Below are 57,671 nucleotides of genomic sequence, written 5' to 3' on the forward strand. Positions count from 1 at the left end.
TTGCCGAGCCAGTTCAACTCTTCCAGCAACAGGCCGCTCGTCATCAGCGCTTCGCGCGGGCCGACAACAACCCGCCGGTTCGGCGCATCGATCTTGACCACGAACAGGGGCTCGCCCACGGCCACATTCAACCCGCGTCGCTGGCCGATTGTGTAATGGATCACGCCTTCGTGGCTCCCGAGAACACGGCCATCCAGGTGCACGATATCGCCCCCACGCCCGGACCCGGGGCGGAGTTTTTCCACCACTTTCGCGTAACTGCCTTCCGGCACGAAACAGATGTCCTGGCTGTCGGGCTTGGCCGCGACCGGCAGGTTGAACTGGTCAGCCAGCTCGCGCACTTGCGTCTTCGGCAGGCTGCCCAGCGGAAAGCGGATATAATCCAGCTGGTCGCGCGTCGTGGCGAACAGGAAGTAGGACTGGTCGCGGCTTGCGTCGGCAGCGCGGTGAAGCTCCGGCCCGTCCGGACCGTCCGTCCGCCGAATATAATGCCCCGTCGCGAGGCAATCGGCACCAAGCTCCTTCGCGGTGCGAAGCAGGTCCGAAAACTTGACCGTCTGGTTGCAGCGAATGCACGGGATCGGCGTCGATCCGGCCAGATACGTGTCGGCGAAATCTTCCATCACCTGCTCGCGGAAGCGGCTTTCATAATCCAGCACATAATGCGGAATGCCGATCTGGTCGGCCACGTTCCGGGCATCATGTATATCCTGGCCCGCGCAACAGGCGCCCTTCTTCTCGACGGCGGCGCCATGATCGTAGAGCTGCAGCGTGATGCCGATCACATCATAGCCCTCGGCCTTCAGCATCGCGGCCACGACCGAGCTGTCGACCCCGCCCGACATGGCGGCGACGACCCGCGTATCGGCGGGGCTCTTGTCAAATCCGAGAGAGTTCACGCCGCCCGTCCAGGCAGCGGTTTTGGTATCTGTCATGTCGTACTCCAACCGGGTTCAAGGCCCGGAGCAGCTTCAGGAAGGGCGCATATAGCGCGGGATCACGGAAATTGCGAGGGGGTGAAGACGCCCGCCTCAGAACCAGGTCCGCACGCCCGCCACGAAGACCGTGCGATCAGTGTCTTCCCCGGCGGCCTCGAGATAGTCCGCCGTGCCGCCAAAGCTGCCCTGCCATTCAACGCCAACGTAGGGCGCGAACTCGCGGACGATTTCATATCGCAACCGCAGGCCAGCATCGAGCGAGGTCAGCCCGGAGCCCGTCTCCAGTTCCGGAATGTCCTGCGCCGAGAGTTCGGCTTCCACACGCGGCTGAAGGATCAGGCGCTGGGTGAGGCGAAACTCGTACTCGGCCTCGATCCGCGCGCTGAGATCGCCATCGCTGCTAAGGAAAGCCGCCGCATCCACCTCGAACCAGTAGGGCGCAAGGCCTTGAACGCCGAGAACGGCATGCGTGCGGCCCTTGGGCTCAAGATCGTAGCGCACCCCGCCCTGCAGGTCGAAATAGGGCGAGATCGCATGCGACCAGAGCGCCTGCACTTCAGCGTCCTCAACGTCGTCGGTCTCCAGCGAATAGGCGCCCTCGCTCTTGATCCAGAGCTTGTTCACATCGCCGCCATACCAGGCACTGCCATCCCAGACGAGCGCGTCGCCCTCATCCGACGACTGGAGTTCCAGCCGGTCCGCCATGACAGAAACCTGCCGCGTGGCACCGTGATGCGTCTGGACGTGGTGGCGGGCCTCAGCCATCTCGTCGGCATCGTAATATTCATCCGCCATCGACCAGGGCGGCGCTGCGCCTTCAGTCGCCTCGGCGAAAACCGGCGCCGCGACAGATATCGCCAGCGCACAAAGGGCCATTCCGCGTATCATGGCTTCATCCCCTCATCGCCCATTTCGTCGCGGTTCATCTTCGAATGATCCATGGTCGAATGGTCCATCATCCCGTGGCCCTGATGGTCCGCCATCGGCATCGGCTTTTCCGATGGCAAGACCGAGACGACCTGCATCATGCCCGCCGCCATGTGGAAGAGAAGGTGGCAGTGGAACGCCCAGTCGCCGACATGCTCGGCGGAAATGTCCACAGAGAGCTTCTCCGCTGGCTTCACGATCACGGTGTGCTTGCGCGGCAGGTGGCCGCTGGCCTCGGCGCCGGGAATGACGAGATCGAAGAACATGCCGTGCAGGTGGATCGGATGCGGCATCATCGTGTCATTGATCAGGGTCAGCCGCACGCGCTCGCCCTCATGGAACTGGATGGATTTCGTCACTTCGGAGAATTTCACCCCGTCGAACGACCACATATAACGTTCCATATTGCTCGTCAGGTGGACCACGATCTCGCGGCCGGGCGCCCGCGTATCCGGGCTCGGATCGAGGCTGCGCAACTGGCTGTAGGTCAGGGTGCGGTGGCCAATATCGTCAAGGCCGATTCCCGGCTCGTCGAGACGACTCATCGGCATGGCGGCGACATTGGCAATTCCGGGCTCGCGTTTGATCGGTGCTTCCATGGACACCATCTGGACTTCCGGCCCGTGCGGGTCCGGCATCGCATGGCCCATTGCCGCGTGATCCATTCCCGCCATCGCGCCGTGGTCCATCGCGTCCGGCGCATCCGCGCCCATGTCCATTTCCATCTCTCCATGCCCCATGGCCGCATGGTCCATGCCCATGTCCTTCATGGTCAGGGTCGGCACTGGCCTCAGGGCGGGTACAGCCGCACGCATGCCGGGCCGGGGGCCGAGTGTCGCCACCGCCTGTCCGGACCGGTCGATCGACTCGGCGACGAAGGCAAACGCCTCCGCCACCTGCGGCGTGACGATCACATCATAGGTCTCGGCCACGCCAATCTGGAATTCATCGACCTCCAGCGGCTGCACATTGAGTCCATCGGACTGGACGATTGTCATCGGCAACCCCGGCAAGCGGACATTGAACAGCGTCATCGCCGCGGCATTGATGATCCTCAGGCGCACACGCTCGCCCGGATTGAACACCATGTTGAAATTGTCCGCCGTCGACCGACCGTTGATCAGATAGGTATAAGTCGGCGCGCCGACATCCGCGAGATCGCGCGGCGACATCCGCATCGCGCCCCACATGGCCCGGTCTTCCAGCGCCGAGCCGAGCCCCTTGCGGGAGGCATCCTCGAAGAAATTGCCGACGGTGCGTTGCTGGAAATTCTGGCTGTCGGAATGCTTCTTGAGCTTGGCAAACAGGCGATCCGGGTCGCCGAACGTCCAGTCGCCCAGAACGAGTACGTATTCGCGGTCATAGGCGACCGGATCAGCGTCCTTCGGATCTATAATGATCGGACCGTAATGGCCGACCTGTTCCTGCAGGCCGGAATGGGAATGGTACCAATAGGTGCCGTTCTGCGGCACGGCATATTTGTAGGTGAAGGTCTCGCCCGGCTTGATGCCCGGGAAGGAGACGCCCGGCACGCCGTCCATCTGGAACGGCACCAGGAGGCCATGCCAGTGGATGGATGTGTCGGTTTCCAGCGTGTTGGTGACGTTCAGCGTCACCTCCTCGCCCTCGCGGAAACGCAGCAGCGGCGCCGGCGCAGAGCCATTGACGCCGATCGCTTCGGTCGCGCGGCCATTGATGCGCATCGGAAACCTGCCGACCGTCAGGTCGAACCGGTTGCCCTGCAGCCCCGGGATGCCGAGATTGCCTTCGCTGGACGAACGCGCCCAGGCCGGCAGCGGGCCTGCCCCGGCCAGCGCGGCGCTACCAGCAACATATTTGAGGAAGTGGCGGCGGTGCAGCATTGGCTCTCCTAGCGAAGTCACGGCGGGTCAATTACGTGTCTGTCTAGCGTAAGCCAGGAGCCTATCGAAGCATATTCGCGCAGCCGCCCGGTCACATATCAGTCATCGCGTCCGGCTAGTGTCCGCCGCCGAAAACGCCCGTGCGGACATTATAATCCACTGCCAGTGCATAATCCGGATCGTCGTCCGCATCGACCATCAGCTGCCCCGCGCGTTTCAGCAGCTTGTGGCAGTCATGGGAAAGGTGGCGCAGGCGCAATGTCTTGCCGTTTTCTGCATAGCGCGCAGCGAGGTCTTCGATGGCTTGCAGGGCGGACTGGTCGACCACGCGGGAGCGCTTGAAGTCGACGATCACGACGTCAGGATCAGTTTCCGGGTGGAAGAGTTCGGCGAAGCCGTCGGTCGAGCCGAAGAAGAGCGGGCCTTCGATCTCGTACACATGCGCGCCGGGCGTGCGCACGCTGTCGCGCTCGATGACATGGATGCGGCGCGCATTGTTCCAGGCATAGGCGAGCGCCGAGACAATCACGCCAACGACCACCGCCGTGGCAAGGTCATAGGCGACGGTCACGCCGGTCACGAGCACGATCACGAACGCATCCATCAGCGGGATGCGCGTCATGATCCGCAGGCTTTGCCAGGCGAAAGTGCCGATCACGACCATGAACATGACGCCGACCAGCGCGGCGAGCGGAATGCGCTCGATCAGGCTGGAGCCGACCAGGATGAAGGCAAGCAGGAACAGCGCAGCCGAGATGCCCGAAAGGCGCGTACGCCCGCCCGACTTCACGTTGATCATCGACTGGCCGATCATGGCGCAGCCACCCATGCCGCCGAAGAAGCCGGTCACGACATTGGCCGTGCCCTGCGCGAGGCATTCCTGCGAGGCACCGCCGCGTTTGCCGGTGATCTCTCCGACCAGGTTCAGGGTCAACAGGCTCTCGATCAGGCCGATTGCCGCCAGGATCAGCGCGTAGGGAAAGATGATTTCGAGTGTCTCGAACGTAAAGGGAACAGTAGGAACGGCAAAAGGCGGCAGGCCGCCCTTCACCGAAGCGAGATCGCCAACCGTCGGCACGTTCAGTCCGAACCCGATGACGATGCCGGCGACAATGCCGATCCCGGCAAGGGGGGCGGGAATGATCTTGGTCAATTTCGGCATGCCCCAGATGATCGCCATGGTCAGCGCCGTAAGGCCCAGCATGATGGCGAGCGGCGCGCCGCTCATCCATTCGCCGCCCGCAAAGCCGTGACCGCCGACTTCCGCCGTTCCGGGCACCTTGAACTGGCCGAGCTGGGCCAGGAAGATCACGATGGCGAGGCCGTTCACGAAACCGAGCATAACCGGATGCGGCACCAGCCGCATGAACTTGCCCAGCTTGAAGACGCCCGCGATCAGCTGCAGGATCCCCATCAGTACGACCGTTGCGAACAGGTATTGCGGCCCCATTCCTTCGGCAATGCGGGAGTCATGCACCAGGCCGACCATGACGACGGCAAGCGCGCCGGTCGCGCCGGAAATCATGCCCGGTCGTCCACCAAACAGGGCAGTGATCAGGCCGACAATGAAAGCCGCATAGAGACCCGCGAGCGGCGTCACACCAGCAACGAAGGCAAAGGCAACTGCTTCAGGTACGAGCGCAAGGGCGACGGTAAAACCGGCAAGCAGCTCTGTCTTCACCCGCATCGGCGTCATGGCGGACAGGCCATTTCCGGCCCAGTCGGCACGGGCGACGCGATCGGCAAATGCCGCAAAAGTCGATTTTACCATGTTTGGGGCCTGCTTCTATGTGTTCAGCGCGGAGGAGCGCACCTCATACAGGCATCATGTTGCATTGCAACTTTGTGGCTGACGCCCGTCTATGGTGGATCAGGCCGCCGATGCTGCGGCATTGGCCGTTCCGGCAGCAACCCAAGCGCCGCGGAAGTCACGGGCGGGCTCCAGCTTGTTGGTCAAGCCAATGAGGCCCTCGCCCTGACCCAGCAGAACCAGGCCGCCCGGCACAAGCTGGCTTGCAAGGCTTTCAACCACACGCACGCGCGCAGAACGGGCCATGCCCGGCAGCACATTGCGGCAGATGATGACATCGAACTTGCCGAGGCCAGCCGCGCTTTCGAGCAGGTTGTGCTGGCGGAAACTTATATGGGACCGAAGGGCCTCACTGGCTTCCCACTGGCCCGTCTCAAGCCGGTTGAAATGCTTGGTCAGGCGGTGAATCGAAAGTCCCTTCTGAACATCATAGTGACCGTAGCGGCCCATACGGGCGTTCTCGGTCGTGACCTTGCAAATATCTGTCGACAGAATCTCGATCTTGGCGCCGCGAAGAGCGGGCGGCAGCTCGTCTTCGAGCAGGATCGCCAGAGAATAGGCTTCCTGTCCGGTCGAACCACCCGCCAACCAGATTTTGAGGCGCCCCGTATTCGTCGCCTTGAGACGTTCGGGCAACACATCCGTCAGCACGCGCTGCAGCGTGTCCCGTTCACGGAAAAAGCGCGTGTCCTTGGATACCAGTGTCGCCGCGATCTCTGAGATAAAGGCGGGATTGGCCCGCGATTTCACGCAATGGACCAAGTCTTCCATCGTGCCGAAGCCCTCGCGCCGCGCGATGGGGGCGAGCCGGGCTTCGATAAGATAGGCTTTGGATTTCGGAATCGACTGTCCGGACCCCTTCAGGGCCAGATCTGCCAACTCGTTGAACACCTCATCCTTCATGTCCCGCTCCGAACCCGGGTATTTCGACCCCAATCGTTACCAATATCGAGGCTTTTATTAAGAAATGCTTCAAACGAGGCCGACTTCTGCAAATTTGCTTTCCAGAATGTCAGCGTCGAACGGCTTCATGATGAACTCGTCCGCGCCCGACCGGATGGCCTCGTTGATATGCTCGGCATCGTTCTCGATAGAACAGAATACCACCAGCGGCTTCTTGCCGCCATCTTCACGGCGCAATGCCCGCAGGAAATCCAGCCCGTTCATCACCGGCATGTTCCAGTCGAGCAGCACGGCGTCCGGCATGCTTTCCCGGCAGGCCTTCAGAGCCTCGGCGCCGTTTCCAGCCTCGACGATATTGAACTTCAGGTCCTGGATAATGCGCGCCGCAACTTTCCGTACGACGCGCGAATCGTCAACGATCAGGCAGGTTTTCATGGTCGGTGCTCCCACAGCAGACCTTCAGGTCGAGTTAACGATTGCCCGACGAGCGTTAAGATTTCGCTGCCAGTCTCGAAGAAACCGGTCAAAAGTCGCATCAGCCTTCAGCACGGATATGCGTCGCCATGATGATGGCGACATCCTCGCCCTGCTTGGCCGTGATTTCGCCTTCCAGGCTGTCGCAGATCATCTTTGCGAACAGCGGCTGGATATTGTCGGGCTTCCAGCCGTCCTCGGGTTCGATTCCCTGAACAGACCTGGCGGCCTCGTCCTTCAGTTTCACCCGCTCGCCACGCGACGAGACCGTCATCGTCATGCCAGCCGCTTCGTTGCGTACGCGGGCCTGGATCACGCCGCCGCGCGGAAGCGTGTCGACCGACATCATGATGAGGTTCATCAGCAGGCGGGCGTGCGAATAGCTGAGATGGTCGGTGGCGATATCCCATTCGATGCTGGGCTTCAGGCCGTTCAGGAAGTTCTCGGTGATCTTCTTGAATTCATGCATGTCGGCCGTGCCAGCCTGCAGGCCAAGCGAGCCATAGGCGTAGCGCAGGAACTGGATCGTCGCAGCCGCCTTGCGGGCACTGGATCGAAGCAATTCCTCGAACTGCTGGTCCATGTCGGAATCACCGGGTTCGTCCAGCATTTCGAGGGCGCTGGTCACGCCGGAGACGGGTGACACGAGGTCATGGCAGATGCGAGACGATATGAAGGCTGAAAGCCGTGCAGGATCGATCATGGAAGGTCCAGCCCGTTGTTGACGTGAGATTACGTGCAAAATCGAGTGAGCCGCGTCTCGTGTCAATCAGTAGGGCGTGAAACTCATGCAACAGTATTGTCACGCGCCCCGCGCGCAAGACTGTTCCGCTCTCGGGTGCAGGACAAGAATCATCCGTTTGCACAAGCGCCGTTGCCAAGTGTGCGGTCGGCCCTGACAGGCTGCAGGCAAGGCCAGCGTGCGCCTTACTTTTTAACCCAGGCGCCGGTTTCGTCCATGTAGTACTGGCCGGATCCAGTTCGCGCGATCTGCTTCTCACCGGTTACACGGGCCACCTGGGCCACCGTGGTTCCGGTTTGCTGCGACAGTTGCTCATAAAGCGCGCGACGTCTGTTGTTGATCTCCTGAACCTTGCGGACGACGGCAGGTTCTGCCGAGCCGACCACGCCGAGATAGCCGTCGATACGCTCACCGACCTGGCCAGCGGAGATGGCGGCTTCGAGCTGGGGGTCACCAGCATGTGCCGCCGGCGCGCTCACGATGGCGAGCGACGCGATGGCCAGAGCGATGAAGACATTCTTGATCATGTTCATGATATATATCCTGTCGTCGCTATTGGGGGAACAGATCAGGGTTGTTGGAAATCAGGTCTTCGACATCCTTGTCGAGCTTGATGCGCACTTCCTGATCGATCTTCACGTTCAGATTGATCGTGATGGGTTTGTCGGATGGTTCAATTCGGATTGTCGGCGTGCATGCGGCAGTAAGCGCAACGCAACCGACAAGAAACAGTGTTTTCTGCGGGGTCGTCAATTTATGACTCCTTTTGTCTACGCGCGAACATGACATGGTTCAGCTTAACGTCAATCGACTGCATGGTTGTCTCTCATTCATCCGGCCGATTGTCTTTATCATTGGCCATATCGACGACCATTTTGACAAATTTGTCCTGCTGGGTGGCATAGGACCCGCTCTTGACCAGTTCCGCCAGATCGGAATCGAGAGACAAGTTGAACTCGAACGCCTGCCCTTTCGGCATGGTCAGTTTCTTGCCGAAAGCCAGCGGCTGCGTATTGCGACCGATCAAATGCACGCTTGCCACGGTCCGGTTCATCAGGTCGCCTGACAGGCCGATTTCCAGGACGGAGAATTGCAGGTCCTTCAACGCGTCGAATGCCAGTTTGGCATTCGGGTCGCTGTCGGCCGCCGAGTTGACCGCATCACCTGTATAAGCGATCCGCCCTCCCTTCGCGTCAGCCGCCAGAAGCGCGTCACGCACCTGGACTTCGCTGCCGACGAAATCCACCGGGAACGTACCGCTGACCGTGCCCGTTGCCTGGACATCGGGCAGCTTCAGAACCGCCACCAACTGGCTGAGTTCAATCGCGTCAGCTGTCACCTCCACGCGCTGGTCGTTGCCGCCCAGCGTCCACTGGAGAGGCGAGATCGCGATCCGGCCTCCCGCGAACGGGAAACCGGCCTTTTCGACACCCAGGACCTTGCCCTTGTCGAGATGAAACTGGATCAGACCATCCGTCAGCGGAACGCCGATGCTGAGCGATCCGACAGTCACGACCTGTCCGCGATCTGTCGTCAACTCCAGCAGGTCGCTGAACCGGATCTTGCCATTGACGTCCTCAATCCGGCCAAGCCGCGTTGTCTGGAATCCAAATTTCTCAATCGTGACGTCCCCTGTCGCGGACAGTTTCCCCGAAACAATATCGACATCTGCCTTTGCCGACGCATCACCAGCGGCAAGGGTAAAGACGCCGCGCAGTTTTTCGGACAGCATGACAGGCTGGAGTCCGCCAGAGCGGAACGCCAGCGGGCGCGAACGGATGGCCGCCGTGCCGTTGAGCTTTACCACGTCGAGATTGATCGTGGTGTCAGCAACTGTCGTCCCGCCCGCCTTCAGGCGCAACGGGCCGGTCATGACAAGCTGCCCATTGGTCAGCGCTGCGGTCATGTCCGAGATAAGCGGCTGGTAAAGTGGGTCACTCCGATAGTCCTGGATAAGGACACCGTTGGCGTTCAAATTGCCGGACAGGCCACCTTTTCCACTGGTCCCGTCAAATACGAAACTCTCGGCAGAAACCTTTGCAGGCACCAGCTTCCCGTTGAATAATGTTGCACCCAGTCGCGCCGACAGTTTCGGTGCGCCGCTGCCTGTTGCGATACCCATGCGCGGTGCTTCACCCGACAGGATCAGGGTGCGCGATCCTATTTCGAGAGGCAGGTCGAGGTGGTTTGCGAGCACTGTCATTGCCAGCCCGCCATTTGTCGACCAGTCGACCGATGCCTTCGTCAGGTCCAGCGTGCCGGACGTCGACCCTGTGGAGAATGGGAGATTTACCGCGCCCAGCGTGACCGTGCCGGCGGGAGACGCGCCGCCCTTGCGGATGAAGCCATCGCCCTGCGGACAGGCGTTCAGGCGAACAGGCTCGGCGCGAATGCTCCCGAAAACGAACCCCTGACTGGAAACACTGACGCATTTGGCGCCGTCCGGCTGCACCTGCCAACCTGATTCATCACGCGTGGCGCGAAGCCCGCCAACCAGTTCGGTCGTCTTCAGGTCGATCCCGGACATCTGTCCGGACAGGGACAAGCGCCCGCGGCCGAGAAGGTCAAACTGATCCGGCGCGCTGGTCATGGCGAACGTCCCGAGATCAGCCGACAGCGTCTTTCCGCCGGCTGTCCAGGGCTTGAGCTTGAATGCGTGCGCCTTGATCTGGAGTCCCGCGGTTCCCTGCTGCAAGTCGTCGAGGCCGAACTGCAGGTCGGGACCGCCGCCGCCAGACAGCGTGATGCTGCCACGCACAGCGCGTTCCGGCCCCTGGATCGACAGCCACGGCCCATCCGCCGGAGGCATGATTTTCAGCCGCAACCCGGACGCAGCCTTCAGAAGGGTTTCCTGCCGGCTTGAGAATGAGAAGACGCCGTCTCGCGTGCCCGCACTGAACGCCAGATCCAGATCGAACTTTGACAGCGCCCGGACAGCCGCAGACCGAAAACTGCTTCCGTGATCTGATAATGTGCCTGGAAATACGATCGGCGCTGTGAGTTCCTGGCGCAGGTCGGGAGCAACATGCGCATCCGTTGCAGACGCACGACCGACATATAGCAATGTGCCTTCGGCTGACCGGCTGAATGTGCCATTCGACGATAACGCCCCGGCACCACCTTGCGGCGCGATGGCCTGGGATGCCGAGAAGCTGACGGGTCCGCCGATGTTTCCGGCATCGCCTTTCAGGTCACCTTCAAGGCTCAAAGTGCTCGCGCCATACCCGTCGCGTAACACGTCTCCGGACTCCAGCTTGAACGTCGCAGCCGTCAGCGCCGCCAGTGCGTCTGTCGCCGAGAGGCTCGGCAGCTCGGTGAAGCTCGCCTCGCCGCTGGTCCGGACCGCGCTCAGATGCCCGCCCGGAATCACACCCTCGACGACCGAGCCGGTCCAGTTAAGTGTCATCGGTCCGTCGCCGATATCTGCGGCATCGATCTTGGCTGTGAAGACCGCATCCGTGATGGAGACGGTGTTCAGATCGGCGCGCTCCAGGACGATGTTCGCATCCCCTGAAATCCGCCCCATGTCCGCAACCAGGGAAATGGCGCCTTCGGACCAGTTGAATTCGCTCTCAGCACCCTTGAGCGCAGCCGGGTCCAGCACGAGGTCGAGCGTGCCTTTCTTTGGAAAGGTGCCGTGCATTGCCACGGTCGCGGACAGCTCGCCCGCCTCCGTTGCGAAGAATATCCGTCCATCGGTGATTTCAATCGCTGGCAAGGTTACTTTGCCTGCACCATCCGATTGGCCGGCCAGCTTCTCGAGCCCGTAGAAGCGCATGCCCGTTTCATCGAGCGTGCCGCGCACGACCGGCCTGTCCACGGTAATGCCGGTTAATTTCGGCGTGAACAGGCGCGGCCAGCTGAGATACGCACTGGCCTCCGATGCCTCGAAAGGCACGTCAGCGCCCGCGCGGACTTTCAGGTCGCGAATGGTGGCGCCATCTGAGCCAATCTGTACAAACTTCCCCTCACAGGAGAGCTGCCGCTCGGCGCACCAGCCAGCCATCGCGCGTTCGGCGACGGTCTTGCGCAGGAACCATCCCGTTGCCAGGGCACCGATCAGGAGAAGGACGACCGCCACGACCGTCCAGCGAACCCAACGGATCGGACGCTCCAGCGTGTCGTCGTCCGGGATTCCTACATTTTGGTCATCTGTCGTATTCACGGTACAATCCGGCTTGCTTCTTGCTAGTCTTGAATTCTAGAGTCTTAAAAAGCCAAGAAGGCTAAATTTAGCGCGTTCTGCATTCTTTAACGCGTATATGTCAGAATGAACGCTTGTTCATCCGCAATTGCGTAAGTGACGCGGAGGGGCTTGGGAAGAACGGGAAGTTACGCGTGGAAGAATACACCGAAACCGAACCGCATGCGACACGGACGCCGAAGCGGAACGTGTCCCAGGGCATGAAGAGCCTCGCTGTGCTGTTTATTCTGGGCACGGCCTCAGCTGTGGCCGGTCTTTTCATGGTCGATTCGTCAGGCCAACCCACCCATGGAACGGCTGTGGCGGCAACGCCGCCGCCGCTTGCCGTGACCCTGCTTAGCGCCACCGACATGTCCGATTCCACTGTTCTCGTGCATCAGACAGGAACGCTGAAATCGCGCCAGACCCTGACGGAGCTCGTGGTCAGTCTCGGCGCCAATCACCAGGATGCCAATAGCGCCCTGCAGACACTCTATTCCGGCGACCTTCTGGACGCGCGGCGCCTGCGTCCCGGGCTCACCGCAGAGACCTATCTCGACGGTGACCACCTGAAAGCCTTGTCGATCCGTGCCGAAGCTGACCGCAGTCTCCTGATCACACGCAGCCAGGACGGCAACTGGGAAGCAACCGCTCTGAATGCCCGCCTGACCCCCAGCGTCCACCGCATTGCCGCATCGATCGATACGTCCATCTACGACACGGCCCGTCGGCTCGGCGCAGGTGACCAGCAGGTCGTCGATTTCGCCAACGCGTTCGCATATGACGTTGATTTTCAACGTGAAATTCACCCAGGCGACCAGTTCGAGATCGTCTACGAGACCTATGTCGATGAACGTGGAAAGCCGATCAAATCCGGCGACGTGATCTTTGCCTCGCTCAATGGCCAAGCGCTCAGCCGAGATTTCTATCGCTTCACACCGAGCGATGACCAAGTGCCGGATTATTTCGACAGCAAGGGTGAAAGCGCCACCAAATTCCTGATGAAAACGCCGATCAATGGCGCCCGGCTGTCATCATCCTTCGGCAAGCGCCGGCACCCGATTTCGGGCTACACCCGCCTGCACAAGGGAACCGACTTTGCGGCCCCGTCAGGCACGCCGGTCTTTGCTGCCGGACACGGCGTCGTCGTCCGGGCCAGCCGCTATGGCGGTTATGGCAACTACGTCAAAATCAAGCATGCCAATGGCTACGAGACCGCTTATGCGCACCTCTCCCGTTATGGCCGGGGAATGAAATCGGGCAAGCGCGTCCGCCAGGGCGATATCATCGGCTATGTTGGCTCTACCGGCGCCTCGACGGGTCCTCACCTCCACTATGAGGTCTACATCAAGGGCACCCCCATGAACGCCATGCGGCTCAAGTTGCCAACTGGCCGAAAACTGGCCGAGACACCTGAAATCCTTGAGGAATTTGCACTCAAGAAGGCCGAAATCGACCAGATTCGCGCCAGTCAGGGCGCCGATATCGGCCAGGCTCTGCTCGTATCGGCCTCAACCGGACGCCCCTGATCCATCCTGAATACTGCAAAAGCCGCCCGACACTCGCGTTGTTGGCGTATTTCTTGCTCGTGATGCCCTGAATCACTCAGCGTGGTCCATCCGGACCCTGCAAGGGACATCAGGTATGACGAAAAAACGTTTGGGCCCGGCAAAGGTCGATCGCACATTCCGCCCGCACCATATGCTGGAATGGGCGATGGCCGCCTGTGTCGTGCTGGGCATGCTGGCGCTCTTCATATTCGTTCGCCCGCAACAGCCGGAAAACCTCACCAGCGCGGATGCCGCGCAGGCGATGCTTGATTTCCGTGAGAACATGCCCTCGGCCTCGACGGCGAACAGGATCGGGCAGGTCACAGCCGGGGCCGCCGCCGCTGATGTGCTGGAAGTGCTCGGCGCCAGTACAGAAGACGCGGAAGCCGCCGTCGACGCCCTGCGCCGGACCGGCCTTGTTGACCGCAAGCGCATGCGCCCCGGAACAGCCCTCACCGCCTATTTCGACGAGAGCACCCTGCAGGATGACACAAGCCGCCTGATCGCGGTGTCAGTCAAGCCAAACGCCAAGAATACGCTCCTGGCGACGCGTCAGGCGGACGGTAGATTCTTTGTCAGCGTACTCACCGCGCGCCTCGTCACGTCGCACCGACGGGTCGCAGGCAGGATCGAGACAACGCTCCCTGCTGCGCTTGTTGGCGCTGGCGGCACACCGGCACATGCCACCGCGCTTGCCGCCCTGTTCCCGGATGATCCTGCCCTTTCGTCTGGCGGAAAAAAGGGCGAGCGCTATGACGCCGTATTCGAGATCGCCGAAGACGAGCGCGGAAACTTCATCGAGAATGGCGACCTCGTGTTCGCCGCATTCAACGGCGTGTCGAGCCACGGTAGCTGGTATCGCTATACGCCCGGCGACTCTGGGCGCACCGAGTTTTTTGACGCCAATGGTGTGGCTGCCCAACCTTTCCTCACGCGCTTCCCCATCGGACGCGTGCCGATCAATTCAGGCTTCGGCCAGCGCTATCATCCGCTCACGGGACAATTGCACCTGCACACAGGTATCGACTATCGCGCCCCGGCCGGCACACCAATCCTGGCCGCTGGTGACGGCATCATCGAATCCACTGGCTTCAGTGACGGTTATGGTCGGCATGTTCGCATCCGACACAAGCGAGGCTACCAAACACTCTACGCGCACATGTCGAAATTTGCCGGTCTGGTCGCTGGCGACACCGTGAATGCCGGAGATATCATCGGTTATGTCGGCGATACCGGGTCGGCAACCGGCGCGCACCTTCACTACGAAATCCGCCGAAACCATCGCTATGTGAACCCGATGACGCTCGAATTGCCGTCAGGACGCAACTTGGCCAGCGAGCCGGAGGAATTTGCAGCGTTCATCACGCAGAAGGCAAAAATCGACGCCCTCCGCGGCGCAACGGTTCCAGACAATGTCATGGCAACATCGCTACTGCCCGTGGTGCACACGAGCAGTCCTTAAAAGGACGAGCCCCGTCTAGTCGGCAGACAGGTGCGCGTTGAGAAAGTCCAAACTGTTCGACAGGACATCAAACCGCGCCTGCGTCGATTGCAGATAGTGATCTTCGTCATCCAGTGTGATGAGCGTGACGTCCGCAACGCCGCGAGCAGCGTTTGCCAGATCCTGGCTCTGCTCGAAAGGCACGGTCGAGTCCTGATCGCCCGCGATAAGCAAGACAGGAACCTTGAATTCGTTCACCCGTGACGTCGGCGTGATACGTTGACGGCTCTCGGTGGAATCAAAACGACTCACGCCCAGAAACCGCTCCACGCTGTTTACGAGAAAAGTTTGATAGCCATAATCGGACAGGAACTTGAACGGGTTCGTCAGCGGGTTTACCGCGACGACGCATCGAACTGCCGCCTCGTCATGCAAGGGCGCCATTAAGGCCGCATAGCCGCCATAGCTGGCGCCTACGATGCAGGCATTGCCGGAAACGGATACACCCTCATCGTCAGCCCATACTGCGGCATCGAGGATATCAGTGACCATCTTGTCTCCGAATTCACCATAGCCTGCATCCCGGAAATCCGTACCGTATCCGATGGAGCCGCGAAAATTTGGCTGGATGACCGCATAGCCTGCTGCCGCATACGCTTGCGCCCACCAATCGAAGCCGAACGCATCCTTCGTTTCCGGTCCGCCATGCGGAAGCAAAATCAGCGGGAACGGACCATCACTCCGTGCCTTGCCCGGCGGAAGCGTGAGGTATCCATGAATGAGCAGACCATCGCGAGCATGATAAGAAATGGCTTCAATCTGGCCCAGCGGGCGCGCATCAAGATGCGGCGCCTTGTTGCCGACTGGCGACAGCGCGCCAACGTCCGGTTCGAAAAGATAATAGTCTATCGGCTGGCCTGCATGCTCGACTGCGATCACACTCTGAGATCGGTCGTCCGTCCACGACTCGATCATGACCGCCGCTCCGTTCATCGCAGCGGCAATTGCCTCAAGCTGCGACTTGAGCGCCGGGTCTTCAAAAATCTGCATGGTCTTGTCGCCAGGCAGTTCAAAGCCAACGACCTGCAGAGAACGCGAATCGATTACCGGAGCCACAGTCCCACTTTCGTATCCGAGATCAATACGGGTCAGCGTGCCATCGTCCAGCGACATACGATGCAGTCCATAAGGCTCGCCTTCATCGAGGAAGACCACAAGGTTTTCACCGGATGAATCCAAACCCCATATCGTGAGCGGATTGAAGGAAAGGTTCTGTCGTTCGAACAAGACCTTCTTGCCTTTGGTTATGCTTACCTCGTGATTGCCCCGGCTCACTTCCCGATACCGATGCTCGGCAATCATTGTTCCATCCGGTGCGTGAACTGCACCGACGACGAAACGTGTGTCAGAGTCGACTTGTCGAGAACTTCCCTTTTTCAGGTCAGTTTTCATCACGGAATAGGTGGCACGATCACCATTTTTTGTTCGCACCCGCCCGGGTTCGTTGTCCGAGACCTTGGATACGATTGAAAACATGATCTTGTCAGTCTCATCAGGTGCAATCGCGACAAGATTGTTCGTGTCGAGCCAGCTACGGTTGTCTTTCATCAACATCACCGGCTTCTGGTCGGTCAGGTTGAAAGCAACGGCCCGCTCGAAGATATAGTCTTCCTTGCCCGAGCTGACCTGCAGCGTCTCGAACGCTTCGATATCGAGGATCAAGGTGTCATTGTTGGCCCAGTAGTGCCGAACCACACGAACGTCTTGAAATGCAGGCAACAGAATCGGCGCGTCGCTGGAATCCAGCGGTAGAATGCAGATCGAAGCCGTAACTTGCGGTGCGCACTCCACCGCGAGGTACTTCCCGTCAGGCGATATTTGGGGATTTCCGATTGCGTCTGCCCGACCAAAAAGCTCAGCGACCTCATTCAAGGTCTCGGCGCCGGAACCAAGTGCAAGGCAAAGCGAAGAAACACCGGCCACAGCCAGCCGTTTAAGGTTGTGCAAAATTCCCTCCCGCGTTGTAGCCTTTATCGCTAACGCGGCGGGAGGGAAGGAGCAAGCAAAGGTTGCTAGTTCAGAACCACTTTGCCCTTGGAGAAATCGTTCGGGACGCCGTTGATGGAAAGCACATCACCTTCCACCCCGACATGGATCGTTTCGCCGTCGGCAATACGGCCCTCAAGCAGGAGGCGTGCAAGGGGATCCTGCAACTCCTTCTGGATCACGCGCTTCAGCGGCCTTGCACCATAGACCGGGTCGTAGCCTCGCGCGGCCAGCCAGTTGCGGGCATCGGGGCTGATATCCAGCTTCATCTTGCGGGCTGACAGGAGATGCTCAAGGCGGCCCATCTGGATATCGACGATATGGTCGATCTCGTCGCGTCCGAGACGCTTGAAGAAGACGATCTCATCGATACGGTTGATGAATTCAGGCCGGAAGTGCATCCGGATCGCACTCATCACGCTTTCGCGGACGTCATCGGTAATCTCACCTTCGGCACCACTCGCCAAGGCATCTGAACCGAGGTTCGACGTCATGATGATGATCGTGTTCTTGAAGTCCACGGTCCGACCCTGACCATCGGTCAGGCGGCCGTCATCAAGCACTTGGAGAAGCGTGTTGAACAGGTCCGGGTGAGCCTTCTCGACTTCGTCGAACAGGATCACCTGATAAGGCCTGCGCCGTACTGCTTCTGTCAGCGCACCGCCCTCATCATAGCCGACATAACCTGGAGGGGCACCGATCAGGCGCGCAACCGAATGCTTCTCGGAATATTCCGACATGTCGAGGCGCAGGATCGCCGTGTCATCCTCGAACATGAACTCGGCGAGCGCTTTGGTCAGCTCGGTCTTGCCGACACCCGTCGGGCCAACGAACAGGAACGAGCCTATGGGCCGGTTCGGATCCTGCAATCCTGCACGCGCGCGACGCACGGCATTCGATACGGCTTCAAGGGCCGCGTCCTGGCCGACGACGCGTTTGCGAAGATCATCCTCCATGTGCAGGAGCTTTTCTCGTTCGCCTTCCAGCATCTTGTCGACCGGTATTCCGGTCCACTTGGAAACAACCGCTGCAATGTGCTCCGGCCGAACAACTTCCGACACAAGACCATCATCAGCCTCATCGGACCCTTCGACATCCTTGATCTGCTTTTCGAGCGCAGGAATGGTAGAGAACTTGAGTTCGGATGCACGGGTCAGATCGCCTGAACGTTGTGCCTCAGCCATGTCAGCATAGGCCCGATCGAGCTGGTCCTTTGCAGTTGCCGTGCCCTTGAGCTTGTTCTTTTCGGCTGACCAGGTTGTCGTCAATTCATCCGATTGCGACTGAAGTTCGGCAATGTCGTTCTCGATTGTGCTGAGACGGTCTTTCGACGCGGCGTCCTTTTCCTTCTTGAGCGCTTCTGCTTCGATCTTCAGCTGCAAAAGCCGCCGGTCGATCTCGTCGAGCTCTTCCGGCTTGGAATCGACCTGCATGCGCAGGCGCGCAGACGCTTCGTCCATCAAGTCGATGGCCTTGTCGGGCAGGAAGCGGTCGGTGATGTAACGGTTGGACAGTGTCGCAGCGGAAACAATCGCGGCATCCGAGACACGCACGCCATGGTGCGCCTCATAACGCGCCTTCAAGCCGCGCAGGATGGAGATCGTATCCTCAACCGATGGTTCGTCGACAAACACAGCCATGAAACGACGGGCAAGCGCCGGGTCGCCTTCAACGTGCTTGCGGTATTCGTCGAGCGTGGTCGCACCAATGCAGTGGAGTTCGCCGCGCGCGAGGGCTGGCTTCAGGAGGTTTGACGCATCCATCGCGCCGTCGCCTTTGCCCGCACCGACCAGCGTGTGCATCTCGTCGATGAACAGGATCACGCCGCCTTCAGCCTGCTGGACTTCGTTCAGCACCGCTTTCAGGCGCTCCTCGAACTCACCACGGAACTTTGCGCCCGCAATCAGCGCGCCCATGTCGAGCGCCAGCAGTCGCTTGCCCTTCAGGCTTTCCGGCACGTCGCCGTTCACAATTCGCAGGGCAAGGCCTTCGGCAATCGCGGTCTTGCCGACGCCGGGCTCACCTATCAGGACCGGGTTGTTCTTGGAGCGGCGGGAGAGAACCTGCATTGTGCGGCGGATTTCCTCATCGCGGCCGATGACCGGATCGAGCTTGCCCTCACGGGCATCCTTGGTGAGATCGCGGGCATATTTTTTCAGCGCCTCGTAGCCTTCTTCAGCATTGGCGCTATCGGCCGTTCGCCCCTGGCGCAGCTCGTCGATCGCCGTTTCCAGCGACTTGACGCTGGCTCCGGAACTACGGAGGACGTCGGCCGCCGGATCGCCGGACAGTCCGGCTATCGCCAGCAGCAGTCGCTCGGTCGTAACAAAGGAGTCACCCGCCTTTTTCGCGCCGGCCTCGGCATCCTGGAACAGTTTGGCGCTGGCTTGTTCAAGACGCAGGCCCGTATTCGCACCGCTGACCTTGGGCAATTTTGCCAACGCTGCGTCGACACCCTGGACAACGAGTTCTGGCCGTCCGCCTCCCGCACGAATGAGATTGACCGCCATCTGGTCGCGGTCTTCAAGCATGGTTTTCAGGACATGGGCAGGTGTGAGCGTCTGGTGGCCTTCGGCCAGCGCCAGCGTCTGGGCGCCCTGAACGATCGCGCGTGCGCGCTCTGTATATTGTTCGATATTCATTATTCATCCCCTTCCAAAGGCAGACAAGAACTATGGAATAGAGACCCCGCTCAGCGGCGGTCCCTTGCTGATGTATTGAATTTGGGGAGTGACATCCGGCAACGCAAGTCGCGCCACCTGCGACAAGTTCAATCGCGCCGGAAAATGAATTCGCGATCAACCTGCGCGCCAACCGGGAAATCGTATTCGCCGACCTTGCTGAATCTGTATCGCGAATAAAATTTCTGGGCGCGGTCGTTGCCTGACCAGACTCCCAGAAAGAGAGGGGGGCGGCCCGCAGATTCGACCCATTCGAAGACCCGCAACATCAACGCCGCACCGATACCCGCAGACAGGATATCCGGACGAACATAGAGCCGGCGAAGTTGGAGCGCGCCCACCGGCATCGGGTCGACCGGAAGGTCGCAGGGGCTGGCCTGAGCGTAGCCCACCAGATTTCCGTTCGATGTTGTGGCAACCCATATCGGCCGATCAGCCTGCGCCGCCTGACGCTGCCAGGTGGCGAGTCCATAGTTTTCGGACAGGAATGCATCAAGATCTTCTGGCGAATAGAGATTCTCGAACGCCGCGACGAAGGATGCAATGCCAAGCTCCCGCAAGGCTTCGGCATCCGTAGGCACGGCCCGTCGAATTGCTATTTCAGCTCGATCGCCTTGCAAAACGGCGACGCCTAGTCTGCAGCCGTTTCAGCGGAATCGTTGGCGCCCGCTGATTCACTTTCAGCAGCCTGTGCTGGCTTGCGGCGACCGCGCGAGAGCGTCTTCATAACCCCGTCCGTCACGACCTCAGATCCTTCGGAGGTCTCTTTTGCACGATACGGCTTGCGGCGTGTTTTCGGGCGATCGGAATCCGACTTGGGCTTCGGCTTGGTCTCCGCAGCCACTTCAGGTTTTCCGGCATCGTCGTCGGCATCAATAACCTTGATCGGCTCCGCTTTCGCGGGCGCGGATTCGTCATTATCGGAATCCTCGTTGCGAGGCGCACGCGACGTCACTTCTACCGTGGCTTCATCCTGATCCGCGTCGGAACTGGAATTATCGTCGGAATCGTCACCGCGATTGTCGCGGCGGTTATCCCGATCATCGCGTCCGCCACGTTGCTGAGGCGGCTGCTGCTGCCGGTCCTTGGCTTCCGCCTGCTTGGCGACAATGCGCTGATAGTGTTCAGCGAACTGGAAATAGGCTTCTGACAGGACACGGTCGCCACTGGTATGGGCGTCCCGGGCGTATTGCTGGTATTTTTCGAGGACCTGTTGCGCTGAGCCACGGATCTTCACGTCCGGTCCGACGCTTTCATAGTGCCGGTTCGGGTTATTGTGATTGGCGTTACTGGTATTACCGCCTGAGCGACGATTGCGCCCGCGTGAGCGTTTCATGAATGTGTATCCTGTTTCATGCGCCTGCTTGTCTTGCAGGCAATTCCCAACGCAATGGCCGAAGGATTTTTGGCCGAGCCCCGTATTTGCGCGAGTCTGACGAGGGTGGAGCGACTTGCCTTAAGCGGCTTCCAACACCTCACGCATAGGTTCTAACCTGTATTATGCACGCCGCCAAGCAGAAAAGTGAGTATCAGGAATCGGGCTGAATAGCCCATACGACGCGGTCATTTCCGCCCAGGTCCTTGCCACCACCAACACCGACAAGACCCGCCGCCAACAGAATTTCGCGTACCGCGCGATTCTGATCGAATCCGATCTCAAGCACCAGGGGCGTTCCTGGTTTCAAAAACGTTCGGGCAAGACCGGCAATCTCACGATACGCGTCAAGGCCGTCCTTGCCGCCATCAAGTGCCGCTGCCGGATCATGCATCCGCACTTCAGGATCAAGCGTGGCGATCACGTCCGTGCAAATATAGGGCGGATTCGAAATGATCAGGTCAACGTCCTGCCAACCCTGCCAGTCCTTCCACGTCGACACCATAACGCTGGCGCGCGCTTCAAGGCCATGGCGTGCAATATTCTCTGCCCCGAGGGACGCCGCATCCGCATCCGCCTCGATACCGACACCCGTAACGTCTGGCCTGGCACTGAGCATCGCAACGAGCAGGCAACCCGAGCCCGTACCAAGATCGGCGATCGATAGGCCGGGACGATCGAGCAAAAGACGCAGCGCCGCCTCCACAACGACTTCACTGTCAGGCCGCGGCACCAGCGCGCGCGCATCTGAAATGAATTCGAGCCCGAAGAAAGATGCCGAACCCGCGATATGCTGGAAAGGCTCACGGGCTTCCCGACGCGCCACCATTCGTCCGAACGCGTCCGACAGGCTTTCAGGAACCGCCTGATGCCCTCTGATAATAAGGTCCGACATGGCCAGCCCTGACGCCAGTGACATCAGATGCCGGGCTTCCCGCTGCGGTGTCTCCAGGCCGGCATTACGCAGCCGACCGGCCGCCTCGACGATCAGGTCCGTATACGTCGGCCGGTTCAGTTGTCATCCTCCATGGCCGCGAGCTTGCGGGCCTGGTCTTCCGTGATGAGGGCCTCGACCACGTCATTCAGCTTGTCCCCGCTGATAATCCGGTCAAGCGAATAGAGCGTCAGCCCAATACGGTGATCGGTCATCCGGTTTTCCGGAAAATTGTAGGTCCGGACTTTCTGGCTGCGGTCGCCCGAACCGATCTGGCTGGCCCGCGCTTCGGCCCGTTCAGCATCCTTGGCAGAACGTTCACGTTCGTAGAGACGGATTTTGAGCTGCTCCATCGCTTTCTCGCGGTTGACGTGCTGGGACTTCTCGGAACTCGTTGCGACGATGCCTGTTGCCAGGTGCGTGATACGCACGGCAGAGTCGGTCGTGTTGACGTGCTGTCCGCCGGCGCCAGAGGAACGCATTGTATCGATGCGGACATCCTCCGGGCGCACTTCGATCTCGACATTTTCGGGTGCGGGCAGAACCGCGACTGTCGCCGCTGACGTGTGGATGCGTCCCTGCGTCTCCGTGGCGGGAACCCTCTGGACACGGTGCACGCCACTTTCCCATTTCATATGCCCGAAAACGCCGTCACCCGACACGTTGGCGATGATTTCCTTGTAGCCACCCGCATCGCCTTCGGACGCATCGATAATGTCGACTTTCCAACCCATGATCTGGAAATAGCGCGAGTACATGCGGAAGAGGTCGCCCGCAAACAGCGCGGCTTCATCACCGCCGGTGCCAGCGCGAAGTTCCATCACGATATCGGCCTTGTCGTCGACGTCTTTCGGAAGGAGCAGGACCTGGACCTCTTGCTCCAGCGCAGGCAGCTGTTCCTTCAACTCCTCCACCTCATCCCGCGCCAGTTCAACCATGTCGGGATCGCCGCTTGCGACAAGCGCCTCCGCTTCACTCAGCTCCTTGCGGGCGGACATCAGCTCGCGCGCCTTGTCGACGACGGGCTTCAGCTCAGCATACTCTTTCGACAGGGAGATTATCTCGGGCGTCTCAGTCGCTGCGCCCATGCGAGCTTCGACCTGTTCGAACCGGTCGACAACCTGTTGGAGTCTGGAAGGGGAAATAGTGGCCATGGCCGCCCTTTAGAGCGGTTTTGAGGGCGCGTGAAGCGCCCTCGCTGCCACAGTCTGCGCTTAGACGAAGATTCGAAGCACTTCGCGCACGGCCATCACGATCAAGGTGATCGATGCCAGCGCGAATACCATGAAGCGCAGGATCACTTTCGGCTGCAATACCTGAACGAGCGAATGGAGCACTCGCAGGCCCACATAGATCCACGCCGCCAGCACCATGAAATGCCCCTCACCACCCGTCAGGGCCGCGAAGAACATCAGCGCATAGAAGATCGTCGGCTGTTCGTGGAGATGATTGTAATTGTCAGCAACCGACCGGACATTCGCCGGAAGCTTGTCGCCATATGTGCCCGGGTGACGGGCCAAGTCTGGATCGATCTTCGCCTTCTGCATCGCCGGGATACGCGTCGCGTACATCCACAGCCACATGACAAGCGTCCAGCAAATCAGCGCCAGAACGGGTTTCAGTAGTTCAACAGTTACGGACATTTTGCCCCTCCCTCAGTTATTATTGTGGGGGAACCTACGGGGCAATCTGCAGTTTGAACAGCAGATTCACGTCCTTGAGGCTGACCGAGATGGGCATCGAGAAAGGCCGTAAATGCGTCGATGTCTTCAGATACGACGCTATGGCCTCCGGGACGGAGCCAGAAGGCAAGGCTGGCGCTGGGGTCATACGCCTTCATGCCTCCACGCGTGAGGCCATCGGTGCCCTCTGCCTGATAGATGGCCGACGCCGCCTGCGCGGCCCGATAGGTTGAATTCGGGTCGGACCACACGTCGCGGCGACCGTTACCAAGCAAGACCGGTGTCGGGCCGAGCAGTGCGAGCAATTCGTGCTGATCCACCGGCAGTGCCGAAAGGTCCTCGACGTAATCCTGCGCCGTCGGTGCCAGCCAATGTGGATATGTCTTGGCCATGCGCACGAGGCCTTCTCCGGTTGTGGAACGGGACAATGCTGCGCCCGCGAATCCGGACTGGTGGGCAATCACGGCATCAACCCGGCGGTCCCACACGCCGGTGATAAGCGCCGACTTGCCGTGACGGGAATGGCCCATCAAAGCCGTATGGTTTGCATCAATGCGCGGATCGGCCTCCAGCACGTCAAGCGCAGCAGAGAAACCGTAAGCCCAGGCCATCAGGGCACTTGTGGGGTTAACCGGGCCACCCATGCTCGCCATCACGGCCTGCGCCTCGCCGTTGCGGTCCGGGACGAGTTCGCTTGCGTAGAAGCTCGCGTAGGCGAGACCGGCATCAAAATAGCGGGAAACCGGGACTTCGGCGATGTAGGTGCCAAAAATGCTGGTCGCCAGAAACCCGACGAAACCGCCCATCTCCGAACCATCGCAGATGGACCCGTCGGCCGCCGTCACCGGACTTCCGGGAAACGCGGCACAGTTACTGGCAAACGTCTGACTGATCACAAGCGGTGATTTGCCCGGCGTCTTCGGGAATGCGGCAACGAGACGGAATGTGCGCGCGCCGGAACCCGATCCTATCGTGATTGGCACTTCTTCGAGCGTCCCGCGTCCGTCGAGATAGTCAGCATCCACGACGCGCCAATCGCCATGTGTGACAGGCATGCCCTCCGGCCAGGGGCCGTATAGCGTGTCCTCGAAAGCCTGCTTCAATGCATCCCGGCGGTCCGAATCCTCAGCGAATGCCGCAACATCGAGCGGCGGCTGGGGCACCGGTTTGTTGTCGGTCGCGAGGCTGGCATAGTTCAACCCCAACATGGTGCAGTTGGACATGACCAGCGCCATGACAACGATCAGTAGGAGAAGTGGTATCCGCTTGAGCAACCAGATCATTCAGGCGCCGCCCTTTCAGCCAGTTTGATGAACAGCTGAGTTTCTATCGTCATTCGGCGGCGACGGCATCCGCATCACGCGCTTCGCGCAACTGCCTCGCCTTCGCCTCGACCGCGTCAACAATTTCTTCGATCATGGTCGCATTCCCCACCTTTCGGCTGGGTTTGCCAGCCGCGTACATCATGCCGGATTCCGCACCGCCGCCCGTGAAGCCGAGATCGGTCATAGCCGCTTCGCCGGGCCCGTTGACGACACAGCCAATGATCGAGAGCGAAATCGGCTCGGTAATGTGTGCGAGACGCTTTTCCAGTGTTTCCACGGTCGAGATCACGTCGAAACCCTGGCGCGCGCACGACGGGCACGCGATGATATTCACGCCCCGGGTCCGCAAGCCGAGCGATTTCAGCATCTCGTAGCCGACCTTGACCTCTTCAACCGGGTCAGCCGAAAGTGAAACCCGGATCGTGTCGCCAATGCCCGCCCAGAGCAAGCTGCCCATGCCAATCGACGACTTCACCGTACCGGTACGCAGTCCGCCCGCTTCGGTGATTCCGAGATGGAGTGGCGCATCTGTCGCTTCGGACAATTGCTGGTAGGCTGCGACCGTCAGGAACATGTCCGATGCCTTGACGCTGATCTTGTACTCATGGAACCCGAGATCATCCAGGATTCGGGCATGATCCAGAGCGCTCTCGACCATGGCTTCCGGGCATGGCTCGCCATATTTTTCAAGCAGGTGACGCTCAAGCGATCCACCATTGACGCCGATCCGCATGGAACATCCGTTGGCTCTAGCGGCCGCCACGACTTCGCGCACACGTGCCACCGAGCCGATATTGCCGGGATTGATCCTGAGGCAGGCCGCACCTGCGTCAGCCGCCTCGATACCGCGTTTATAATGGAAATGGATATCAGCCACGATCGGCACGCCGATATTGCGCACGATGTCTTTGAGCGCTGCCGTCGAGGCCTCGTCCGGACAGGATACACGAACGATGTCGGCGCCCGCCTCTTCCATCCGCAAAATCTGGGCAATCGTCGCGGCGGCATCATGCGTCAACGTGTTGGTCATCGACTGGACGGCAATCGGTGCGTCTCCGCCAACTTCGACAGATCCAACGCGAATCTTGCGTGACGTGCGGCGGTCAATGTTGCGCCAGGGCCGAATTGGGTTGTGGCTCATCAGACTTGGGACTCCGTGCGGGTCTCTACAGGCCCTGATGTGGCGCTCACGAGGCCCCGCGTAAAGGCCTGAAGGTGTCGCGGCTTATCGTGTTGCCTTGCTGGCGCCGTTCGATGCGACCGTTGGCGCGGCCATATCCGCCGCTTCGGCAAGCTTCTGGTCGACGCTGACAGAAAACACGGCGCCGCCCTCGGGGCCCAAGGGGCCAATGACAACATCACCGACGCGCCATTGGAACGCGCCACCATCCTTGGCCGAAACAGTCCAACCGGCATCCAGTCGTGGAAAATAATTTTCGCCCGCGGCCATGACACGGCTGCGGAAGATCGTGCCGTCGGCGCCGCGCACTTCAAGCCAGCCCTGGCGGGCGGCAACAAGTTCCAGAGGCAAATGGGTTGGCAAAGGCCGACCGGCGCGGTCAGCATCGTCAAACAGGCTGTGACGGGCACCATTGACCGCCACGATGGCGGGCGCGGGCGCAAGCTCGGACGCAGGCTTCACAAGCTGCGTCACGCCAATGGCGCCGCCAGCGACAAGCGTTAGGACGGCGGCCGTGGCCACCATGAGCGGCCATTTTGCCTTCGGCTGCGAGATTTCGCCAATCTTGGGGATCGGCGCTGAATTTCTTACCTCGGAAACGGCACCGCACTCGAGCGTGTACTGGGCGATGACCTGACTATCCGGCAGGCCGAGTTCAACGCAATAGGCGCGCAAATAGGGCGTCAGATAGCCTTTGGGGATCTGACCGATTTCCATGCGTTCGATCCACATGAGAAAGTCTTTCCGCAACAAAGACTTGCGAGAAATGTCGGCGATATTCATCCCGAGTTCTTCACGGACCCGGCGCAGGACCTGGCCCATTCTTAGGCTTTCACCATCGAATTCGCGGGACTTGAAGACTTCCATCGCGCGTTCACGCTGCGATGCTTCCTCCACGGCCTCTGGAACCGCTACAGACACGCCTGATTCATCAAGGGAACGCCCCGTTTCGTTTCCGAAAGAGGGCATGCCTGCCTGCAATTCAGTTGCTTGCGTGTTTGGGGTCTCTTCGTGTCCCATATTCTTCCAATCCAGCCTTCTGTCAGGGGTTTGCCCCTTAGAGGAGCAAATACTGGTCCAGAAACATGGTGAATTTTGGACCAGTCCGCCTCAACCGTCAGACAATTCCACCTCATGATCCGACGCCAAGGCTAATACTTGGTTACGGAACGCTTCGTTCGGTTTGTCCAGTAGTTTGAGGAAATCGTTCCGAAACGCCCCAAGATCAACGGATCGCACCATGCGTTTGACCGGACCGATGGCCGCGGCGGGCATCGAGAGCGCATGAAAACCCAGCGCGACAAAACAAAGCGCCGAGAGCGGCGACGCGGTTGCCTCGCCGCAAGCCGACATGCGGATCGAATGGGTCTTACAGTCGTCAGAGACCTGTTTGAGAAATCGCATGCCTGCCGGGCTGACCAGATCGTATCGATCTGAGACCGAGGGCGTCATGCGGTCCGCTGCGAAGAAAAACTGCATCAGGTCATTGGTGCCGACGGACAGGAAATCGACTTCACCGGCAAGCTCAGACAGGCTGAACGCCAACGCGGGCGTTTCCAGCATGACTCCCACTTCGAGCTTGGACGGCCGTTTACCTGTTCTTTCCTCGCTCCAAGCGACTTCCTTCATCAACAGGTCGCGCGCATCGAAGAACTCACTCGGCACGGTAACCATCGGAAACATCACCGTCAGGGGGTCCGTACCGGCGGCCCTCACAAGCGCTCTCAGCTGGCGCCGGAACAGGCCCTTGTGGTCGAGTGCGAAGCGGATCGAGCGCCACCCCAGAGCCGGGTTCTCTTCCCGGGCCGTATTCAGCGCTGGCAGAACCTTGTCGCCGCCAAGGTCAACCGTCCGGAAGATGACGCGTTTTCCGGCCGCCCGGTCGAGCACGCGCCGGTAGAGCGCCACCTGGTCGCCCAGTCGCGGCAGCGTCTCCGACACAAGAAACTGGAATTCGGTACGGAACAGTCCCACCCCGTCTGCGCCGGCCTGGTCCAGCATGTCGAGATCAAGGTCGAGTCCGGCGTTCAGGTAAAGTGAGACATGCGTACCGTCCCGGGTCTTGGCAGGCAGGCCCCGCAAGGCAGCATAAGTTGCCTGACGCTCAGACCTCAGCGCAACCCGTCCTTTGTAGGCATCGTAGAGAGAGTCATCCGGACGGATGTGAAGGGTGCCCTTTTCCGCATCGACGATCACCCAGTCGCCCTGATCGATCCGGGTCGTCAGGCCTTCGATGCCGCCGAGCGTGGGAATACCAAGCGCCCGGGCGACGATTGCGGCATGCGATGAAATCGCGGCTTCTTCCATCAATATCGCGCGCAGACCGGCATTGGCATAATCGAGCAATTCAGCCGGTCCGAGACGGCGGGCAACCAGCACACTGCGCTCTTCGCTGATTTGCGGCTTGCCATCATCTCCTGCCAATACGCGCAATAGTCGGTTGTCGAGGTCTTCGAGGTCGTTCAGGCGCTCGCGCAGATAGGGATCGCGTGCGCTCTGCAACCGCGCACGGTGCTCGCGACGGGCCCGGTCGACCGAGGCTTCGGCCGACAGGCCAGACCGAACGCCTTCACGCAGCTTTTCGGCCCAGGACGGGTCGTGGGCCAGCAGCCGGTATGTTTCCATGACGTCCCGCGGATCGTCGCCCAGCTTGGCGCCATCCAGCGCCATCATCTTGTCGATGGATTCCCTGAGCCCCTTCAACGCTTCGGTCAGCCGCAACGCCTCGAGCTGCTGATCGGCGGCGAAAAACTTCGCCGCAGGCACGACCGGGTCATGCAAGACTGCGCGACCGTATCCCAGACCTTCGCAAAGCACCCGCCCCTTGAGGGTGGCAAGATTACGCTCGCGTTTGTGACTATCCCCGTTTGAAATGTGTTCCGGGTCCATCCGGTCGACAATTTCAGCGAGGACCATGGCAATCGTCTGCAATGTATCGATCTCGTCGTCGCCATAGGCGCGCTCGGTGCGGTTCTGGACCGTCAGCACGCCCAGGACACGGCCGCCACGCAGGATCGGCATGCCAAGAAAGGCGTGGAACGGGTCTTCTCCGGTTTCTGGGCGGTAAGAGAAGGAAGGGTGCCGGGGAGCATCCTGAATGGCCATGGCTTCGGCCCGTTTGGCGACCAGGCCAACGAGCCCTTCATTCGAACCGAGCCGGGTCGTCGAGACCGCCTCGGGCTTCAGGCCTTCGGTTGCAATCAGGAGCAGTTCTCCGCCGGCGATGCGCAGGTAAATCGAACAAACGTCCGCCACCATCGTGGACGCGATCAGCCTGACCACCTGATCCAGCCGGAACCGTGTATCCCCGTCCTCCGCCATGACCTGGCGGAGGCGGTTCATCAGGAGACGCGTGGCCGGCAGGTTATAGGGCATGGTTCTCCTGAGTGTCGCAGTCGCATTTACACCGCGTCAAGTCCGAAGGCCGTGTGCAGGGCACGAACAGCCAATTCGGTATAAGGCGCGGCAATCAGAACAGAAATCTTGATCTCAGACGTCGAAATGACGTCGATATTGATGCCCTTCTCGTACAGAGCCGTGAACATGGTCTCAGCAACACCCGTGTGGCTCTTCATGCCAACGCCGACAATCGATATTTTGGAGACGTCGCGGGTCACTTCAAGCCGGTCATAGCCGATATCGTCCGACATTTTTTCGAGCGTTTCCTTGGCGATCGGACTGTCACGGTCTGTACAGGTGAACACCATGTTGGCCTTTTCCGGCCCGCGCGCATTCGCCTGGACGATCATGTCGACATTCACGCCGGCACGCGCCAGCGCAGAAAATATCTTGGCCGAAACGCCCGGTTTGTCGGCCACTCCGTACAATGTGACCTTCGCTTCGTCGCGTGAATAGGCAACACCGCTAACAACCTGTTTTTCCACGATTTCATCCTCTGAGCAGACAAGGGTTCCGGGGTTCGGCTCACCAGGCTTCAGGAAGCTGGAAAGAACGCGCACCGGCACATTATGGTTCATCGCCAGTTCCACAGACCGCGTCTGAAGGACCTTGGCACCGAGAGACGCCATTTCGAGCATCTCCTCGTAAGATATCTTGGGTATCCGCTGGGCCTTGGGCACCATGCGCGGATCCGTCGTGTAGACGCCATCCACATCCGTATAGATGTCGCAAACACTGGCGTTCAGCGCCGCCGCCACCGCCACGGCGCTCGTATCCGAACCGCCGCGCCCCAAAGTCGCCACTCGGTCGTCGTCAGTGACGCCCTGGAAACCGGCAACAACCGCAATTTCTCCGCGATCCACGGAATCCGGCAGGCCGCTATTGTCGAAACCCAGAATACGCGCGCGACCATGGTCCTCGTCGGTCTTCAGCCGCAGCTGCCAGCCAAGCCAGCTGCGGGCCTTCAAGCCCCTGCGGCGCAAGGCCAACGCCAGAAGTCCCGCCGTCACCTGTTCACCGGAGGCAACAATGACGTCGTATTCGTCGTGAAACTGGTCGCGCGGCAGGTCAGGGCCCGCCGCGCCTTCGGCATAGGCCACAAGCTTGTTGGTCTCGCCAGCCATGGCCGATACAACCACGGCCATGTGCTCACCGCGCGCCGCGCGGTAAGCCACAATGTCAGCCACGTTCGCGATACGCTCGAGATCGCCGACCGACGTACCGCCAAATTTCAGAACCGCACGCGCCATTTCGCCCCATATCCTGTCAACCGAAGGGATTGTCCTTTATATGCGCCCTCATAGGGTTAAGTTCAGCGCGGATCAAACAGGAACGCCAGAGGATGGGAAAAACAATTGAAGGCTCGCGCGCAGCGCCCAGTACGCCGAGCGTAGACGCTGACGAAGTCGCCAAGTTTTCCGCCATGGCCGCTGACTGGTGGAACCCGACCGGAAAGTTCAAACCACTGCACCGGTTCAACCCGGTCAGGTTGAAGTTCATCCGGGACACGGCGGAAGCGCATTTCGGGATCCCGGCGAAACAGTCCAAGCCACTCGAAGGCCTGCGCCTGCTCGATATTGGCTGTGGTGGCGGCCTCGTCTGCGAACCCATGGCGCGCCTCGGCGCGAGAGTGACGGGGGTCGACGCGTCCGAAGCCAATATCAAGACCGCCCTGACGCATGCGCGGGAACAGGGCCTGGAAATCGACTATCGTGCCGGCACAGCCGAAGGTCTGATCGACTCAGGCGAGGCGCCTTTCGACATCGTCCTCAATCTGGAAGTCGTCGAACATGTCGCCGACGCTCACCAATTCCTGATTGATACCGCCAGTCTTGTCCGGCCCGGCGGCCTCATGATCGTGGCAAGTCTCAACCGCACGGCCAAGGCGCTCGCCACGGCTGTGATTGGCGCCGAGTACATTCTTGGATGGTTGCCGCGCGGCACGCATGACTGGTCGAAATTCGTCACGCCGGAAGAAGTGCGCACGGCGTTGCACGCTGCAGGCATGCAACCTGAACCCGCAACCGGCGTGTCCTACAAACCCCTCTCAGGTTCATGGGCGCTATCCAACGACACCGCCGTCAATTTCATGGTTGTCTCCAGAAGGCCTGCCACATGACCGCGCTTCCGGCTCCGAAGGACGTACTCGATTTCTGGATCGGCGAAGCGGGAAATTCCGCCGAGGCGGTGACGTCGAAAAACAAGATGTGGTTTGCCAAGTCAGCGAAGATCGACTCCGACATTCGGAAGAAGTTTCTGTCCTTGCTCGAAACGTTGGCCGCCGGCCCCTTGGCCGACGATTGGTCCGGTCGTGGCGCGCGCGAGCGGTTGGCCGGAATCATTGTCCTGGACCAGTTCAGCCGAAACCTGTTTCGCGACAGCCCACGCGCGTTCTCACAGGACGCGCTCGCCCTTCGCCTGTGCAAGGAAGGACTGTCCCGTCGCGAAGACCTGACGCTCAGCGAAGCTGAACGCATCTTTTTCTATCTGCCCCTCGAACACTCAGAAGATATCGGCGACCAGACCCGCGCCGTCGAAATGTTCTCCGCGCTGCATAAAGATGCCCGCAGCGATTTCAGGAAACTGACGGAAAATACGCTCGAATACGCCCATGCCCACAAGGCAGTTATCGAACAATTCCACCGCTTCCCCCACCGCAACGAGGTGCTGGCCAGAGCCTCCACTTCAGAGGAAATTGCCTACCTCGCCAAGCCTGGCAGCGGCTTCTAGTCGAGCGTCTGGGGGCCGCGAGGGTCAAGGCTCTTGGCGACGTCCATCTGCATCGCGCGAGACAAGGGGTAGGTCCAGGATGCGTACGATGCACCGAGATACAGCGCGCCCGGCAACAGGCAGAAGATCATCAGCAATCCGTTGATCGCTTCAGGCGAATTCGGCTCGCCCGGATGGAACCCTGCCAACTGGCCCACCATCAGGTACCCGACGCCAAAAGCCAGGCTCGAGCCGATCTTGTAGGCGCTGGTCAGGATCGAATAATAAATACCGGCACGGTTTTCTCCGGTCCTTGAAGTATGCCATTCGACCACATCTGCTGTCATGGATCGGGTCAGGATGATCGGCGCGCTGAACGCGGCGCCGTTGATGACGGCCCCGACAAGCAGGGGCCAGAACCCGCCGACCTGTCCGAAAAAGAAGTAGAGGATATAGCTGAGCGCCGACATCATCGTCGCCGCACGAAAGGCAACGTTCTTTTCCGTTCGCTTCGCCAGCGACAACCAGAGCGGCATGGCCGCAACGGCCACGATAAAGAAGATCATCAGGATCAGGCTGGATTGACTGCCGGTCAGCCCAAACACGTATTCGGCGACAAAAAGGTAATTCGCGGCGGTGACCGCAATGGCTGTCCCGGCCAGCAATTCCATCGCGAGCAAGCGGCCGAACATCTGGTTCTTCAAGGCGGCCAGAATGGGCTTCAACTCGAATTTCATCGCATGGCCCTGGTCCCCCGGCACGGGTCGGTCTGGCACGAAGAAGAAAGACAGGGCGCCCGCCACGGGTAGGGAAACAAGCAGAACGGCGCCCATCACGGCAACCTGCCCAAAGCGATCGAGTTCGAACCCGAACAATGGCAACAGCGCTGGCAGCGCCAGCAGCGTCAGCATGGACAACGTGCTCACGATCTCGGGCCACAGGAACAGGCGGGAGCGTTCATCATACGTCGTTGCGATGGCCGGCACCCATGCGGAACGTGATGTCTGCAGTAGCGTGAACCCGACATAGAAGAGCAGCATCCACCCGACAAAATAGGCCGGGCCGACCCCTGTACGCGGCGGCATGTAGACAAAATAAGTCGCGACCGCGAGCAGCGGTATGCTCAGCAGGATCCAGTGACGCACCCGGCCCAGCGGACTGCGATAGCGATCCACGAGATAGCCCATGACGGGATCTGTGAAGACGTCCCAGAATCGCAACAACATGAACAGGAGGCCAGTCATTTCGAGACCAAGCCCAACCTCATTGGCATAGAGTGGCGACAGGTATACCGCCAATGGCAGGCCGACCCCTGCAAGCGGAATACTCAGGCTCGAGAAAGCGAGCACGCGCGGAAGCGAGAGGCGCTGTGATGTCTGTTCTGTCATAAGTCCAGACTGCCCACGCAAATCGTGACGGCCAAGTCATTTTTTTACGTCGCAACGTCTTGACGGGCGTCGCCTGAGCCGCAACCGTTCGCTCCATACTTAACAGGGGCAGGCTGACCATGCTGAAAAAGCTGATCTTTGGCGCGCTGGGACTGATCGTCCTGGTCGTCGGAATTATTCTCGTTCGAACCTTCTCTTATGGGGGCGAGCCGGTTGGCCAGCGGGTTGATCTGCCCGAAGCGCCCGCAATCTCTGCAGAATCAGCCGCACGGCATTTGTCCGAAATCATCCAGTTCAAGACGGTCACTCTGTCAGGTGGTGATCCTCGTCCGGGGCAGGACGGCGAATGGCTCGCACTACATGACTGGCTGTCTGAAACCTATCCTGCGGCTCACGCCGCCATGACACGCGAAATCGTGCCCGGCACGCTCACCCTGCTCTACACGTGGCCAGGCAGCGATCCGTCGCTCAAACCAATCCTGCTGATGGCCCACCAGGACGTCGTGCCGGTCAATATGGGCACAGAGTCTGACTGGACCGGCGCGCCCTTTGACGGCGAGATCATTGATGGTTTCGTCTATGGGCGCGGCGCAATTGATGACAAGGGCAACCTGGTCGGCCTGATGGAAGCGGCCGATGCGCTCGCCGCCTCGGGCTTCCAGCCGAAACGCACCGTGCTTTTCATGTTCGGGCATGATGAAGAAGTGCTCGGCTCCGGCGCAGAGGCGGGCGTCGCCCTGCTTAAATCCCGCGGCGCTGAACCTGAAATGGTACTCGACGAGGGTTTCATGATCATTGATCCTTCGCCCCTGTCCGGCAAACCGATGGGCATTATCGGCATCGCGGAAAAAGGCTACGTCACGGTCGAGGTGACGGCCATTGCACAGGGCGGTCACTCATCGACGCCGCCCCGCAATTCCGCAAACGTGAATCTCGCAAAGGCCATCCTGGCGCTCGAAGACAACCAGATGCCCGCCGATTTTTCCAAGCCGCCCGTGTCGGACCTTTTCCGCGCAGCCGGCAAGGACATGCCGTTCGCCCAGCGCATGGCATTGGCAAACCTGTGGCTGTTCCAGGGCATGGTCGAATCCTCCCTTGCCAACAATTCTGCTGGGAATGCCATGGTTCGGACAACGACCGCCCCAACCATGCTGCGCGGATCTGCCAAGGAAAACGTGCTGCCACAGCGCGCCGTGGCAACCGTGAACTTCCGTGTGCATCCAAACGATACACCGGATGACGTGGTCCAGCATGTGAAGGATGTCACTGCCGGGATCGAAGGCATCGCAGTTGAAACAGGTGGCGACGGTATCAACAGCCCCGCCTCGCCCGTGTCCCCGACCGACAACCGCGCCTACGCCGTGCTGGCAAGCGTCGCAGAAATGGCGGGCAATGGCGCGCCTGTGGCGCCGGGGCTGGTTCTGGGCGCAACGGATTCCCGTTACGCCGCCGCCATTACCAGCAATATCTACCGGTTTGCCCCTGCCATCATGACACCAGAAGAACTGACCGGGTTCCACGGCACGAATGAACGCATCTCGGTCGAGAATATGGGTCGCCTGTCAAAAGGCTACGCCCAGATCATCCTCGGCATGGACGGCCCGGACGAATAGTCCCGGCGTCCCGTTCGGACGAACTAGCTGGCCGGGCTGGTAACCTTGTCGATCGGCACGACATAATGGCGGGCGCAGAACTGGCAGTCGATCACCAGCGTTCCGTCCGGCTCGACCATCTCACGCAAGGCATCATCGGGCATCGACTCGAGGGTGCCGATCAGGCGCTCCTCGTTGCAGGTACAACTGTCGACAAGCCCAACCCGGTCCTCCATCCGCACACCCTGCTCGTGGAACAGACGGAACAGGAGATCGGGCACGGCAAGGTCGGGATCGACGAGTTCGGCATCGCTGAGCGTGCCGAAAAAAGCTTCAGCTTCACGCCACACTTCTGACGTGTCGCCACGTGCTTCATCGCTTGCAATCCGCTGCACCATCATGCCGCCCGACACCCAGATCGGCGCTTCGCCTTTCCGGTCAAGCTCGGCAACAGCCAGCTTGATACGGCTCGGCACCTGTTCCGACTGGGTAAAATAGTCTTCGGCACATTCCGACAGCGTGCCTTTTTCCAGTGGCACAACGCCCTGATAAGGCGCGACCGAGGGATCGTCCTGAATCAGGATGAGGGCCAGCCGGCCGCTCGGACCAAACAGTTGCGGCATATGCGGGGCAGCGCCCTTGTTGACCTTTTCAAGATGGGCCCAACGATCAGCGTCGAACTTGGCATAGCCGCGCACGCCGCCATCGGTTCGGTATTCGCCAACCAGCATCGACACCGGACCATCACCTTCAGCCTGCACGAGTATCCGCCCCTCGAATTTCAGGGAGGCACCAACCATTGCGGCCAGTGTCACAGCTTCACCCAGTATGCGGGCAAGATGTGGCGGATAGTTGTGGCGGTGCAGGATCGGCGACAGGCTTTCTGCGCCCATGCGCACGGCCCGGCCGCGCACGGGGTGCTGGTCGATCTGGAAGTTGACGACGAAGTCGCTGTCGGGGCGTGCTATTTCGGACATGGCTTGGCTTTCGGACGGGCATGTGAAGGCCCCATGTGGCAGTCCGACCCCTTATCGACAAGGGCTGCATGCAAGTGCGATCTGCACCGGCTGCAAATCAGCTGGCCCCGAATAGCGCACTGACGGCAAGACCAAGGACAGCCAGGACAATGCCTCCAAACATGACCCAGACAAGTCCGGGCATGCGCCGGGCTTGCCGGGCGTCCTCAGTGTTGATTTCCTGGCTTTCACCGCTGTGCGTGTTGTTGTCGATCATCAAAATGCTCCTGCAATCACAGCGCATGATGAACCAAATTGTTCCGCTTTATCGGTCAGGCCGAGCAGCTTCCTCCGCCGAGCACGCAGAAGCTCGAACACCAGGCATGGTTCAGCTTGACTGGCGCCTCCGTCGATTCGGCCAGCGTGACACCGAGTTCAAACGCAGGGTCGTCCACCAGCAGCGTACACGCCGTTACAGAGGCCCGCGTCGCGCCCTTGCGGCGGATGACCATGCGCTGGCTGGCGCACATGATGTCTGCCGGGTCCTTGCCGAGAATCTGCCAACAAGCGGTGGTGATTTCCGGTGGGTCGTCGCGGGCGATCATTTCCGGGAAAAGGACGAGCTGTGACGGGTCGCCCGGATCGAGGCTCAGCCCGAGGCGCGCTGCAAGGCGTCCATAGGCCGCGCGGGCTTCTGCTTCGTCCTCGTGAAGTGATTGGCGACCGGCAAGCGCAACCTGAATGCCCTGCCCTGCCAGCCATGCGAGCCCCTTGCTGGCTTCGGCAAAGGCGCCGTCGCCGCGCTCGGCGTCGTGCAGGGCACTGTCATGGGAATCGAGCGAGATGCGCAACACCATCCGGTCGCCGAAGCGCGCATGCAGGGCCTCGATACCGGACTGGATACGTGGACGCATCATTGGGCGCATGGCATTGGTCAGCAGCAGCAGGCGATGGCCGCGCTCCAGGACCGCTTCCATGATCGGCAGGATCTCCGGGCACATGAACGGTTCGCCGCCTGTAATGCCAATTTCCTTGGGGCCTTCGCCAAGTGCGTCGATCTCGTCAAGGAAAGGCGTCACGTCCGACAGCCTGAGATAGACCAGCCGGTCGTTCGAGGGCGAACTCAGGATGTAGCAGTTCGCGCATTCAATATTGCAGAGCGTACCAGTGTTCAGCCATAGCGTTTTGAGGCCGCGCCAATCGACGCTCGCACGGATCTCGCCCTTGGCGGTCGTGTGCGGATCAGCAAATTTCTCGCGAGGAAAGACTGTGTGAGGCATCGGGCCTGTCTAACCGCAGCCGACGCCACAGCGCCAGCCGCTTCGCGCATATGTGATCGCGCGTGAAGCGGCTACTTGTCCAGGCACCAGCGCAGGATCGCTTTCTGGGCGTGCAGGCGGTTCTCGGCCTCGTCCCAGACCAGGGATTGCGGGCCGTCGATGATCTCCGCATCCACCTCCTCGCCGCGATGGGCCGGCAGGCAGTGAAGAAATTTCGCACCGCCGGCGGCGAGTTCCATCAGGTCCCCGGTAACCGCGTAGGGTTCGAGAATTTCAAGGCGGCGATCGGCATCCTGGTCGCCCATGGATACGAATGTGTCGGCAATCACGACATCAGCCCCGGCAACGGCTTCCTCAGCCGTTTCATAGAGGTCGATCCGCGCCTGAAGTTCACGGGCGATTTCGACATCCTCGTCGTCCGGCGCGAAACGTTGCGGCGTCCCGATCGCCAGCGAGAAGCCGAACTTCGCCGCCGCATGCAGGAAACTGGCGCAGACATTATTGCCGTCGCCAACCCAGGCGATCCGGGCCCCGCGCAGGGTGAGACCGTTTTCCTCCAGCGTCTGAAGGTCGGCCATGATCTGGCAGGGATGGGAACGATCCGTCAGGCCGTTGATTACCGGAACAGAGGCGAACTCGGCGAAGGTTTCGACATCGTTATGATCGTTGGCGCGGATCATGACGGCATCGACATAGCGCGACAGGACACGAGCGGTGTCCTCGATCGTCTCGCCACGGCCCAGCTGCATGTCAGTACTGGTGGCGGTGATCGAAGAGCCTCCGAGCTGGCGCATCGCCATATCGAAGGAAAAGCGCGTGCGGGTCGACGACTTTTCGAAGATCATCGCCAGCGTGTGGCCCTCAAGGGGCGCGCCCGTATCGACCCGGCCCTTCGGCCATCCGGCCCGCGCCTTCTTGGCGCGATGGGCCTCGTCGAGGATCGCACGCAACTCAGCCGACTCGAGATGCCAGATGTCGAGGAAATGGCGTGGGGCCGTGGATGTATGCATGCGCGGGCGCTCCCGTTGGAAAAAGAAGCGCGGGAGATAGCGCGTTTCCGTCGTCAGCGCCAGTGAACCGCCCGTTGAGGTAAGCTGGACGTTACGATGTCGCCACAATTTGAGAATGACTTGCAAGTGCGCCAGCGTCGTGCCACAAAATGCGAATGAGTCGCAAATTGATTGATCGGAGGTCTTGAACGATGTGCATACCCATGGATGACACCTCGATGCTGTGCTGGTTGAAGCAGCAGGTACGGGTGCTGGAAGCCTGGCGCGAGGAACTCGCCTGCCGTTCGGAGATCGATATCCCAACCGTGACCCGCCTGGAGTGCCATTATGCCTGGCTGACGCACGAGATATCCCGGCTCGACCGTCCGCTCAGGGCCGCCTGAACAACGCCTTTGCCGCAGCGCCGGAGACGGATAGCGCGTTTCCTCCCAGACGCCATTTCCAGCGTTGCGGCACTTCTCTCAGGCTCGCTTCAAGACCCGGACGACGAGCAGCAGGAGGACGGCACCAATCGTGGCATGGATTATGGCGCCAACAATGCCGGCCCCAAGGCTCACATTGAGGGCGGGGAAGAGGTAGCCGGCAATGAAGGCACCGACGATGCCGACGACGATATTGCCAATGATGCCGAAACCGAACCCCTTCACAATGAGTCCGGCCAGCCAGCCAGCGACACCGCCGATCAATAGAAAAACGATAAGGCTTTCAAGGGTCATTTTGCGTTTCCTCGTTATTGTCAGGCCGCACATGCGGCCCTCTTCTTATGGAGCCTGTCACCCTAGGCGCGTTTCGCCCCGGAAACCAACACGCTCCCGTGATGCCCGCTTTGCTGCTCCGGTCGCTTCAGCGCCGCCCTCATCTCTCCACTGGCGAAGGCCCCCGGTTTGCCCTATGTGACGGGCAAGCCCACCGGCCCCTCTAATCTCAGGAGAGACAGGACTTATGGACACCGTACTCATCATCGGCGCTGGCGCGGCCGGCTCGGTCGTCGCGCAGAAATGCGCCATGGACCGCGATACGTTCAAGCACATCACGCTGGCCTCGCGCCGCATTGAAAGCTGCGAGAAGGTCGCCAAGATGTGCAAGACGCCGAGCGAAATCGCGCAGGTCGATGCCGACAATGTCGCCGAGGTCTTTGCGCGCATCAACAAGGTGAAGCCGGACCTCCTGATCAACATGGCCCTGCCCTACCAGGACCTGCCCATCATGGACGCCTGTGTCGAGACTGGCACCAACTACATGGACACCGCCAATTACGAGCCGCGCGACGTGGCCAAGTTCGAGTACCATTGGCAATGGGCCTATCAGGACAGGTTTGTCGACAAGGGTATCACAGCCATTCTCGGCTGTGGCTTCGATCCCGGTGTGTCGAACATCTGGTGCGCCTATGCCCAGCAGGAACTGTTCGACGAGATCGAGTATATCGACATTGTCGACTGCAATGCAGGCGACCACGGCAAGACGTTCGCGACAAACTTCAACCCGGAAATCAATATCCGCGAAGTGACGCAGGACGGGAAATACTGGAAAGACGGCGAGTGGATCGAGATCCCCGCCCTTTCGATCAAGTGCGACATCGACTATCCCGAAGTCGGCCCGCGCGCCTCCTACCTCATCTATCACGAGGAAGAGGAAAGCCTGGTCAAGAACATCAAGGGCCTGAAGCAGATCCGCTTCTGGATGACGTTCGGCCCCGAATACATCAAGCACCTCGAAGTGTTCAAATCGATTGGCCTGATCGGGCTCAAGCCGATCAAGCACAAGGGCATGGACATCATTCCGATGGAATTCCTCAAGGACCTGCTGCCCGTGCCGTCATCGCTCGCCGAGGGCTATACCGGCAAGACCAGCATTGGCGTGATCATCCGTGGCAGGAAGGATGGCAAGCCGATGACGAAAATGCTCTACAATGTCTCCGACCATGCCGAGACCAACAAGGAAGTCTCCGCGCAGGCCGTGTCCTACACGACCGGCGTGCCGCCCGTTTCCGGCGCGAAAATGTTCTTTGATGGCATCTGGAGCGGCAAGGGCGTCTTCAACGTCGAACAATTCCCGGCCAAGCCCTTCCTCGACGACCTCGCCAAGCGCGGCCTGCCGACGACAATCGTAGACCTTGCGCCCGGCGCGCAGGACGAACTGTTCGCGGTGAAAACCTGAATTTCGAGCAGGTGCTCATCCTGAGCGAAGTCGAAGGACGAGCCCCGGGCGACGCGCAACCTGATTCCGCCCGCGCCCGCCCTTCGACTTCGCTCAGGGTGAGCGCTCCTTGTACGAGGCCCATAATATGACCGCCATCTCCCTTCCCGATAACATCCTCACACCCGCCTTCGTCCTCGACGTTGTCCGCCTCCGGACCAACCTGGAGACGGCCCAGCGCGTGCGCGAGGAGGCCGGCTGCAAGGTACTACTGGCGACCAAGGCGTTCGCTATGCCGGCCGTGTTCCCGATGATGCGCGACTATCTCGATGGCACCACCGCTAGCGGCGAGCACGAGGCCGTCATGGGCCATGAGGAATTCGGCAAGGAAGTGCACGTCTATTCGCCCGCCTACACGCAAGACGAAGTGCAGCGCCTGACCAAGGTCGCCCAGCACATCTATTTCAATTCCGCCGAACAGCTCGCCCGCTTCGGCGCGATTGCACGGGACGCCGGCTGCAAAGTCGGCCTGCGCGTGAACCCCGGCTATTCCAACGCCACGCTGGGCGGTGACCTCTACAACCCGACCGCGCCCGGCAGCCGCTTCGGCGAAGTCCCCGCCATGCTCGACAGTGTCGACTGGTCCGGCGTCGACATCTTCCATGTGCACGCCCTGTGCGAGAGCCTGCACGAGGGCTCGGTCGGCCTGATCGAATTCATGGCGAACAATTTCGGCAAGTACATTGAGCAAGTCTCCGCCGTGAATTTCGGCGGCGGCCATTTCCTCAACAAGCCGGGCTATGATGTCGACGCGCTGATCGCGGCCATCAAGGCGTTCAGGGCGAAGTTCGATGTCGAGGTTGTGCTGGAGCCCGGCGCCGGTCTCGTGGTCAATACGGGCGAGCTATACGCCACAGTCCTCGCCCTTCACCGTAACGAAATCGACCTCGCCATTCTCGACGCGTCCGCCTCCACCCACATGCCCGACGTTCTGGAAGTGCCCTACCGGCCCGACATTATCGGTGCGGGCGAAGCCGGCGACCTCGCGCACACCTATCGTCTCGGCGGCAAGACCTGCATGACCGGCGACGTGCTCGGCGACTATTCCTTCCCCGAACCGTTGGTCCCGGGCCAGCAGCTGATTTTCACCGACCAGATGCACTACAGCTTCGTCAAGACGAACACATTCAACGGCACACCGCTCGCCAACCTCGCCATACGCTGGGAAGACGGCGTGATCGAACCGATCTCGAATTTTGGCTATGACGAATTCCGCCGACGGCTGGGGCGTTAGGCGCCACTCTTCAATTTGTTCATCTGATTATTGCCAAGCGACGGAATGCGCGCCCGCGCCTTCGCGACCTGTTCGAGGTCAATATCGGCCCAGATCACGCCCGGCTCATCGCCATCAGCTTCTGCAAGTATCTCCCCCCAGGGCGAGATGATCAGAGAGTGACCATAGGTCTCGCGGCCATCCTCATGCTGGCCGCCCTGCGCAGGGGCAATCACGAAACAGCCCGTCTCGATAGCGCGGGCTCGTAACAAGACATGCCAGTGCGCTTCGCCGGTCACGCGCGTGAAGGCGGCCGGGACGGTCAGTATCTGCGCGCCGGCCTGCGCGAGCGTCCTGTACAACGCCGGGAAGCGCAGGTCGTAGCAGATGGTCATACCGATCCGGCCGATCGCCGCATAGGCCAGCGTTGTCGCTTCGCCCGGTCGGTAGGTGCGGGATTCGCGATAAGTCTGCCCGTCGCCGACCTCGACATCGAACATGTGGATCTTGTCGTATTGCGCGATAATCTTCCCGTCCGGCCCGATCAGGAAAGACCGGTTGGCGAACCTGTCATCATCCTCAAGCATCACGGCGATGGAGCCGAGCAGCAGCCAGACGCCCAGCTCATCCGCCAGCGCGCGGAAGGCTGCCAGCGTGGCATCGTCGTCCTGCTTCACAATCTTCGGCCGCGCCATGCCCGGCCGGATGTCGAGCAGGTTGGTCATTTCCGGAGTCTCGATCAACGTGGCCCCCGCAGCAGCGGCCTGCCGGACGAGCGTTGTTGCCGCAGCAATATTATCCGCCACCTCGGTGCCGGACCGCATCTGAACGCAGGCGGCGCGAAGAAGGGTCATGGCCGTCTAGGCCGGTTGCCAGTCCGTCAGGGCCGCATCAATGATGCCTGTGGCTTCACGCACATTCTCGTCAGTGATGATCAGCGGCGGCGCGAGGCGCAGGACATTGTTGCCGGCGACGCCCACGAGGAGATTATTGTCGCGACAGACGCCCTGCAGGCCCTTGGGATCAGACTTCATCTTGAGACCCGTGAGGAGTCCCTTGCCGGTAACGCCTTCCACCTTGTCCGGGTGGCTGTCAGCAAGGCTCTTCAAGCCCTGCGCCAGCGTGCCGGAAACGCGGCGCACTTCGGCGAGGAAGTCCTCGTTCGCGATGATGTCCCAGACGGCGTTGCCGACCGCCATGGCGAGCGGGTTGCCGCCATAAGTCGAACCGTGGCTGCCGGGCTGCATGTGCTCGGCGCAGGCTTCGGTCGTCAGGCAGGCACCGAACGGAAAACCGCCGCCAATACCTTTCGCAGCGCACAGGATGTCCGGCTCGGCACCCTCGACCCATTCATGCGCGAACAGCTTGCCGGTCCGGCCCATGCCGCATTGCACTTCGTCGAACATCAGCAGGATGCCGTGTTCATCACACATTTCCCGCATCCGCTTCAGCTGTTCATCCGGCAGGGCGCGCACACCGCCTTCGCCCTGGACGGGCTCAATGAAGATGGCTGCGGCTGTCGGCCGGGCGGCCGCTTCTTCGAGCGCGTCCATGTCACCCCATTCGAGGTGCACGAAACCAGGCAGCGGTGGCCCGAAGCCTTCCAGGTATTTCGGGTTGCCGCCAGCATTGATCGCGCCCAGCGAGCGGCCATGGAAGGCGCCCGTGAACGTGATGATGTCGATCCGCTCTTCACGGCCATTGGCCCAATGGTACTTGCGCGCGCTCTTGATGGCGCACTCGACAGCCTCAGTGCCGGAGTTCGTGAAGAAGACGCGGTCGGCAAACGTGTCGCGGCAGATCTTGTCGGCCAGCTGCTCGGCTGCCGGCACGCGGAACATGTTGGACGTATGCCACAGCTTGCCGGCCTGGTCGCGCAGGGCATCAACCAGTGCCGGGTGGGCATGGCCCAGCGCCGTCACGGCAATGCCCGCAATGAAGTCAAGGTAGCGGGTGCCGTCCTCGGTGAAGAGGAAGGGCCCCTTGCCCTCGACGAAGACCTCTTCGGGTGGACGGTAGACGGGCATGATGTGCTGGCGTGGATCGGTCATGAATGCTCCCTGCGGTGCGCAAGTGTGAAGTGTTGTCGATACGCTTGGCGAGACGCCCTCGGGAAGTCAACTCATGCGCCGCTGATCCCGGCAAATTGTCGGCCCGGCGCGACGCCGCCTGGTCCTCCGCAAGCGAATCATTGAGGTGGTCTTTCGCGGTTCACCGGGAATGGATTCAACTTCCATCCCTGCGATAGCGACTCGTTGGCACTGTCCGCATGAGACCACCGCTCAGTTTACGAACGATCATTCGAATATGCGTCGCTGCACACAGTCACGCGTTTTCCCGGGCAGACCAAGACAGCTTTCGGAGGCTTCCGCCATCGCCCGTCAACGGTGGTAGCCTGACGCGAACCAAACAGCCAACTTTGACGATTACAAAAGATTAATTGAAAAACGATAAAAATACTTGACGTTTATCGATAATCTTATATTGTTAATCGGGAAGCCAAGGCGATCCGGACACAATGTCCAAAACGCCCCCTACCTCACCTGAGCCGTTGTTCCGGTTCGTCTTGGCTCTCATCCTGCCACGTATTTCCCCTGGCGCGAGGCAGACGTCACGACTTGAATACACCTCCAAAACGGAAAGAGGCGCAAGACCTGAAACCGGGTCTCGCGCCTCTCCACCGTTTGCAGCGTTTCCTCCCAGAAACTTGCCTATTCATACGGCACGAGTTTCAGACTTGTGTCAAGAATGTGTTCAACAAATTTTTGGCGGTCAGGGTTGGACCCGGCTCGAGGCGTTCCAGAAGCTGCGAGCACGAGACCCGTGCCGCCTCGCTCCAGTCCGCTGTCGGCGACAGGGCAAACGATGCTTCGCTCTTGAGAATGACGCCATCGTCCAGGATTTTCAGTCCGTTCGCACGCAGGGTCGCGCCCGTCGATGTTATATCGACAATGACGTCAGCTGCGCCGGTTGCCGGCGCCGCTTCCGTCGCCCCGGCACTTTCGACCAGCCGGTATTCGCCGACCGATTTGGCCGCAAAAAACCGCCGGGTCAGGCGCATGTATTTTGTTGCCACCCGCAGGCGTCGATGGTGCAGCTTGCGAAAGGCCGCGCCCGCAGCTTCAAGATCAGCCATCGTATCAACGTCGAGCCAGGCCTGCGGCACCGCGACGATTACATCCGCTCCCCCAAAACCAAGCTGCCGAACGACCCGGAAATCACTTGCGCCTTCCGGCGCCAGGTCATGCAACAGGTCTTCGCCTGTCACGCCCGCATGCAGGCTTCCCTCGATCAGGCCCTGCGCAATCTCGCGGGCGGACAGGAGACGCATCTCAACGTCACCCAATCCTGCGATTTCGGCCTGGTAGCCACGCTCGCCGCCAATCTGGCTGACGGGGAAGCCAAGGTCCGAGAGCCATTGTTCGGTCTGTTCCTTGAGGCGGCCCTTGGACGGAATGGCGAAAGACAGTTTGCTCATGCCATGCTCTCCCGTGCACGGATGACCCGGTCGGGTCGCACGACTCCGCCGATGCCTGACGCTTTTGCCCGGCCGCCCGACAGGCCCGCAATCAGGCCGTCATAGCGCCCGCCAGCCGCAATCGGTTGTCGCTCGCTGAGCGCACCCGCGAGGGTCTCGAAGACAAAGCCGTCATAATAAGTGAAGCGCCGCCCGAAACCGGACCGGAACCTGCCAGCGTCACCGACGCGCGGTACTGCGGCAATGATCGCGTCCACGCGGCGCGCCAGGCGATCAATAACCGGATCAACGGCTGCGAGGCCGTGCTCACGGGCGATACCTGACAGTGCGGCAGCTGTGTCTGGCGCAGCGCAGTTGACACTGGCGAGCGCAGCGATGGCCCGGCGGGCATCGTCGGGCACGCCGCCGGCATCGGCTGCAGCGGCCTTGGCCTTGAGGCCGTCAACGATCTCGTCCACCGAGCGTGTCCCGATCAGCGGGATGGCGCGGTCGCGGAGGGCGTCGAGAAACAATGCCTCGGCGGCGTCCGGGGCGGCATCCGATAACCGGTGGGCCAGGTCGACCTCTGGCGCCGATGGCGCACCTGCCAGCAATTCAGCCACGCCGCCTTCCTGACGGAAAGCCCGCTTCAGCAGGTCTGCCGTCACCCCGGCCAGCCCCAGCGCATCCACGAATGCCGGGAACACGGCGAGGTCGCCCATGACCATGCGCCAGTCATTGATGCCACACGCCGCGACAGCGGACTGCACGAGCGCGAATGCGTCGGCATCTTCCTCAGGTGTCGACGGGCGGCCGAACCGCTCGAATCCCACCTGCGTGAACTCCATCGGATCATCCGGAGAGGCCGGCAGGCGGAAGGCCCGGGCCGCATAGGTGTAGGCTTCGGGACCGTTCTTGCCGGAGGCGAGACGCTCGGCCTCCAGTCCCGCCACCGGCAGGGTGAGGTCCGGACGCATCACCATTTCATTGCCGCGATGATCGGTGAAGACGCAGAGCCGCGCGCGCACCGCTTCGCCGGACAGTTCGAGAGGAATGTCGGATGCGAGAACGTAAGCGGGGTCGATCGACCGCGCACCCGTCCGCGCAAAGACTGCGCTCGCCGCTTCGACAACCTGTTCCGGCGTCATCCCTGCGCCTCGATGATATTGCGGACAGCCGCGACCAATTCGGCGCGCGGCACTTCGATCTGGCCTGGCCGGGCTTCGCGATATTCCTCGTTCGACTGGATCGCCTTGGCTTTCAGGGCCCCCATTTCGAGGTCCTTGATCGTAACCGTACCCTTGGCCAGTTCATCACCGCCAACCATCACCACGGCAGGGGCGCCGCGACGGTCGGCATATTTCATCTGCGGACGCATGCCGGATGGGCCCATATAGGCTTCGGCCCGCAGGCCCGCGCGGCGAAGCTCTGCCGCGATCCCAAGCGCCACGGACGGGTTTTCCTTGTCGAGGTTCAGCACCACGACCGGACCGTCCAGCTTCGTTGTCTCGCCCATGATGGCCAGCGCCGAAGCGAGGCGCGAAATACCGATGGAGAAGCCGGTCGCCGGGACGGTTTCGCCGGTGAAGCGCGCGACGAGATCATCATAACGCCCGCCGCCGCCAATCGAGCCGATACGGTAGGTCTTGCCATCGTCACCCACGACTTCGCGCAGCAGTTCGGCCTCGTAGACCGGGCCGGTATAGTATTCGAGGCCGCGCACGACAGACGGGTCGATGACGACATCGCCTTCCGGCGCACCCAGCGCTTCCAGCGCAACGGCAATGGCTTCAAGTTCGGCAAGGCCAGCCTTGCCTTCTTCGCTACTGCCTGCGGCCTTCGACAGGTTGGCCAGTGTCTCGGCCCGGGTCTGGGCGCCCGCCTCGGCAAAGGCGAGCACGGCTTTGACTTCCACGTCGCCAAGACCTGCGCCCTTGGTAAAGTCGCCACTCTCGTCGAGGCGGCCCTTGCCAAGCAGGTCGGCCACGCCGCCCGAACCCAGCCGGTCCAGCTTGTCGAGCGCGCGCAGGATCGCGAGACGCGTACCCGCAGAGGCCGCTCCCACACTGTCGAGTACGCCATTCAGCAGGCGGCGCGTGTTCACACGGATCACGAACTCGCCGGTCTCCATGCCCACTGCGCGCAGGGCTTCGGCGCCCATCGCGATCATCTCGGCATCGGCATGGAAGCCGGGCGCGCCGACGGTGTCGGCATCGCATTGCCAGAATTCGCGGAAGCGGCCGGGGCCTGGTTTCTCATTGCGCCAGACAGGGCCAGCCGCATAGCGCCGAAAAGGGCGGCCAAGCGTCTGGCCGGCCTCGGCGACAAACCGCGCCAGCGGCGCCGTCAGGTCATAGCGCAGGGCCATCCATTGCTCGTCATCGTCCTGCAGCGAGAACACACCCGCATTGGGGCGGTCGTCGTCGGGCAAGAACTTGCCCAGCGCATCAGCATATTCGAACGCGCCCGTTTCCAGCGCCTCGAAGCCCCACTGGCGGTAAACCGCCGTGACCTTCTCGACGAGTTCAGCCTGCGCATGGATCAGGGCCTCGCGCTTGTCGGGAAATCCGCGCGGTTTGCGGGCGAGATCCTTGCCGGAGAGTGGCTGGGTTTCCTTGTCGCTCATTGTGTTCTCAAGTCCTGTTTACCGGCGTGGCCCCACATAGACGGAGCAGGCCGGGATGGAAAGGCGACACGTCAACGAGGCACGAGCCCGGGTAGGGGCTGCCTCGTCTGGTTTGGTTCTGGAGAAGAACACTTGCAGGAGGCGCAGCCGGACCGGATCGCGCCTCGCAGGCGCGTCACGCGTGATGATGGTGGTGATGCAGTGCAGTGTTCATTGCGGAGGCGGATACTGAGACGCCCGCCGAAAGTCAACCTGATTGCGGGCGAAGGACCAGCCGTATTATCCCCGGCCGGGCATGCCTTCGCGCCGGGGGATCAGCTTGAAGATGCCTGTGCCCCGCATCAGCAGCTTGTCGCCGGTCCAGATACGTCCCTCGACGGTCACAATATCGTCCGCCACACCGACAACCTTGCCATTGCCTTCGACGAAGCTGCCAAGGGACGCCCCGGAGAGAAAATCGCACAACAGGCGGATCGTCACCCACCACGTGTCCTCGTCTTTTTCCACCGCGCCGCCCCATGCCATGTCGGCGAAGGTCATCAGCATGCCGCCATGGGCGTTCATCATGCCATTGGTGTGATGCTCCTCGACCTTGAAGGCACGGGTCAGGCCAGTCGCGTCCCGCTTCTCGAACAGGGGGCCGACCTGCCGGCCAAAGCCGCGGTGCCATGGCAGGTGCACATAGCCTTCAGGGATTTCGAATGTCTGGCTTCTGGTAAAATCATCGGTCATGGAGAGCCGATTAGCGCCGCTGCGATGACAAGGCCACCCCTCAGGGACGCCAAATTTCCCTGCGCCACCTAAAGTTCGATCATGTCGAAATCGCGCTTGGGCGTTCCGCACAGCGGACAAATCCAGTCATCCGGAATGTCCGCCCAGCGTGTACCGGGCGCCAGCCCCTCATTCGCATCGCCCGCTGCCTCTTCATACGTGTAACCGCACGTACGACACTGCCAGACCTTGTAAGGCTCGCTCACGTTATTTCCTCCCCGCCGAGCGGCGCCAACCGCGCCCGTAATCCAGCCAGCAATTCATCCCGGACCGGCTCTATCTGCGTGCTCGGATCAATCAGGCACTGCATCCTCAGGCCAAGCAGGGCGCAGCCGGTCAGCAGCGCTTGCGCATCCGCGTCAATATCGCAGCGAATGTCGCCGGTCGCCTGCCCGCGCTCGATCATCGCTCGGATCAGGACTCGCTGCAGGTCGTGCGAGTCGGCAAACGCCACCCGGAAGTCGAGTTGATCGGCAACCGCAGCCGAGAGCAGCATGAAATAGGCTTTGGCCTCGTCATGCCCCTCAAGCACCTGGCAATTGACGTCCACGAAGGTGCAGAGTGCCGTCAGGCCATCCATCTCCGCCACCCGTTCACGATCCAGCGCCTCGCCTTGCCAGCCGTGCAGGTATTCGATCAAGGCGCGGATAAGACCATCCTTCGACCCGAATCTCTGAGTAATCAGGCCGCGTGAATACCCGGCCTCCTGGCCGATCATGTCGAACGTGGCTGCCGATACGCCCTTCTCGGACACGACGCGGATCGTGGCATCTAGCAATTCGCGTTCGGACCGGTCACGGCGCTCCGCCTGTGTCAGTCGTGCCGGGGCAGCCGTAAGGGTACTGGATACTGGGGTCATGCTGACTTCTAACATATTTGTTGGACGTATATCAACTGCATGGTAAGTGATTTCCATAGACCCGCCAATGGCGCGGGCAAACGGAGGAAGACACCATGGCCATCCCGAGCCAAATCGCGGCAGAAATCGTTGATCCGAAAGCCTATGCGGACGGCAAGCGCGTGGATGAAGCACTTGCCTGGCTGAGGAAAAATGCGCCGCTGGACGTGGCCGAAGTTGAAGGGTTTGACCCCTTCTGGGCCGTCACGCGACACGCTGACATCCTGCTCGTCGAACGCCAGAACGAACTCTTCCACAATGGAGACCGGTCAACGGTCCTCACCACCATTGAGGCGGACAAAAAGGTTCGCGAGATGATGGGCGGTTCGCCGCACCTTGTTCGGTCGCTCGTACAGATGGATAATCCGGACCACATGAACTATCGCCGCCTGACACAGGCCTGGTTCTTGCCGCAGAACATACGCAAGCTGGAAGACCGGATCCGCGAAATCGCCCGCGGCTTCATCGACAAGATGGCCGACAAGGGCGGTGAGTGCGATTTTTCGCGCGATGTCGCCTTCCTCTATCCGCTGCACGTCATCATGGAAGTGCTGGGCGTTCCGGAAATCGACGAGCCACGGATGCTAACGCTCACGCAGGAACTCTTTGGCAGCAGCGATCCGGAAGTGAACCGGACCGGCAAGGAAATGACCGACGCGGATGAAGCGCTCGCCGCAATTCAGGGCACTGTGGTCGACTTCATGACCTACTTCAACGCCATGACCGAGGACCGCCGCCAGAACCCGCGCGACGATCTCGCCAGCGTCATCGCCAATGGTGCGATCGAAGGCCAGCCGCTCGGGCATCTTGAGGCCATGAGCTATTACATCATCGCGGCGACGGCAGGCCACGACACGACATCGAATACGACCGCCGGTGCGCTCTGGGCGCTGGCCGAGAATCCCGACCAGTTCAAGAAGCTGAAGAACGACCTGTCGTTCATCCCGAGCATGATCGAAGAATCGATCCGCTGGGAAACGCCGGTGAAGCATTTCATGCGGACCGCGACGGCCGACACCGAGCTCGCCGGCAAGCAGATCAAGAAGGGCGACTGGCTGTTCCTGTCCTATCCGTCCGGCAACCGCGATGAAGCCGTGTTTGACGACCCCTTCTCGTTCAAGGTCGATCGCTCGCCGAACAAGCATGTCGCCTTCGGCTATGGCGCGCATGTCTGCATCGGCCAGCACCTTGCCCGCATGGAAATGCGCATTTTGTGGGAAGAACTTCTGCCACGCCTTGAATCGGTGGAACTGAATGGAACGCCGACCCGGACGCAGGCCAATTTCGTCTCCGGCCCGAAATCGGTGCCGATCCGGTTCAAGATGAGCTAGGCCTCAGGCCAGCCGCTTTCAGCGCGCTGGCCTGGCGGGCTGCCACAGTGGTGACGTCAAAGCCCTCCAAGCTCTCCTCGAACAGGCGGTGATAATTGACCTCGGCCTTCAGGCGCAGGTAAGCCGCGCCAAGGCCGATCGCGGCCCGGTCCATGAACACGAACTCGCGCGGAATTTTCACCGGCCCCTTCTCCTTGAGCAGGCGACGGACCTGGAACGCTTCCTTGCGGCCATATTCGCCCGCCGACACGCCGTCCGCCACGCTGCGCACGCGGTCGTCGAGCAGCGGACCATAGATGAAGCGCGCCCAGATATTCAGCACTTCGACCAGTTCGCGCGACAGGTTCTGGAAGCCCCACTTCTCGTAAGCCGCATAGGCCGCGTCGAAATCTTCCGCCAGCGTGGCGCGATAGAGGTCAACCACGCCCTCCACGAAGGTCGGCGGGAACACGCGGATGCAGCCGAAGTCGAGAAGGTTGATACCTGTGCCGCCACCGGTGACCTGGTAATTGCCGAGATGCGGATCGCCATGGATCACGGCATGGCCGTTGAATGGCCCCCACCAGGTCCAGAACAGCATTTCGGCGATATGGTTGCGGGTCTCCTGCGCTGCACTCTCGAACGCATCGAGGCGCTCGCCATCCAGCCATGTCATCGTCAGGAGACGGTCTGTCGAAAATTCCGGCACGGGTTCCGGCACCTGCACGAAATCCTTGTCGGCAAGCATGGCCGCATACAATGCCATATGCTTGGCCTCACGCCCGTAATCGAGTTCCTCGCGGAGGCGGTCTGTCACTTCACCGACCATCTCGGTGAGATCGATTGACCCGTCCATCCGCTTGAACAGGCCGAGCATGGCCTTCAACTGGCCCACATCAGACTCAACCGCGCTCGACATGTCCGGGTATTGCAGCTTGCAGGCGACGCGCCGCCCATCATGCAGCCGCGCATCGTGAACCTGCCCCAGCGAGGCCGCATGGGACGCCTCCTTCTGGAACGTGTCGAACTGCGACAGCCAGTCGGGGCCAAGCTCAGCCCGCATCCGGCGCTTGACGAACGGCCACCCCATCGCAGGTGCCTGCGCCTGGAGCTGGCCAAGTTCGTCGGCATATTCGGCCGGCAGGAAATCCGGGATGGTCGACACCATCTGGGCGACCTTCATCAGCGGCCCCTTGGACCGCCCCAGCGCGGCGGCCAGCGCCTTGGCGATCCGCTCATCGCCCTGGGCCCCGCCGAACAGGGTATTGGCTGCGAAGCTGATCCCGGCGCCCGACAGGTTCGCGCCCACCTTCGCCGTTCGCGAGAGTCGCCCGCTCAATCGGTTGCGTTCCGGATCGGGCACATCAGGCGTATCGGTCATACATCCGATATAGGCGGTTTCCCTCTGATTGGCAGGTGCGACATTTGCAAAAGTCGGGCGGGGCAGTTGCAGCGGCCGCACGAGTGAGGCAAGTCTGATGCCTGAACGTGCTGGAGGCTGCCCCATGAACCCGTCTGCAAACTATGATGTCGTCATCTATGGAGCCACCGGGTTCACTGGTCGCCTCGTCGCCGAGTACATGAACACCACTTATGGCGTCGACAAGGATGTGACCTGGGCCATGGCCGGACGGTCGCTCGACAAGCTCAAGACCGTGCGCGACGAGATGGGCATCCCGAAATCCGTCGACCTGATCGTCGCTGATGCGTCCGATCCGGCATCGCTGGAGGCGATGGTCAAGTCTGCCCGTTGCGTGCTGACCACCGTCGGCCCCTACCAGCTCTACGGCACACCCCTCGTGGAGGCCTGCGCCACTCAGGGCGTCGACTATGTCGACCTGTCCGGCGAAGTCGCCTGGATGCACGACATGATCGCAGCCTACGAAGCCACGGCGAAAAAGAGCGGCGCGCGCATCGTTTTCTCATGCGGTTTCGACTCCATTCCGTTCGATCTCGGCGTCCTGTTCCTCCAGAACGAGGCAATGCGCGCGTTCGGCACACCGGCCGTCCGCGTGAAGGGACGCATGCGCAAGATGAAGGGCACGTTCTCCGGCGGCACCGCAGCCTCCGGCCGCGAGACCATGGCCCGGGCCATGGCCGATCCTGCCGTCATGGCCGTGTTGCGCAATCCCTTCTCGCTGACCGGCGGTTTTGAGGGGCCGGACCAGCCGCATGGCATGTCGGTGCAGGAGGATGAAGATTTCGGATCCTGGGTCGCGCCGTTCATCATGGCGCCGATCAACACCAAGAACATTCATCGTTCCAACGCGATCATGGGCCACCCCTATGGCGAGGACTTTGTCTATGACGAGATGATGCTGACGGGCCCCGGCGAATCCGGCAAGGCCGCAGCCGAAATGGTCGCCAAGAGCAACACGATGGGCGGGGAAGACGGTCCGAAGCCCGGCGAAGGTCCCTCAAAAGCAGAGCGTGAGGCGGGTCTGTATGATTTCGCCCTGCTCGGCATCACCAAGAACGGCGATCGCATCAAGGCGACGGTCACAGGTGACAAGGACCCCGGTTACGGGTCGACATCGAAGATTATCTCCGAAGCCGCGATCTGCCTGGTCAAGGATTGCACCGACCTCGGTGGCGGCATCTATACGCCCGCCGCCGCCATGGGTCTCACCCTGGTCGACCGCCTGCAGTCACATGCCGGATTGGCGTTCAGCATCGACAAATGAGGCAAAAGGGTGACAAGCGCCCTTTTTTCAGGCTATAGCGCCCGCGTCCGCTCCTGATCGCGGTCGCAACCTGAGAGTCGTTCACCGCCTCAATCTCGCCGGACCCGAAGATCCGGCCACGCGCAGCACCCAAAAAATCAATCAATCCGGCAGCTGCGACCAGAACGCCAGCGCCAAAGGCCGGGATACCGGCCGCAAGAAGGATACGTCGCCCCATGTCGTACAATACATTGCTGACAGAGTCGGACGCCGAAACCGGCATCGCCGTCATCACACTGAACCGGCCTGACCAGCTCAACGCCCTCAATGACGAAATGATGACGGAACTGACCCACGCCATCGACCGGTTCGAAGCGGACAAGGATATTGGCTGCATCGTCCTGACCGGCTCGCGCAAGGCCTTTTCCGGCGGCGCAGACGTCCGGGAAATCATGGACCAGGATTATCCTGCCGCCTATTATGACGACCTGATCACCCGCAATTGGGAGCGCGCATCGAGCGCCCGCAAGCCATTGATCGCGGCCGTCAGTGGCTATGCCGTGGGCGGCGGCTGCGAACTGGCCATGATGTGTGACATCGTCATTGCCGCTGACTCGGCTCGTTTCGGCCAGCCGGAAATCCGTCTCGGCGTAATGCCCGGCGCTGGCGGCACGCAGCGGCTTGCGCGCTTTGTCGGCAAGTCCAAGGCCATGGAACTCTGCCTGACCGGACGGATGATGGAAGCCGCCGAAGCCGAACGCTGCGGCCTGGTTGCCCGGATCGTGCCGGCAGACGACCTCATGGACGTCGTGCGTGAGATGGCACGTACCATAGCGGCCATGCCGCGTGCGGCAGCCATGATGACCAAAGAAGCCATCAACGCCGCCTATGAAACACCCATGTCGCAGGGCATCCGTTTCGAGCGTCGCCTGTTCCAGTCGCTGTTTGCGACCGAGGACCAGAAGGAAGGCATGTCCGCCTATGTCGAGAAACGCTCGGCCCACTTCAAGGACCGCTAGGCTGCTGTCAGCCGCCTGAGCAGGACCGCTATTCTCTTTACTGCAAAGTGTTGTTAACCTTAGCGCGCTCAGGGGATGGGGCGGCTTTGCAGCGGGGAACAGCTCATGGCGGAGGTAAGCGCAGTCTCAACGAGCCTGGTTATCAGTGTGCTCGTGGCGTTACTCGTGATTGGCGGCGCCGTCGTCGCTCTGGTCTACAAGGCACGCGGCCCGTTCATTCCGCCGGCCGAAGATGATACCTATCTGGTTCGCGGGCCCGACGGACGCATCCAGGCCCTCACGGCAGAGATGAAGGTCAAGGCTGGCGATCCGCGTATCGTTCAGTTCCAGAACCGCCAGCACCTGCGCTTCCCCGTCTACGATCCACGGTTCAATTCGCTCGCGTATGATCATCTGGTGACCGATGCAGGCGCCATCTCCCTGCGCATCCACACGACCACGCCCTTCCCCTTCACCGCCGTGACAAATGACGGGCACGTTGTGACAGTCACCCCATCGGTCAGTTTTTGCGTCAATCGGGACCGCGTGACGGATCTTGCCCGGCTGGGGGATTTCGGCGATCAGCTTGAACGGCGTATCCGCTCGGCCTTTTCCGGCGCCATCGGCCGGCGCAAGGACGAACAATTGCGCGAAAGCCATCACGAGATCGAACGGGAAGTGACCGAAGAGCTCGCCGGCATGGAATCCGGCACAGGTGACCTGGGCGTACCGCTCGGCGTCAACGTGTTCGAAGCGAGGTTCAGCTATCGCGATGGCTCCACCCTCCCCAGCGACGTCGTGGTGACCCCAGATGCGATGGCGTCGGATGGCGGCGCGATCGGCACTGACGCCACCGGCGACACCACATTGCCCTCCCAGCGCGTGGCGCTGGCGCAGGCCGCCCAGCTCGGGGACATCGGTTCGCGTGACATCGGGACGCCCGGTGCCATGCAGTTTCTCGGCACGGAACTCGACAAGCTGCTCGACCAGTTCCGTGATCGCAGCCCGGAACAGATCGCGGCCCTGCTCAGCCTGATGGAGATGCAGACCCGTCAGAATATCGTTTCGATGCTCAGCAAATCCGGCGGCCTTGTCGTATTCTCTGCAAAGGAACTGGGTCTCGAAGGCAATCAGGCGCTGACAGAGCGGCTGAACGAGATGGCCGCCGGGGCCGAGGAACCGCCGGAAACCGAATAGCGGCGGCCCGCTGGCGCAGTTTTCTGTCAGCCCCCCAGTTGACGCGTTCGCACCGTTTATGTATGCCCCCGCCTTCAGCTTGAGGGAGGTCTCCTTCGGGCTTCAGGAGTTAGATATGGCCAATACCCGTTCCGCCAAGAAGATGGTCCGCAAGATTGCGGCTCGTACCGAGGTCAACAAGGCGCGCCGCTCGCGTGTGCGCACTTATGTCCGTAAAGTCGAGGAAGCCATCGAAGCAGGCGATAAGTCCGCCGCTCAGGACGCCCTGCGCGTTGCACAGCCCGAGCTGATGCGCGCTGTCACCAAAGGCGTCATGCACAAGAATACATCGTCCCGCAAAGTCTCGCGCCTCTCGGCCCGCGTCAGCGCAATGGGCTGAAGCCTTCCCGGCTTCGAACCCCGATGACAAAACAAGACCCGCCCGGCTCATGCCTGGCGGGTTTTTTCTTGCGACGAATTCAGGATCCAAGGCTCGCAAAAATATGCCGGATATGGTTTTCTGGAACGGGTCCTCCTTTGGTTCATTTTTGCATTTTTGCGCGTTCCCGGGAGGCAGCTCTGCAAGAATGGGTCGGCTTTATTGGTTGCAATATTTTATCGCTAACAAAAGCTCGAATTTCACAGCCAATTGCGCGTGGATGGTGTTGACAGAACATTAGCGAACGATTGCGCTGAACGACTCACTCACAAAAAAAATACACAAGATAAGCGGCTGATTTTGATGAAATTTTGGTCACTGGGCCCAAGAGTCAACTGGCCAATACCGGTTGTCAAAAAAAAGATACACTTGTCAGAAAAACGGCAGGAAGATACCTTGGGGATACCAGCTAATAACTCTCCCTGCACGGAGTATTTACGGGGCCCAGGTGGTGATCTGGAGGGAGAGTTGCGTGCCTGCTTGTCATGAAGTATCTTATCAAGAAAATTGGTCTAGGCGATTTTCCGAATTACACTTTTTGATTCTGAGCATAGCGTAGAGTTTTCGGGCACGGAAAAAGTCAATAATCTCCCAGGCCAGGCCATCTGGCAGAAGGTCAGGGAGACGCTCGCAACCGTCTTGAATGCAACCGACTATGATCGTTGGATCGAAGACCTGCGCCTGATCGCAGAAGTCGATGGCGAAATGGTGATCGCGGCCCGCGATCCCCTCGCCTATGACCGCGTCGTGGCCGAGCACAAGCGGCTTATCCAGCGCACATGGCGCGACCATGATCCCGCCCGCCGTGGCATCCGGCTGGAGTGCTGGCGCAATGCCCGCGCCGAAGTGCGTGACCTCGTCTCCGATCCATGGGCGGAAGCCGCTCCGGCACCCCAGCCGGAACGCGCAGCGGCCTCTGGTGACGATGGCGGCAAGACGACAACCGCAACCGGCGCGAACGGCGCGCCGAACATGACGTTCGAAACACTGGTTACCGGTCAGTCGAACGAGATCGCTGTGCAGCTCGCGCAGCGGATTGCGGCTGGGCAGACCGTCGGCACCTTGACGACGCTGATCTATGGCCGTCAGGGCACCGGCAAGACGCACATCCTTCTGGCCTTGAAGAACAAGGTCGAGGCGCAGGAACCGGACCGGGTCGTCGTCTACCTCACGGCTGAGGAATTCATGTCTGCCTATCATGATGGCGTGAAGGTGAAGGACACGAGCGGACTGAAGAAACGCCTGCGTTCGGCAACGCTGCTGCTGATCGACGACCTGCACCGCATTGCCGGCAAGCCGGGCACCGAGACAGAGCTCTACCAGAACATCCGTGAAGTCACCGGCAATGGTGGCCTCGTGGTCCTGGCGGGTGATGAAGCCCCCGGCGACGTGACCGGTTTCGGCCCCCGCATGCGGGCAGAGCTGAAAGGCTCGATCGCCGTCGAAGTCGGCCTGCCGGATGCCGACATGCGCCGCGAGATCCTCGTGCGCCTGGCAGCTCACATTGAAGCGGGTCACCCAGACTTCGTGCTTACCG

General features: G+C 60.9%; 51 protein-coding genes (1 of these 51 running past the window's edge). 14 read left to right on the top strand and 37 right to left on the bottom strand.

Annotation, left to right across the window (positions count from 1 at the left end):
- The 10 genes from mnmA to AADA04_RS09945 form a co-directional block, all read right to left on the bottom strand.
- On the bottom strand, positions 1-935 hold a 935-nt coding region (mnmA, locus tag AADA04_RS09900), incomplete at its 3' end, for a tRNA 2-thiouridine(34) synthase MnmA (RefSeq protein WP_340693100.1).
- Between the two features lie 96 nt (positions 936-1,031).
- Positions 1,032-1,826 (bottom strand): copper resistance protein B, encoded by a 795-nt coding sequence (locus AADA04_RS09905; protein ID WP_340693101.1) that lies wholly within the window; start codon positions 1,824-1,826, stop codon positions 1,032-1,034.
- Positions 1,823-3,727, bottom strand: coding sequence for a copper resistance system multicopper oxidase (locus tag AADA04_RS09910; RefSeq protein ID WP_340693102.1), 1,905 nt, complete (start codon positions 3,725-3,727; stop codon positions 1,823-1,825). The genes AADA04_RS09905 and AADA04_RS09910 overlap by 4 nt, the downstream gene beginning before the upstream one ends.
- 115 nt (positions 3,728-3,842) lie before the next feature.
- Positions 3,843-5,498: a SulP family inorganic anion transporter gene (locus AADA04_RS09915; protein ID WP_340693103.1), complete on the bottom strand. Its 1,656-nt coding sequence runs from the start codon at positions 5,496-5,498 to the stop codon at positions 3,843-3,845.
- Positions 5,499-5,597: 99 nt separating this feature from the next.
- Complete coding sequence (locus tag AADA04_RS09920) at positions 5,598-6,440, bottom strand: protein-glutamate O-methyltransferase CheR (protein WP_340693104.1); 843 nt, start codon at positions 6,438-6,440, stop codon at positions 5,598-5,600.
- Positions 6,441-6,509: 69 nt separating this feature from the next.
- Positions 6,510-6,875 (bottom strand): response regulator, encoded by a 366-nt coding sequence (locus AADA04_RS09925; protein WP_340693105.1) that lies wholly within the window; start codon positions 6,873-6,875, stop codon positions 6,510-6,512.
- A 100-nt stretch (positions 6,876-6,975) separates the two neighbouring features.
- Positions 6,976-7,617, bottom strand: a complete 642-nt coding sequence (locus tag AADA04_RS09930; RefSeq protein ID WP_340693106.1) for a histidine phosphotransferase family protein — start codon at positions 7,615-7,617, stop codon at positions 6,976-6,978.
- A 224-nt stretch (positions 7,618-7,841) separates the two neighbouring features.
- Positions 7,842-8,189, bottom strand: coding sequence for a YdbL family protein (locus tag AADA04_RS09935; RefSeq protein ID WP_340693107.1), 348 nt, complete (start codon positions 8,187-8,189; stop codon positions 7,842-7,844).
- 19 nt (positions 8,190-8,208) lie between these two features.
- Positions 8,209-8,409, bottom strand: coding sequence for a YnbE family lipoprotein (locus AADA04_RS09940; RefSeq protein ID WP_340693108.1), 201 nt, complete (start codon positions 8,407-8,409; stop codon positions 8,209-8,211).
- 73 nt (positions 8,410-8,482) lie between these two features.
- A complete protein-coding gene (locus AADA04_RS09945) occupies positions 8,483-11,821 on the bottom strand; it encodes a YdbH domain-containing protein (RefSeq protein ID WP_340693109.1) in 3,339 nt (1,112 codons plus the stop codon).
- A 173-nt stretch (positions 11,822-11,994) separates the two neighbouring features.
- Here AADA04_RS09945 and AADA04_RS09950 point away from each other — a divergent pair, with 173 nt between their 5' ends.
- The gene (locus AADA04_RS09950) at positions 11,995-13,368 is read left to right on the top strand and encodes a M23 family metallopeptidase (protein WP_340693110.1); all 1,374 of its coding nucleotides are present in this window, start codon (positions 11,995-11,997) and stop codon (positions 13,366-13,368) included.
- Positions 13,369-13,483: 115 nt separating this feature from the next.
- Complete coding sequence (locus AADA04_RS09955; protein WP_340693111.1) at positions 13,484-14,851, top strand: M23 family metallopeptidase; 1,368 nt, start codon at positions 13,484-13,486, stop codon at positions 14,849-14,851.
- A gap of 15 nt (positions 14,852-14,866) precedes the next feature.
- On the opposite strand, the gene AADA04_RS09960 is transcribed toward AADA04_RS09955, so the two are convergent.
- From AADA04_RS09960 to AADA04_RS10015, 12 genes are all read right to left on the bottom strand, one after another.
- Positions 14,867-16,837 carry an alpha/beta fold hydrolase gene (locus tag AADA04_RS09960; RefSeq protein WP_340693112.1) on the bottom strand — a complete coding sequence of 657 codons (1,971 nt, stop codon included), beginning with the start codon at positions 16,835-16,837 and terminating at the stop codon, positions 14,867-14,869.
- A gap of 65 nt (positions 16,838-16,902) precedes the next feature.
- On the bottom strand, positions 16,903-19,518 hold the full coding sequence (clpB, locus tag AADA04_RS09965; RefSeq protein WP_340693113.1) for an ATP-dependent chaperone ClpB: 2,616 nt from the start codon (positions 19,516-19,518) through the stop codon (positions 16,903-16,905).
- Between the two features lie 128 nt (positions 19,519-19,646).
- Positions 19,647-20,138 carry a GNAT family N-acetyltransferase gene (locus AADA04_RS09970; RefSeq protein WP_340693114.1) on the bottom strand — a complete coding sequence of 164 codons (492 nt, stop codon included), beginning with the start codon at positions 20,136-20,138 and terminating at the stop codon, positions 19,647-19,649.
- 50 nt (positions 20,139-20,188) lie between these two features.
- Positions 20,189-20,893 (bottom strand): DUF4167 domain-containing protein, encoded by a 705-nt coding sequence (locus AADA04_RS09975; protein ID WP_340693115.1) that lies wholly within the window; start codon positions 20,891-20,893, stop codon positions 20,189-20,191.
- Positions 20,894-21,086: 193 nt separating this feature from the next.
- Positions 21,087-21,947, bottom strand: coding sequence for a peptide chain release factor N(5)-glutamine methyltransferase (prmC, locus tag AADA04_RS09980; RefSeq protein ID WP_340693153.1), 861 nt, complete (start codon positions 21,945-21,947; stop codon positions 21,087-21,089).
- Positions 21,944-23,020: a peptide chain release factor 1 gene (gene prfA, locus AADA04_RS09985; protein ID WP_340693116.1), complete on the bottom strand. Its 1,077-nt coding sequence runs from the start codon at positions 23,018-23,020 to the stop codon at positions 21,944-21,946. Before prfA ends, prmC begins: the two co-directional genes overlap by 4 nt.
- Before the next feature lie 60 nt (positions 23,021-23,080).
- Positions 23,081-23,509 carry an MAPEG family protein gene (locus AADA04_RS09990; protein WP_340693117.1) on the bottom strand — a complete coding sequence of 143 codons (429 nt, stop codon included), beginning with the start codon at positions 23,507-23,509 and terminating at the stop codon, positions 23,081-23,083.
- Positions 23,500-24,831, bottom strand: coding sequence for a hypothetical protein (locus AADA04_RS09995; RefSeq protein ID WP_340693118.1), 1,332 nt, complete (start codon positions 24,829-24,831; stop codon positions 23,500-23,502). The genes AADA04_RS09990 and AADA04_RS09995 overlap by 10 nt, the downstream gene beginning before the upstream one ends.
- Before the next feature lie 49 nt (positions 24,832-24,880).
- Positions 24,881-26,014: a flavodoxin-dependent (E)-4-hydroxy-3-methylbut-2-enyl-diphosphate synthase gene (gene ispG / locus AADA04_RS10000; RefSeq protein ID WP_340693119.1), complete on the bottom strand. Its 1,134-nt coding sequence runs from the start codon at positions 26,012-26,014 to the stop codon at positions 24,881-24,883.
- 84 nt (positions 26,015-26,098) lie between these two features.
- Positions 26,099-26,974 carry a helix-turn-helix domain-containing protein gene (locus tag AADA04_RS10005; protein WP_340693120.1) on the bottom strand — a complete coding sequence of 292 codons (876 nt, stop codon included), beginning with the start codon at positions 26,972-26,974 and terminating at the stop codon, positions 26,099-26,101.
- Between the two features lie 189 nt (positions 26,975-27,163).
- Positions 27,164-29,428, bottom strand: coding sequence for a phosphoenolpyruvate--protein phosphotransferase (gene ptsP, locus AADA04_RS10010; protein WP_340693121.1), 2,265 nt, complete (start codon positions 29,426-29,428; stop codon positions 27,164-27,166).
- A gap of 26 nt (positions 29,429-29,454) precedes the next feature.
- Entirely contained in the window at positions 29,455-30,702 is a 1,248-nt protein-coding gene (locus AADA04_RS10015; protein WP_340693122.1) for an aspartate kinase, read from the bottom strand.
- 92 nt (positions 30,703-30,794) lie between these two features.
- Between AADA04_RS10015 and ubiG the strand changes: the two genes are divergently transcribed.
- On the top strand, positions 30,795-31,571 hold the full coding sequence (gene ubiG, locus AADA04_RS10020) for a bifunctional 2-polyprenyl-6-hydroxyphenol methylase/3-demethylubiquinol 3-O-methyltransferase UbiG (RefSeq protein ID WP_340693123.1): 777 nt from the start codon (positions 30,795-30,797) through the stop codon (positions 31,569-31,571).
- Positions 31,568-32,182 (top strand): DUF924 family protein, encoded by a 615-nt coding sequence (locus tag AADA04_RS10025; protein WP_340693124.1) that lies wholly within the window; start codon positions 31,568-31,570, stop codon positions 32,180-32,182. The genes ubiG and AADA04_RS10025 overlap by 4 nt, the downstream gene beginning before the upstream one ends.
- Here the strand turns inward: AADA04_RS10025 and AADA04_RS10030 are convergent.
- Positions 32,179-33,549 (bottom strand): MFS transporter, encoded by a 1,371-nt coding sequence (locus tag AADA04_RS10030; RefSeq protein WP_340693125.1) that lies wholly within the window; start codon positions 33,547-33,549, stop codon positions 32,179-32,181. The two genes, AADA04_RS10025 and AADA04_RS10030, sit on opposite strands and share 4 nt — an antisense overlap.
- A 119-nt stretch (positions 33,550-33,668) precedes the next feature.
- Here AADA04_RS10030 and AADA04_RS10035 point away from each other — a divergent pair, with 119 nt between their 5' ends.
- Complete coding sequence (locus AADA04_RS10035) at positions 33,669-35,162, top strand: M20 family peptidase (RefSeq protein ID WP_340693126.1); 1,494 nt, start codon at positions 33,669-33,671, stop codon at positions 35,160-35,162.
- 23 nt (positions 35,163-35,185) lie between these two features.
- Here AADA04_RS10035 and AADA04_RS10040 read toward each other — a convergent pair whose 3' ends face one another.
- From AADA04_RS10040 to argF, 4 genes are all read right to left on the bottom strand, one after another.
- Complete coding sequence (locus AADA04_RS10040; RefSeq protein ID WP_340693127.1) at positions 35,186-36,118, bottom strand: Hsp33 family molecular chaperone HslO; 933 nt, start codon at positions 36,116-36,118, stop codon at positions 35,186-35,188.
- Positions 36,119-36,215: 97 nt separating this feature from the next.
- Positions 36,216-36,374, bottom strand: coding sequence for a hypothetical protein (locus tag AADA04_RS10045; RefSeq protein WP_340693128.1), 159 nt, complete (start codon positions 36,372-36,374; stop codon positions 36,216-36,218).
- Positions 36,375-36,429: 55 nt separating this feature from the next.
- Entirely contained in the window at positions 36,430-37,377 is a 948-nt protein-coding gene (locus tag AADA04_RS10050) for a radical SAM protein (protein WP_340693129.1), read from the bottom strand.
- 71 nt (positions 37,378-37,448) lie between these two features.
- A complete protein-coding gene (argF, locus tag AADA04_RS10055; protein ID WP_340693130.1) occupies positions 37,449-38,387 on the bottom strand; it encodes an ornithine carbamoyltransferase in 939 nt (312 codons plus the stop codon).
- Positions 38,388-38,590: 203 nt separating this feature from the next.
- On the opposite strand from argF, the gene AADA04_RS10060 reads away from it, so the two are divergent.
- The gene (locus AADA04_RS10060) at positions 38,591-38,770 is read left to right on the top strand and encodes a hypothetical protein (protein ID WP_340693131.1); all 180 of its coding nucleotides are present in this window, start codon (positions 38,591-38,593) and stop codon (positions 38,768-38,770) included.
- Between the two features lie 78 nt (positions 38,771-38,848).
- Here the strand turns inward: AADA04_RS10060 and AADA04_RS10065 are convergent, their stop codons facing one another.
- A complete protein-coding gene (locus tag AADA04_RS10065) occupies positions 38,849-39,103 on the bottom strand; it encodes a GlsB/YeaQ/YmgE family stress response membrane protein (RefSeq protein WP_340693132.1) in 255 nt (84 codons plus the stop codon).
- Between the two features lie 226 nt (positions 39,104-39,329).
- Between AADA04_RS10065 and AADA04_RS10070 the strand changes: the two genes are divergently transcribed.
- On the top strand, positions 39,330-40,544 hold the full coding sequence (locus tag AADA04_RS10070) for a saccharopine dehydrogenase family protein (RefSeq protein ID WP_340693133.1): 1,215 nt from the start codon (positions 39,330-39,332) through the stop codon (positions 40,542-40,544).
- A gap of 127 nt (positions 40,545-40,671) precedes the next feature.
- On the top strand, positions 40,672-41,817 hold the full coding sequence (locus AADA04_RS10075; RefSeq protein ID WP_340693134.1) for a carboxynorspermidine decarboxylase: 1,146 nt from the start codon (positions 40,672-40,674) through the stop codon (positions 41,815-41,817).
- On the opposite strand, the gene AADA04_RS10080 is transcribed toward AADA04_RS10075, so the two are convergent.
- The 8 genes from AADA04_RS10080 to AADA04_RS10115 all read right to left on the bottom strand — a co-directional run bounded on the left by AADA04_RS10080 (position 41,814) and on the right by AADA04_RS10115 (position 49,509).
- Positions 41,814-42,650 carry a carbon-nitrogen hydrolase family protein gene (locus AADA04_RS10080; protein ID WP_340693135.1) on the bottom strand — a complete coding sequence of 279 codons (837 nt, stop codon included), beginning with the start codon at positions 42,648-42,650 and terminating at the stop codon, positions 41,814-41,816. The two genes, AADA04_RS10075 and AADA04_RS10080, sit on opposite strands and share 4 nt — an antisense overlap.
- Before the next feature lie 6 nt (positions 42,651-42,656).
- Complete coding sequence (locus tag AADA04_RS10085; protein ID WP_340693136.1) at positions 42,657-43,847, bottom strand: aspartate aminotransferase family protein; 1,191 nt, start codon at positions 43,845-43,847, stop codon at positions 42,657-42,659.
- A 680-nt stretch (positions 43,848-44,527) separates the two neighbouring features.
- Entirely contained in the window at positions 44,528-45,274 is a 747-nt protein-coding gene (gene hisG / locus AADA04_RS10090) for an ATP phosphoribosyltransferase (RefSeq protein WP_340693137.1), read from the bottom strand.
- Complete coding sequence (locus AADA04_RS10095; protein WP_340693138.1) at positions 45,271-46,401, bottom strand: ATP phosphoribosyltransferase regulatory subunit; 1,131 nt, start codon at positions 46,399-46,401, stop codon at positions 45,271-45,273. Before AADA04_RS10095 ends, hisG begins: the two co-directional genes overlap by 4 nt.
- Positions 46,398-47,879 carry a histidine--tRNA ligase gene (gene hisS / locus AADA04_RS10100; RefSeq protein ID WP_340693139.1) on the bottom strand — a complete coding sequence of 494 codons (1,482 nt, stop codon included), beginning with the start codon at positions 47,877-47,879 and terminating at the stop codon, positions 46,398-46,400. The genes AADA04_RS10095 and hisS overlap by 4 nt, the downstream gene beginning before the upstream one ends.
- Positions 47,880-48,158: 279 nt before the next feature.
- Entirely contained in the window at positions 48,159-48,611 is a 453-nt protein-coding gene (locus AADA04_RS10105) for a PaaI family thioesterase (protein ID WP_340693140.1), read from the bottom strand.
- A gap of 68 nt (positions 48,612-48,679) precedes the next feature.
- Entirely contained in the window at positions 48,680-48,856 is a 177-nt protein-coding gene (locus tag AADA04_RS10110; RefSeq protein WP_340693141.1) for a rubredoxin, read from the bottom strand.
- On the bottom strand, positions 48,853-49,509 hold the full coding sequence (locus AADA04_RS10115; RefSeq protein ID WP_340693142.1) for a TetR/AcrR family transcriptional regulator: 657 nt from the start codon (positions 49,507-49,509) through the stop codon (positions 48,853-48,855). Before AADA04_RS10115 ends, AADA04_RS10110 begins: the two co-directional genes overlap by 4 nt.
- Positions 49,510-49,604: 95 nt before the next feature.
- Here AADA04_RS10115 and AADA04_RS10120 point away from each other — a divergent pair, with 95 nt between their 5' ends.
- The gene (locus AADA04_RS10120) at positions 49,605-50,879 is read left to right on the top strand and encodes a cytochrome P450 (protein ID WP_340693143.1); all 1,275 of its coding nucleotides are present in this window, start codon (positions 49,605-49,607) and stop codon (positions 50,877-50,879) included.
- Here AADA04_RS10120 and AADA04_RS10125 read toward each other — a convergent pair.
- On the bottom strand, positions 50,866-52,239 hold the full coding sequence (locus AADA04_RS10125) for an AarF/ABC1/UbiB kinase family protein (protein ID WP_340693144.1): 1,374 nt from the start codon (positions 52,237-52,239) through the stop codon (positions 50,866-50,868). The genes AADA04_RS10120 and AADA04_RS10125 overlap by 14 nt on opposite strands.
- 124 nt (positions 52,240-52,363) lie before the next feature.
- Here AADA04_RS10125 and AADA04_RS10130 point away from each other — a divergent pair, with 124 nt between their 5' ends.
- The 5 genes from AADA04_RS10130 to AADA04_RS10150 form a co-directional block, all read left to right on the top strand.
- Positions 52,364-53,542 (top strand): saccharopine dehydrogenase NADP-binding domain-containing protein, encoded by a 1,179-nt coding sequence (locus AADA04_RS10130; RefSeq protein WP_340693145.1) that lies wholly within the window; start codon positions 52,364-52,366, stop codon positions 53,540-53,542.
- A gap of 215 nt (positions 53,543-53,757) precedes the next feature.
- Positions 53,758-54,540 (top strand): enoyl-CoA hydratase, encoded by a 783-nt coding sequence (locus AADA04_RS10135; RefSeq protein WP_340693146.1) that lies wholly within the window; start codon positions 53,758-53,760, stop codon positions 54,538-54,540.
- Between the two features lie 105 nt (positions 54,541-54,645).
- Positions 54,646-55,716 (top strand): hypothetical protein, encoded by a 1,071-nt coding sequence (locus tag AADA04_RS10140; RefSeq protein ID WP_340693147.1) that lies wholly within the window; start codon positions 54,646-54,648, stop codon positions 55,714-55,716.
- 115 nt (positions 55,717-55,831) lie between these two features.
- Complete coding sequence (gene rpsT, locus AADA04_RS10145) at positions 55,832-56,095, top strand: 30S ribosomal protein S20 (protein WP_340693148.1); 264 nt, start codon at positions 55,832-55,834, stop codon at positions 56,093-56,095.
- Positions 56,096-56,737: 642 nt separating this feature from the next.
- Positions 56,738-57,671, top strand: partial view of a DnaA/Hda family protein gene (locus tag AADA04_RS10150; RefSeq protein WP_340693154.1) — the 5' portion only. Its footprint extends 467 nt past the window's final position; the window shows 934 of its 1,401 coding nt (coding positions 1-934); the start codon lies at positions 56,738-56,740; the stop codon falls past the right edge of the window.

Origin of the sequence: Hyphomonas sp. (assembly GCF_037969335.1) — a bacterium.
In the GTDB taxonomy this organism is placed as follows: Bacteria; Pseudomonadota; Alphaproteobacteria; order Caulobacterales; family Hyphomonadaceae; genus Hyphomonas.

Coding starts and splice junctions, on each gene's coding strand:
- AADA04_RS09995 (WP_340693118.1), bottom strand. CDS start 24,831: ATGATCTGGTTGCTCAAGCGGATACCACTTCTCCTACTGATCGTTGTC.
- AADA04_RS09915 (WP_340693103.1), bottom strand. CDS start 5,498: ATGGTAAAATCGACTTTTGCGGCATTTGCCGATCGCGTCGCCCGTGCC.
- AADA04_RS10095 (WP_340693138.1), bottom strand. CDS start 46,401: ATGACGCCGGAACAGGTTGTCGAAGCGGCGAGCGCAGTCTTTGCGCGG.
- AADA04_RS09910 (WP_340693102.1), bottom strand. CDS start 3,727: ATGCTGCACCGCCGCCACTTCCTCAAATATGTTGCTGGTAGCGCCGCG.
- AADA04_RS09930 (WP_340693106.1), bottom strand. CDS start 7,617: ATGATCGATCCTGCACGGCTTTCAGCCTTCATATCGTCTCGCATCTGC.
- AADA04_RS10135 (WP_340693146.1), top strand. CDS start 53,758: ATGTCGTACAATACATTGCTGACAGAGTCGGACGCCGAAACCGGCATC.
- AADA04_RS10085 (WP_340693136.1), bottom strand. CDS start 43,847: ATGACCGATCCACGCCAGCACATCATGCCCGTCTACCGTCCACCCGAA.
- AADA04_RS09905 (WP_340693101.1), bottom strand. CDS start 1,826: ATGATACGCGGAATGGCCCTTTGTGCGCTGGCGATATCTGTCGCGGCG.
- AADA04_RS10060 (WP_340693131.1), top strand. CDS start 38,591: ATGGATGACACCTCGATGCTGTGCTGGTTGAAGCAGCAGGTACGGGTG.
- AADA04_RS10030 (WP_340693125.1), bottom strand. CDS start 33,549: ATGACAGAACAGACATCACAGCGCCTCTCGCTTCCGCGCGTGCTCGCT.
- AADA04_RS09955 (WP_340693111.1), top strand. CDS start 13,484: ATGACGAAAAAACGTTTGGGCCCGGCAAAGGTCGATCGCACATTCCGC.
- rpsT (WP_340693148.1), top strand. CDS start 55,832: ATGGCCAATACCCGTTCCGCCAAGAAGATGGTCCGCAAGATTGCGGCT.
- AADA04_RS10105 (WP_340693140.1), bottom strand. CDS start 48,611: ATGACCGATGATTTTACCAGAAGCCAGACATTCGAAATCCCTGAAGGC.
- AADA04_RS10065 (WP_340693132.1), bottom strand. CDS start 39,103: ATGACCCTTGAAAGCCTTATCGTTTTTCTATTGATCGGCGGTGTCGCT.
- AADA04_RS10025 (WP_340693124.1), top strand. CDS start 31,568: ATGACCGCGCTTCCGGCTCCGAAGGACGTACTCGATTTCTGGATCGGC.
- ispG (WP_340693119.1), bottom strand. CDS start 26,014: ATGAGCCACAACCCAATTCGGCCCTGGCGCAACATTGACCGCCGCACG.
- AADA04_RS10070 (WP_340693133.1), top strand. CDS start 39,330: ATGGACACCGTACTCATCATCGGCGCTGGCGCGGCCGGCTCGGTCGTC.
- AADA04_RS10035 (WP_340693126.1), top strand. CDS start 33,669: ATGCTGAAAAAGCTGATCTTTGGCGCGCTGGGACTGATCGTCCTGGTC.
- AADA04_RS10045 (WP_340693128.1), bottom strand. CDS start 36,374: ATGATCGACAACAACACGCACAGCGGTGAAAGCCAGGAAATCAACACT.
- ubiG (WP_340693123.1), top strand. CDS start 30,795: ATGGGAAAAACAATTGAAGGCTCGCGCGCAGCGCCCAGTACGCCGAGC.
- AADA04_RS09925 (WP_340693105.1), bottom strand. CDS start 6,875: ATGAAAACCTGCCTGATCGTTGACGATTCGCGCGTCGTACGGAAAGTT.
- AADA04_RS10120 (WP_340693143.1), top strand. CDS start 49,605: ATGGCCATCCCGAGCCAAATCGCGGCAGAAATCGTTGATCCGAAAGCC.
- AADA04_RS09920 (WP_340693104.1), bottom strand. CDS start 6,440: ATGAAGGATGAGGTGTTCAACGAGTTGGCAGATCTGGCCCTGAAGGGG.
- prfA (WP_340693116.1), bottom strand. CDS start 23,020: ATGGCCACTATTTCCCCTTCCAGACTCCAACAGGTTGTCGACCGGTTC.
- AADA04_RS09975 (WP_340693115.1), bottom strand. CDS start 20,893: ATGAAACGCTCACGCGGGCGCAATCGTCGCTCAGGCGGTAATACCAGT.
- AADA04_RS10015 (WP_340693122.1), bottom strand. CDS start 30,702: ATGGCGCGTGCGGTTCTGAAATTTGGCGGTACGTCGGTCGGCGATCTC.
- clpB (WP_340693113.1), bottom strand. CDS start 19,518: ATGAATATCGAACAATATACAGAGCGCGCACGCGCGATCGTTCAGGGC.
- hisS (WP_340693139.1), bottom strand. CDS start 47,879: ATGAGCGACAAGGAAACCCAGCCACTCTCCGGCAAGGATCTCGCCCGC.
- AADA04_RS10080 (WP_340693135.1), bottom strand. CDS start 42,650: ATGACCCTTCTTCGCGCCGCCTGCGTTCAGATGCGGTCCGGCACCGAG.
- AADA04_RS10075 (WP_340693134.1), top strand. CDS start 40,672: ATGACCGCCATCTCCCTTCCCGATAACATCCTCACACCCGCCTTCGTC.
- ptsP (WP_340693121.1), bottom strand. CDS start 29,428: ATGCCCTATAACCTGCCGGCCACGCGTCTCCTGATGAACCGCCTCCGC.
- AADA04_RS10115 (WP_340693142.1), bottom strand. CDS start 49,509: ATGACCCCAGTATCCAGTACCCTTACGGCTGCCCCGGCACGACTGACA.
- AADA04_RS10050 (WP_340693129.1), bottom strand. CDS start 37,377: ATGCCTCACACAGTCTTTCCTCGCGAGAAATTTGCTGATCCGCACACG.
- AADA04_RS10140 (WP_340693147.1), top strand. CDS start 54,646: ATGGCGGAGGTAAGCGCAGTCTCAACGAGCCTGGTTATCAGTGTGCTC.
- argF (WP_340693130.1), bottom strand. CDS start 38,387: ATGCATACATCCACGGCCCCACGCCATTTCCTCGACATCTGGCATCTC.
- hisG (WP_340693137.1), bottom strand. CDS start 45,274: ATGAGCAAACTGTCTTTCGCCATTCCGTCCAAGGGCCGCCTCAAGGAA.
- AADA04_RS10130 (WP_340693145.1), top strand. CDS start 52,364: ATGAACCCGTCTGCAAACTATGATGTCGTCATCTATGGAGCCACCGGG.
- AADA04_RS09990 (WP_340693117.1), bottom strand. CDS start 23,509: ATGTCCGTAACTGTTGAACTACTGAAACCCGTTCTGGCGCTGATTTGC.
- AADA04_RS09935 (WP_340693107.1), bottom strand. CDS start 8,189: ATGAACATGATCAAGAATGTCTTCATCGCTCTGGCCATCGCGTCGCTC.
- AADA04_RS10040 (WP_340693127.1), bottom strand. CDS start 36,118: ATGTCCGAAATAGCACGCCCCGACAGCGACTTCGTCGTCAACTTCCAG.
- AADA04_RS10125 (WP_340693144.1), bottom strand. CDS start 52,239: ATGACCGATACGCCTGATGTGCCCGATCCGGAACGCAACCGATTGAGC.